A 57,671-nucleotide genomic window follows, 5' to 3' on the forward strand; every position below is an offset into this window, starting at 1 on the left:
GAGCTCCGGGTACTCGTACGCCTCGGCGAGTTCGTCCAGCGACCACTCACGGTCGGTCTGGTCCGCTGATGTCTGATCGGTCACAGGGAACAGGCGTCGCATCGGTGCAGTGTGCCACGCCCCGTAGAGTTAAGAGCTGTGTCAACATCACTCTCGCCCTCAGCCTCAGCCTCCGGGCGGCCCCCCATAGCCGACGCGGGACCGCAGTCCCTGTGTGCCCGCGAGCCGCGGGTGCCCGCCGAACGGCTGGTGGCCGAGATGGTGCCGCCCCCGCGCTTCGACGCGGTGCGCTTCGACACCTACGACCCCGACCCGGCCCAGCCCAGCCAGTCCGAGGCCGTCACCGTCCTCGCGGACTTCGCCGCGGGCCTCGGCGGAGCGCACGCGAGCGGCTCGGGCAAGAAGCGCTGGTTCTCCAAGAAGCCCGCACCCCCCACCGGACCGCGCGGGGTCTACCTCGACGGCGGCTACGGCGTCGGCAAGACCCACCTGCTCGCCTCCCTCTGGCACGCCACCCCGGCGGAACCGGCGCTCAAGGCCTTCGGCACCTTCGTGGAGCTGACCAACCTGGTCGGCGCGCTCGGCTTCCAGCAGACCGTGCAGACCCTCGGCGGGCACCGCCTGCTGTGCATCGACGAGTTCGAGCTCGACGACCCGGGCGACACCGTCCTCGTCTCCTCCCTGCTCAGCCGCCTCGTCGAGCAGGGAGTGGCGCTGGCCGCCACCTCCAACACCCTGCCCGGCAAGCTCGGTGAGGGCCGCTTCGCCGCCGCCGACTTCCTGCGGGAGATCCAGGGGCTCTCCGCCCACTTCCGCCCGCTGCGCATCGACGGCCAGGACTACCGCCACCGCGGCCTGCCCGAGGCTCCCGCCCCGTTCTCCGACGAGCAGGTGACCAAGGCCGCGTACGCCACCGACGGCGCGAGCCTCGACGACTTCCCCGGGCTGCTGGAGCACCTGGCGCGGGTCCACCCCAGCCGGTACGGGGCCCTGACCGACGGCATAACGGCCGTCTGCCTCACCGATGTCGGCCCGGTCCCGGACCAGTCGACGGCGCTGCGGCTGGTGGTCCTCGCCGACCGGCTGTACGACCGCGAGGTCCCCGTCCTGGCGGCGGGCGTTCCCTTCGACCGGCTGTTCAGTGACGAGATGCTGAACGGCGGCTACCGCAAGAAGTACTTCCGGGCCATCTCGCGGCTCACCGCGCTGGCACGCGACGCGAAGCCCCTGGTGTCCCAGTAGGTTTGGAGACGTCGGCCCGTTCCGCGGGCCGGCCGTTTCCACTTCTGCGAAGGGATCCATCATGGCTGGCGCTACCCGCAATGCACATGCCGTCTGGGAAGGCGACCTGTTCGAGGGCAAGGGCGAGGTCACTCTCGACTCTTCCGGCCTCGGCAGCTACCCCGTCTCCTGGCCGGCGCGCACCGACGCGGAGGCGAACGGGCGGACCAGCCCGGAGGAGCTCATCGCCGCCGCGCATTCGAGCTGCTTCAACATGGCCTTCTCGAACGGTCTCGCGAAGGCGGGCAACCCGCCCGCCAAGCTGACCACCTCGGCCGCCGTCACCTTCGTGCCGGGCAAGGGCATCACCGGGATCCACCTCACCGTCGAGGGCGAGGTGCCGGGCCTGGACAACGACGCGTTCGTCGCCGCGGCCGAGGAGGCCAAGCAGAACTGCCCGGTCAGCCAGGCCCTGACCGGTACGACCATCACCCTCAGCGCGAAGCTGGCCTGACACCCGCCCGTCCGGCGCGGCCCGAACCGGCCGCGCCGGGCACCGGCGGCAGGGGACGGCGCGGCGGAGCCGGCCCCACCGGGCACCCGTGGTACCACGGCTCGGTGCTCTGTCCTGACCCACCGCCGGGAGTACCCCATGCCGCCCAAGCCGCCGATGTCCCTCAGCCGGCGCAGCCTGCTCGCCGCCGGTTCCATCACCTTCGCCGGGGCGCTCGGCGCCCTCTTCGCCGGAGCCGGCCCGGGAACGGGAGCGAGTTCGGGTCCGGCCTCGGGTTCGGGTGCGGGCCCGCGCAAGGGCCCGGCCGCTAGTACGGGCGCTGGTACGGGCGCGAGTACGCGTGCGGCCGCACCAGTCTCCGCCCAGGGCTACGGGCCGCTCGTGACCGACCCCGCCGGGCTGCTCGATCTGCCCGCCGGGTTCACGTACCGCGTCCTCTCCCGCGCCGGCGACCCGCTGCGCTCGGGCGAGGGCACCGTCCCCGGCAACTTCGACGGCATGGCCGCCTTCGACGCCGGGCGGGGCGGCGTCCGGCTGGTGCGCAACCACGAGAACCGCACCACCGCCGCCCGGCGGGTCCCTCCCGTCGAGGGGCTCACCTACGACCCGGCCGCCCTCGGCGGCTGCACCCTCCTCGACCTGGACCCGGCCGGCCGGGTCACCGCCGAGCGCGTCGCCCTCGCCGGCACCGCCGTCAACTGCGCGGGCGGCCGTACTCCCTGGAACACCTGGCTGTCCTGCGAGGAGACCGAGGACCGGGCGGGCACCGCCGGGTACACCCGCGACCACGGCTACGTCTTCGAGGTCGACCCCGCCGACCCCCGCCGCTCCGGCGCCGTCCCGCTCACCGCCATGGGCCGCTTCTCGCACGAGGCCGTCGCCGTGGACCCGTACCGCGGTGTGGTCTACGAGACGGAGGACGCCTTCACCGAACCCTTCGGGCTGTTCTACCGGTTCCTGCCCGCCCGCCCCCTCGGCGGCCTCGGCTCCCTGCGCGCGGGCGGCGAGCTGGAGGCCCTGCGGGTCCCCGGACTGGCGAACCTCGCGGTGGTGGACGAGCCCGGGTCCGAGTTCCCGGTGGAGTGGGTCCCCGTGCCGGACCCGTCCGCGGCCCGCACCCCGATCCGGCTCCAGGACTTCGGCCCCGGCGGGATCACCCACGCCCAGAAGCTGGAGGGCTGCTACTGGGGCGACGGTGGCGTCCACTTCGTCTCCAGCTACTCGCGCACCAGTGAGGGCTCCCCCGCCGACCACCACGGCCAGGTGTGGTTCTACGACCCGCTGCGCGCACGGCTCCGGCTGGACGTGGTCTTCGGCCCGGCCGCCGACATCCAGCTGCCCGGCGACTCCCCGGACAACATCTGCCTGGCCCCCGACGGCGGCCTGATGGTGTCCGAGGACGGCGGCGGCGCGCAGTACGTCTTCGGCGTGACCCCGGGCGGCGAGGTCTACCCGATGGCCCGCAACGCGGCCGACACCGGGAAGCCGGGGGCGCCGGAGTGGGGCGAGTTCGCCGGGGTCACCTTCTCCCCGGACGCCCGGACGATGTACGTGAACGCCTACGCGCCCGGGACCACCTTCGCGGTGACGGGTCCGTGGCAGTGACCCGTACTGTCTTCCGGCCCCTCCGTACCGCCTTCCGGCCCGCCCGGCCTGGCCTTTCGTCACGTCGCGGTCCACTGCGTTGTGGTGGAGGATCGTAGGGAGTCGACGGATCGAGGTAGGTAGCGGTGGCCAAGAAGGACAGCAAGTCCGCCAAGGGCGCCAAGGGCGGGAAGGCGAAGGCCGGGGCGTCGGCCGAGGCGGAGAAGCCGGAGAAGGCGGCCAAGGGCGCAGGCTCCGGGAAGCCCGCCAAGGCGCCGAAGGCCCGCAAGGCTCCCAAGGGCGCCTCCGAGAAGACTGCGGAGCCTGCCGCGCCCGCAAAGGCGGAGAAGAAGGCCGATCCCGACACCGCTGCCGGCACCGGCACCGGCACCGGCACCGGCGGGAAGCCGAAGTCCAAGCCCCTCTCCCTGCGCGAGCTGCTCCGCATCTCGGCGGAGAACTCCAAGGGTTCCAAGAGCGGCGCCCGCAAGTCCGGCGGGCACGGCCACGGACAGGGGTACGAGTACGGGTACGACGCCCCTCTGAGCCCCCTGCTCCGCGTCCCCTCCGGCGAGCGCGTCGACCTCGGGGCCTTCCACACCGGAGCGACCCCGGCCGGTCCCACCGACAAGGCGGCCGGCGTGGCGGCCACCGCCCTGATGGGAGAGCGGCTCGCCTCCCTCCAGGAGCGGCTCTACGCCGCCAGCACCGCCGGCGACCGCCGCCGCGTCCTGCTCGTCCTCCAGGGCATGGACACCAGCGGCAAGGGCGGCACCGTCAAGCACGTGATCGGTCTGTTCAACCCCTCCGGCTGCCGGATCAAGGCCTTCAAGGCGCCCACGCCGGAGGAGCAGAACCACCCCTTCCTGTGGCGCATCATGAAGGCGCTCCCCCAGCCGGGCGAGATCGGCATCTTCGACCGTTCGCACTACGAGGACGTCCTCATCGCCCGCGTCCGCGACCTGGTGCCGCGCAGTCAGCTGGGCCGCCGCTACGCGCAGATCAACCGCTTCGAGAAGTCCCTCGCCGACGACGGCGTCACCGTGGTGAAGGTGTTCCTCCACATCGGCTACGAGGAGCAGCGCAAGCGGCTCCTGGAGCGGCTCGACAACCCGGACAAGCACTGGAAGTTCAACGCGGGCGACATCGAGGAGCGCTCCGCGTGGCCCGCGTACCAGCAGGCGTACGAGCTGGCCCTGGAGCGCTGCTCCACGGACGCCGCGCCCTGGTACGTCGTCCCCTCGGACCGCAAGTGGTACCGCAACTGGGCCATCAGCAAACTGCTGCTGGAACATCTGGAAGGCATCGCGCCGCAGTACCCGAAGGGTGACTTCGACGTGGAGGAGTGCCGCACCCGCCTGCTCGCCACATAGTCATATATTTTGCGCATGTGACCATCTCAGTGCGCAGGACGACGGCTGCCGTCGCGGCCGTAGCAGCTCTCAGTGCCGCCCTCGCCGCGTGCGGGGGCGGCACCGGTACGCCGGACGCCGGCGGCCAGGCCCGGCTGGGAGCCTCCGCGGCCCCCTCCGCTCCGGCCCCCGCCTCCCCCTCCACCGCGGGGTCCGCCACCCCGCCGACCGGCCCCCAGGGCAGTCCGTCGGCGCCGCCGCAGGCCGGGGCTCCGGGCAAGGCACCGACCATGGCGCCCGGTCCGGGCGGTCTGACCCCCGTCTTCGACCGGGCGAAGCAGCAGACCGACAAGACGGTGGCGCTGACCTTCGACGCCGACATGACCTCCGATCAGGGGCCGCGCGCGGCGGGCGGCGAGCACTTCGACAACCCGCAGCTGATCTCCGCGCTGCGCACCCTCAAGGTGCCCTCGACGGTGTTCATGACGGGCCGCTGGGCCGAGGAGTACCCGGACCAGGCGAAGTCCATCGGCACGGACCCGAACTTCGAGATCGCGAACCACTCGTACAGCCACCACGCCTTCAAGTCCCCCTGCTACGGGCTCCCCACCCTCGACGAGGCGGCCGCCCGCGCCGACGTGGACCGGGCCTTCGAGGCCTTCCGCAAGGCGGGCGCGGTCAACACCGTCCCGTACTTCCGCTTCCCCGGCGGCTGCTACGACGACCAGGCGCTGCGGGCCATCTCCACGGCCAAGGTCACGGCCGTCCAGTGGGACGTGGTCAGCGGGGACGCGTTCGCGAAGGATCCCGACGCGGTGGCCGAACAGGTCCTGGCCGGGGTGAAGCCCGGCTCCGTCGTGGTCATGCACTGCACGCGCAGCGCCGCCCCGGTCACCGAGGAGGCCGTCCGGAAGATCGTCCCGGAGCTGCGCAAGCGCGGCTACCGCTTCGTCAAGGTCTCCGAGCTCATCGGAAGGTAGCCCGTGCTCCGGCTGAACCCCGGGCCCCGCGGGTTCAGCCGGAGCAGGCCGTGCGCTGCGCGTCCTGCCACTCGCACACCGGGCACAGCACCACGCCCGGTGTCGCGACCCCGTACTCGGTGGGCTTCCCGCACTCCACGCAGTCGGCGTAGGGCGGCCCGGCCACCCGCCCGGCGGGGGCCGCGGGGGCGGGGCAGTACGAGGAGTCGGGCGCGTGCTGCTCCGTCTGGTCCATGCGTACGAGCCTACTGCGCGGTCAGTGGGCGGCGGCCGACTCGGTGGCCTCGCTCGGGCGGACGATGACGAAGCCCTCGCCGCTGAGCTTCAGCTGGACGGCCTCGCCGGAGCCGCCGCGGATCATCGAGCCGACGGACTGGGATCGGTGCAGTGCCGTCTCCAGGCGGGCGCTCCAGCCGACCACCGCGTCGGTGTCCACGTGGACCGGGGCCTGCGGGGTGACCGGGATGACGATCGGATTCCCGTCGCAGACGACGGCGAGCTTTCCGGTACCGGTGAAGAGGCTGTTGAAGAGGCCGCCGCCGGTCATGCCGGCGCCCTTGAGCATCTTGATCTCGTAGCCGAGGGTCGGGTCGAAGCACAGGACGTTGCGGCCGTTGACGGTGAGGGCGTCCCCGGGCTCGAACTCGATGACGAAGCAGTGGCCCGCCCGGTGCGCGAACCAGGCCTCGCCCTGCCCGCGCACGGCCATCAGCGGGAGCCCCTCGCCCGTGACGGCCCGCCTGAGCAGGCGGCCGATGCCCTCCCCCTTGCGCTCGAACTGCAGATTCCCCCGGAAGGCGACCATCGAGCCCTGGCGGGCGAACATCTCACCGTCGACGGCGTACTTCACGGACTTGGCGTTCTGCAGGGTCATACCGGGTACGGCGGACGCCTCGGCCAGGTTCCCGGAGTCGAAAAGATCGCTCTTCATGCCTGCGATCCTCGCCCGTCCCGGGCACCTCGGGCATCAGCCTGGAGGCGGAGGCTGGCATCCTTGGCCGGATGAGCACCGAGGACACCCGCCACGACACCCAGGTACCCGCAGTCGGGTCCGACAGCCCTTTCCGGCAGGAGCGGATCGCCCGCGACGACGCACCTCAGTACGTCCTCCCGCTGGTGGTGCGGATCGAGAAGAAGCAGCCGCCGGCCCGGACCGACGCCCTGGAGACGGCCGCCCGCGCCGTGCTCGCCCTGCTCACCGACGAGCGGTCGGCCGGCGAGGGCGAATGGGCGGCGGCGGTCCGCGACTGGCAGGACGCGCGGATCCGCAAGGTGGTGCGCAGGGCGCGCGGCGCGGAGTGGCGCAAGGCGGAGACCCTGCCGGGCCTCACGGTGCACGGCGCGGACTCGGAGGTACGGGTCTTCCCGCCGGTCCCGCTCGACGGCTGGCCCAAGGAGCTGGCCAAGCTCCAGGTGTCGGGCACCGATCTGGACGACCCGGAGCCGGTCGCACCGACGGAGGCGGGCCTGCCGGTCCTCTGGCTCAACCCCGGCCTGGACATGTCGGCCGGCAAGGCCATGGCCCAGGCCGGGCACGCGGCGCAGCTGGCGTGGTGGGAGCTGACCGGCCCGGAGCGGGCCGCGTGGCGGGAGTCGGGCTTCCGGCTGGCCGTACGGACGGCCGCGCGCGAGCGGTGGGCGGAGCTGTCCGGGAGCGGACTGCCGGTGGTGCGGGACGCGGGGTTCACGGAGATCGCGCCCGGCTCCTGCACGGTGGTCGCGGACCATCCGGCGCTGCGGGCGCGGCTGTAGCCCGGGCGGCAGCGGCCGTGGCCCGGCCGTTGCGCGGCTGTGGCCCGGCCCCGGCGCGGACCCGCGGGGCCCCTCCGTCCCGGAATCCGTAATCCGGGACGGGACGGGCCGGGCCGGGCCGGGCCGGGAACCTCAAATGTTGCTCTGAACGTCCCCCTCGGCGGGTTGGCTCGACTCCGTCGGGGCCATGACATCGGCACACGGACCGATGAGAGGGGGCGAGGGGACATGAAGCCCATGGCACACCTGGGGGTGGGCATCGGCTGGCGGCCGGAGATCGCGGGGGCGGTCGAAGGCCTGCCCGGCCTGGACTGGGTCGAGGTGGTGGCGGAGAACATCTGCCCCGGCCACCTGCCGGAGTCCCTCGTGCGGCTGCTCGAACGCGGGGTCCGCGTGGTGCCGCACGGCGTCTCGCTGGGGATCGGCGGCGCCGACCGCCCGGACCCGGCGAAGCTGGCCGCGCTCGGGGAGCGGGCGGTGGCGCTGGGGGCTCCGCTGGTCACCGAGCACATCGCCTTCGTACGGACCTCCTCGGTGGCGCCGGGACCGGTGCTCGAAGCCGGGCACCTGCTGCCCGTGGCGCGGACCCGGGACGCGCTGGACGTGCTCTGCGAGAACGTACGGATCGCGCAGGACGCGCTGCCGGTGCCGCTCGCGCTGGAGAACATCGCGGCGCTGGTGTCGTGGCCCGGGGAGGAGCTCACCGAGGCGCAGTTCCTGACCGAGCTCGTGGAGCGGACCGGGGTGCGGCTGCTGATCGACGTGGCCAACCTGCACACCAACCGGGTCAACCGCGGGGAGGACCCGGTCGCCGTACTGGACGGGATCCCGCTGGAGGCGCTGGCGTACGTGCACGTCGCCGGGGGCGTGGAGCGGGGTGGGGTGTGGCACGACACGCACGCGCATCCGGTGCCGGCCGCCGTGCTTGACGTGTTGGCTGAGCTCCGGGCCCGGGTGGACCCGCCCGGGGTGCTGCTGGAGCGGGACGACGACTTTCCGGCCGACGCCGAGCTGGCGGGTGAGCTGGCCGCGATCCGCGGGGTGCTGGGCGGCCCTGCGGGGGCGGAATTCCCCTACCCGCCCTTCCCCCGTTCCCCGGGCGCTGCCCGGACCCGCGGCTCAAACGCCGGCGGGGCTGGATCGGGCGCCGGCGGGGCCGGGTCCGGGGGTGTGTCGGACGCCGTGCGGACGCGGGTCGGGATCGGGCAGGCCGCGTTGTTGTCCGCGCTGGTCGCCGGGACTCCCGTGCCCGAGGGGTTCGACCGGCAGCGGGTACGCGTACAGGCGCGGGCGCTCGCGGCCAAGCGGGCCGGGATCGTGGCCGGGCTGGCGCCCGAACTGCCCGGGATCCTGGGCGGGGAGGACGCGTACCGGGAGGCCTTCCTCGGCTATGCCCGGCACCGGCCCATGACCGCCGGATACCGGCGCGACGCGATGGACTTCGCCGAGCACCTGCTGGTCCGGGACCTGCCCGCCGATCCCGCCGCCCGGCGCCGGCTCACGCGCTGGTGGCGGGACCGGGCCGGGGCCCGGCCGCCGGGCCGGGCCGTGCGCTGGGCCCGCGCCCTCGTGGGGAGGGCGGCGTGACCTTCTTCGACCTGCTCGCCGTGGCCGTCTGGATCGGCGTCATCGCCTCCGGCGTCCTGCTCCTGCGCGGCCTGCGGCGGTCGCGGCCGTCCGCCCTCGGCCCCGCCCCGCGCCTGCACGACCTGTCCGAGGCCGCCTTCATGGCCGGCGGGCCCGGCACGGTGGTGGACGCCGCGCTCGTCTCGCTGCTCTGCGACGGCCGGATGCTGGTCGGCGGGCCCGGCATCGTCCAGGTCCGGCCCGGGGTGCGGGGCGGCGACCCCGCCCAGCGGGCCGTGCTCCAGGCCTGCCAGGGCGCCCCGTCCGGCTGGCTCTACCAGATCCGCTACGCCGCCATGCGGGACCCGGCCGTACAGGAGACCGGCGACGCGCTGGCCGCCCGCGGGCTGATCGCCACCCCCGGCGGCCGCCACCGCTGGCTGCGCCACGGGGTGATCCAGGCCGTGGTGTGCGGGGTCCTGCTGGTCCTCTCGCTGCCGCTGTCCTTCGTCGCCTTCGTGCTGCAGGAGGGGGCCGGGACCTTCCGCGTGCCGTTCATCGCCGAGGTGCTGCCCGTGCTGCTGGGCGGCATCGTCGTGGGCACCGTGGGTGCCTCCCGCGCCCGGCAGCGGATCACCCCGGCCGGGGCCGCGGCGCTGCGTGCCGTACGAGCCCACTACGGGGCCGACCAGAGCCCGTACGTCCAGACCTCGCTGTTCGGGCTGCGCGGCCTGCGGGACCCGTACCTGCGCGAGCAGTTGGTACCCGCGGCCCGCGGGACCCGGCTGGCGGCGGCCCAGTCCCGTACGCGTTCCCCCGGCTCGGGATCCTCCTGGGAGTCCGGGGCCGAGGTGCTGCCGGTCGTCGTCTGGTGCGCGGGTTCCGACGGCGGCGGGTCCGGCGGCGGCGGATCCGGCGGGTCGGGCTGCGGCTCCTCGGGCTCGGTCTGCGGGTCCTCCGGGAGCGGTTGCGGGGGCGGCGGATCCAGTGGTTCCAGCTGTTCCGGCAGCTCCGGCGGGTCGAGTTGCTCCAGTGGCTCCAGTGGCTCCAGTTGTAGCAGTTCGTCCAGCTCCAGCTGTAGCAGCAGTTCCTGACCGTCCATCACGGACCCGTCACGAGCTGCTCACACCTCGGCAGAATCCTGTACCGGCCCGTTCCACCTCTTGTAGAACTCGGACATGTTCTGGGTCCTGTTCCTCCTCCTTGCCTGGGCAGGGCTGCTGTTCGCGTGCACCCGCCTCCTACAGGCCGCCGCCGAACCGGCGGACCCCGCGCCGGGCACCGCCGCACGCCACCACCACGACGAGCTGAGCCTGTACGAGGCCGCGTACCTCGCCGGCGGCCCGGAGCGGGTGGCCGAGCTGACGCTGCTGTCGATGCAGCGCCAGCGGCGGCTGCTGCTCGCGTACACCGGCTGGGCGACGGTGGTCGACCCGGTGGGGCGCGATCCGCACGAGTGCTCGGTGCTCGGCGCGTTCGGCCCGGACGGACAGGAACCGGTGACCTCCGTACGGGCGGTCGCGGCGCGGGATCCCGCCGTACGGGCCCTCGCGGACCGGCTCGGGGAGGCCGGGCTCGCGCTGCGCGACGGGGCCCAGCAGGAGGTCGACGCAGGGGTCCGGGCGGTCCGGCAGGCCACCGGCCTGGTCCTCGCCATGGCGGCGGCAGCGCTGTGCGTACCCGATCCGGGGACCACGACCACGATGATCCTGTGCTGGTTCGCCCTGCCGCTGATCCTGGCACTGGGCTGTCTGGCCATCGCCCGCGTCGAGGGGCACGCGCAGTCCGGGTGGGCCTCCCCCGCCGGCCGGCGGCTCCTCGTGGAGCTGGGGCGGGAGCGGGCCGTTCGCGGCTCGCTCACCGCGGTGGCCCTGCGGGGGCTGCGCGCGGTCACGGATCCCGAGCTGCGGGCGGCGCTCGCCTACGGCAGGCGGGGGCGGATTCCGCGGCAACAGGGGCATTGAGCGCGACACCGGCCGGTGGTCCTGTACAGGAGGCCGCCCGCCGGATCTCATCGGACGGTCCGATGAGATGAGAGGCCCGCCATGCGCATGCCCCGGGTGCCCGCCACGGTCGCGCTGGCCGCCCTCGCGCTGGCCGCTTCCCTGCCGATGACCTCCACCGCCGGGGCCGCTCCCCCGGGCCCCTCGCCTTCCGGCCCCGCCCGGGCCGCCGCCGAGGCCTCCGGGGCCGAGCTCGTGGCCCGGCGGGCCGCTGCCGCCCCCGCGCGCGGGGGGCTCCCGGGGGCGGGCGGAGATCCGGCACCGGACCGTCAGGGCGCCCGCGACGGACTGGAGTTCGGGCCGTGTCCGGTCGCCGAGGGGCTCGGGCCGGACGTGCGGTGCGGCACGCTCCGGGTCCCGGTCGACTACGCCCGGCCCTTCGGGGAGCAGACCGAGATCCTCGTCAGCCGGGTCGCCGCCTCCGGCGCGGGCGGGGTCCGGCGGCAGGGGGCGCTCGTGTACAACCCCGGCGGACCGGGCGGGAACGGCCTGTTCTTCCCGCTCGTCGCCGACCTGCCCGAGTGGCGCCGCACCGGGGCCGCCTACGACCTCGTCGGATACGCCCCGCGCGGGGTGGGCCGCTCGGGGCACCCGCTCTCGTGCCAGGACCCGGCGCAATACGGCCGGGCCCCGGCCGAGGCCGCCGGCGCCCGGCCGGACGCCGCCGCCAAGGAGGCGCGGATCGCCGCCGCGCGGGCCTACGCCCGCGGCTGCGCGGAGCGGGCCGGGGCCGCCCTCGGCTCGTACACGACCCTGAACAACGTCCGCGACCTGCACGTGCTGCGCGCCGCGCTCGGCGAGAGCGGGCTGACCTTCATGGGGGCCTCGTACGGCACGTACCTCGGCGCGGTGTACGCCACCCTCTACCCCGGCCACGTCCGCCGGATGGTCTTCGACTCGGCCGTCGACCCCGATCCGCGGAAGGTCTGGTACCGCAACAACCTCGCCCAGGCCCCCGGCTTCGAGCGCCGCTGGGCCGACTTCCGTGCCTGGGCGGCCCGGCACGACGCCGCCTACGGGCTGGGCTCCACCCCCGAAGCGGTGCAGGCGAGTTACGACCGGGTGCGGGCCGCGCTGGCCCGCGAACCGGCGGGCGGGGTGGTCGGTACCGGGCAGCTGCACTCGGCGTACTTGCGGGCCGCCTACTACGACGAGGTCTGGCCGGGCCGCGCGGCGGCCCTGGCGGCGTTCCTGCGCGGTGATCCGCGCCCGCTCGTCGCGCTCGCCTCCCCGGACCCGGCAGCGGCCGCCGCGGGCGAGAACGCGACCGCCGTCTACACGGCGACCCTGTGCAACGACGCCCCGTGGCCCGCCGACTGGGAGACCTGGGACCGCGACAACACCGAACTGGCCCGCACGGCCCCCTTCGAGACCTGGACCAACGCCTTCCTGAACCTGCCCTGCGCCTTCTGGCCGGTGGCCCAGCGGCAGCGGCCGGTGGACGTGGGGCTGCGGCCGGACGCCCCGCTGCCCCGCACGCTGATCGTCGCGGCCGAGCGGGACGGCGCCACTCCGTACGGGGGCGCGCTGGAGCTCCAGCGGCGGCTCGGGCCGCGGGCCGGGCTGGTGACGGAGCGGGGGGCCGGCACCCACGGGGTGGTCGGCGGACGCAATGACTGCGTGGACGCTCACGTGGAGCGGTACTTGCTGACAGGTGACACAGCGGGATCGCATGTCACGTGTGCGCCGCATCCGGAGCCCGCACCGGTGTCGCTGGACGACCGGGCAGCGACTGCCCGGGGGCACCCCAGGGCACTGCTGCCGCCAGTCGTCTGAACTTCCGGGCGGGATCTCCGGCTGCGTCGATTCGGGGGCAGGGCCTCCCGATCCCCGGAGGACGCGGTCAGCGTTCCTCCGGTCCTTCCCCCCAGGGGAGGTCTCTAGGCGAGTCCGGCCACCAGATCGGCGACGGACTTGCGGCGCCCGGTGTAGAAGGGCACCTCTTCGCGGACGTGCATGCGGGCCTCGGAGGCGCGCAGGTGGCGCATGAGATCGACGATGCGGTACAGCTCGTCGGCCTCGAAGGCCAGCAGCCACTCGTAGTCGCCGAGCGAGAAGGAGGCGACGGTGTTGGCGCGCACGTCGGGGTAGCCGCGGGCCATCATGCCGTGGTCCTTGAGCATGCGGCGGCGGTCCTCGTCGGGCAGCAGGTACCAGTCGTAGCTGCGCACGAAGGGGTAGACGCTGACGTAGTCGCGCGGCGTCTCGTCGGCCAGGAAGGCCGGGATGTGGGACTTGTTGAACTCCGCCGGGCGGTGCAGGGCCATGTTCGACCAGACCGGCTCCAGGGCGCGGCCCAGCTTGGTGCGGCGGAACAGGTTGTAGGCGGTCTGCAGCTCGTCGGAGGTCTCCGCGTGCCACCAGATCATGATGTCCGCGTCGGCGCGCAGGCCGGAGACGTCATAGGTGCCGCGGACGGTGATGTCCTTGGCGGCCAGCTGGTCGAACAGCTCCTGGACCTCGTCGGCGAAGCCGGCGCGGTTCTCGGGGAGCACGTCCTTCAGCTTGAAGACGGACCACAGGGTGTAGCGGATGACCTCGTTGAGGTCCTTCGCCTTCTTCCCCGCGTTGGGAATCTTCTCTGGTGCAGTCATGTGTCTATTGTCCCGTGTGCTGATCAGTGGTCGGTGCCAGGGGTGCCCCAGCGGTCCCCAACGTGGCGATCACCACGTCGGCGGCCTTGCCCGCGCTCGCGATGCAGGCCGGGATGCCGACCCCGTCGTACAGCGCTCCGCACACCGCGAGGCCCGGCAGGGCCGCGACGGCGGAGCGGATCCGGGCCACCCGGCCGAGGTGGCCGACCGGGTACTGGGGCAGCCCGCCGTCCCAGCGGGTGACGGTGGAGGCCACCGGGCGGACGGTGGGCGCGAGGCCCACGGCCTGGCCGAGGTCGGCCAGGGAGACCTCGACCAGCTCCTCGTCGGAACGCTTCAGGTCTCCCTCGTCGCCGTGGCGGCCGACGGAGGTGCGCAGCAGGAAGAGGTCGGGATCGGTCCCGGCCCAGGCCCACTTGTTGCTGGAGAAGGTCGAGGCCTTGATCGTCCGGCCGTCCACGGGCGGTACGAGGAAGCCGCTCGCGCCGCCGTCGGCGATCCCGGCCGGCAGGTCGGAGCGGCGCAGGGCCATCGTGACCAGGGCCATGGAGGCGTACTCGACCCCGCGCAGCTCGGAGGCGGCGGAGGGCGCGATCCGGTCGAGCAGCCGGGCGGCGGGCCCGGCCTGGACGGCCAGCACCACCGCGTCGGCCTCGATGGCCTCGGCGCCGCCCGTACCGTCCGCGGGACCGGCGACCACGCGCCAGCCGGTGGCGGTACGGGTCAGCTCGCGCGCGGGGGTGTCGAGGAGGATCCGGGCTCCGGCCGCCCGGCAGGCCTCGGCGACGGCGAGCGGGAGCCTGCCGATGCCGCCGTCGATGCCGGAGAAGACGGGACCGGTCTGCCCCGCCCGGGCCGCCCGGGCCTGCAGTTCCCGTACGCCCTCGCCGAGGGAGGCGTGGGTGCGGGCGACCTCGAAGAGCTGCGGGACGGCGGCCCGCATCGAGATGCGGTAGGCGTTGCCGGCGTAGACCCCGCCGAGCAGCGGTTCCACGAGCCGGTCGACGACCTCGTGGCCCAGGCGGGCGGCGACGTACTCGCCGAGGGCCACGTCCTCGCCGATCTCCGTGCTCCCGACGGGTCCCAGCGCCTCTTCGGCCCCGGCCCGGGCCAGGCCCTCGGCCGAGAGCACCCCGGATGCGGCGAGCGGGCCCAGGTCGCCGGGGACGCCCATGACGTGACCGCCCGGCAGGGGCCGCAGCACGCCGCGGGTCCACAGGCGGGCGGTGGCGGTGGCCGGCGGCTGCAGGGCCTCGCCGAGGCCCACGGCGCGGGCCAGTTCGAGTGCTTCGGGGCGGCGGGCGAGTACGGATTCGGCGCCGAGGTCCACGCGCAGTCCGGCCAGTTCGCCCGAACGCAGCTTGCCGCCGAGGCGCGGGCCGGCCTCCAGGAGGGTGACGCGCAGCCCCTCGGCGAGCAGCCGGTGGGCTGCCGCGAGGCCCGCGATCCCGCCGCCGATGACGACGACGTGGCCGGCGGGGGCCGGCCGGTCCGTACGCGTGTCCGCTTCGTGCATGGACACATCGTCTCAGACCGCTCGTCGGGCGATCGCCGAGGCCTGACCGTGACCGCTTCGGCATCACCTCGGGACCGTGCGTACGAAACCCGGGACGGGACCCTGGACGTCAGAACGTCAGAACGTCAGGACCTCGAAGCGCAGACGGCTGCGCATCCGCCGATTCGGACACCTACCAGGGGGACCCAACGATGCAGACCCAGCACAGACGTTACGGGCGGTACGGACGGCGTTCGGCGACGGCCCTGGCGGCGCTCTCCCTGACCGGGGCGCTCGTCCTCACCGGCTGCTCCGCCTCCGACGGCGCCACCTCGGACAAGGCGGCGGTCGCGGCGGACTCGAAGGGACAGGAGGCCGCCGGGCAGGGCGGGGCGGCGGCTCCGGCCCCGGCCGCGTCGGGGGCCCCGGCCCCGAACGCCGACAAGAACCAGCCGCAAGCGCCCGCCGTACGCACCCAGATCATCCGGACGGCGACCCTCGGTGTGGAGACGGCGGACGTCCAGAAGGCGACGGCCGGGGCCCGGTCGGCGGCGGAGAACGCGGGCGGGTACGTGGGCAACGAGACCACCGCCCGCGAACCCGGCGGGTCGATGACCTCGACGGTGACCGTGCGGGTGCCGGGCGAGCGCTTCGACGCGGTGCTGGCCGCGATGGAGGGCAGCGGGAAGCTGCTCAACCGCAAGGTCGAGGCGCAGGACGTGACGCAGAAGGTCGCGGACGTCGACAGCCGGGTCAAGTCGCAGCAGGCGAGCGTGGCGCGGGTGCGCGAGATGATGGAGAAGGCCTCGGGGCTGTCCGAGGTGGTCACGCTGGAGTCGGAGCTCAGCAAGCGCCAGGCCGATCTGGAGTCGCTGCTCGCCCAGCAGACGGCGCTGAAGGACCAGACCTCGCTCGGCACGATCACGCTGACGTTCTCGGAGCCGGGGAAGCCTCCGGCCAAGGAGCCGGTGAAGCCGGATCCGGGCTTCTCCGACGCCCTGGCCGGCGGCTGGAAGGCCTTCGCCTCCGTGGTCCTCTACCTGCTGATGGCGCTCGCCGCGGCCTCGCCGTTCCTGCTCAGCGGTGCGTTCCTGCTGCTCGCCTTCCGGCAGTACCGCAAGTGGCGGCCGGCGAAGGGCAAGCCGGGCGCCGCGCGGCGCCTTCCCGCGCAGGGCGGGCCGAAGTGGCCGGGGCACACGGCAGCCGCTCCGGCGGAACCGGCGGAACCGAACGCGACGCCGCCGCAGGTCCAGGACTGACCACCCGTCCGCCCGTAGCGTGGTCCCCGCAGACTTCGGCGGCGGGGAAGGGCGGTACGGGCGCATGGGGAACGGCACGGAACGGCTGGTGGTGGTCGGCGGTGACGCGGCGGGGATGTCCGCCGCGTCACAGGCCCGGCGGCTCAAGGGCCCGGCGGAGCTGGAGATCACGGCCTTCGAGCGCGGGCACTTCACCTCGTACTCGGCGTGCGGGATCCCGTACTGGATCGGCGGCCTGGTCGGCGGCCGGGACGAGCTGATCGCCCGGACGCCCGAGGAGCACCGCGCGCGGGACATCGACCTGCGGACGCGGACGGAGGTCGTGGAGCTGGACCTCGCGGGGCAGCGGGTGCGCGCCCGGGAGCTGGAAACGGGCGCCGAGTACTGGACGGAGTACGACAAGCTCGTCCTCGCCACCGGCGCCCGCCCGGTCCGCCCCCGGCTGCCCGGCATCGGCGCGCACGGGGTGCACGGGGTGCAGACGCTGGACGACGGGCAGCGGCTGATGGCGGACCTGGAACGGACGGCGGGCCGCCGGGCGGTGGTCGTGGGCGCCGGCTACATCGGCGTGGAGATGGCGGAGGCCCTGCTCGGTCGGGGCTTCGAGGTCACCGTGCTGCACCGGGGCGAGCAGCCGATGTCCACCCTGGACCCGGACATGGGCGGCCTCGTCCACAGCGCGATGAACCGCATGGGGATCCGTACGGTCGCCCGCGCCGAGGTGACGGAGATCCTCACCGACACGGAGGGCCGGGCCCGCGCGGTGACCACGGCGGCCGGGGACGAGTACCCGGCGGACGTGGTCGTCCTGGGCATCGGCGTCGAGCCGCGCACGGCCCTGGCCCGCGCGGCGGGCCTGCCGCTGGGCGAGTCGGGCGGCCTGCTCACCGACCTGTCCATGCGGGTCCGCGGCCACGAGAACATCTGGTCGGGCGGCGACTGCGTGGAGGTCCTGGACCTGGTGGCGGGCCGGATGCGGCACATCCCGCTGGGCACGCACGCGAACAAGCACGGCCAGGTCATCGGCTCGGGCGTGGGCGGCGGCTACGCGACCTTCCCGGGCGTGGTCGGCACGGCCGTGAGCAAGGTCTGCGACCTGGAGATCGCCCGTACGGGCCTGCGCGAGCGGGACGCCCTGTCCGTCGGCCTGCGCTTCGTCACGGCGACGATCAGCTCGACGAACACGGCGGGCTACTACCCGGAGGCGGCGGAGATGACGGTGAAGATGCTGGCGGAACGCCGCACGGGCCGGCTCCTCGGCGTGCAGATCGTCGGCGGCGCGGGCTCCGCGAAGCGCGTGGACATCGCCGCGGTGGCCCTGACGGCCGGTATGACGGTGGAGCAGGTGGTGTCCCTGGACCTGGGCTACGCCCCGCCGTTCTCCCCGGTCTGGGACCCGGTCCTGGTGGCGGCCCGCAAGGCGGTCTCCGCGGTACGGGCGGCGGGGGTCTGAGACCTGCGGGGCTGTCCCCTACTCACCCTTCCCCGGGCTCTGCCCGGACCCGCGCCTCAAACGCCGGCGGGGCTGGAATTGCGCCGCGCGCGATCCAGCCCCGCCTGGCGCAAGGGGCCCGCTAGACCGCCGTCTGGGTGTGGACGTAGTCCACCAGGCGGGTCAGGGCGTCCGGGTTCGTCGTCGGGAGGACGCCGTGGCCCAGGTTGAAGATGTGGCCCTCCAGGTCCGCCGCGGCGTCCAGGACCTCGCGGGTCTTGGTCTCCACCGCCTCGGGGGTGGAGAAGAGGACCGCCGGGTCCAGGTTGCCCTGGAGCGCCTTGCCGGGGCCGACCCGCTTGACGGCCTCGTCGAGGGAGACCCGGTAGTCGACGCCCATGACGTCCGCGCCGGCCTCGCCCATGAGGCCGAGCAGCTCGCCGGTGCCCACGCCGAAGTGGATGCGCGGGACCCCGTACGAGGCCACGGACTCCAGGACCTTCGCGGAGGCGGGCATCACGGAGCGGCGGTAGTCCGCCGGGGCGAGCGCGCCGACCCAGGAGTCGAAGAGCTGGACGGCGGAGGCGCCGGCCTCGATCTGCACCTTCAGGAAGGAGGAGGTGATCTCGGCGAGGCGGTCCAGCAGGTCGGCCCAGAGCTCCGGGTCCCCGTACATGAGGGCCTTGGTGTGCTCGTGGTTCTTGGAGGGGCCGCCCTCGACCAGGTAGCTCGCGAGGGTGAAAGGCGCACCGGCGAAGCCGATCAACGGCGTGGAGCCCAGTTCACCCGTGAGCATGCCGATCGCCTCGGTGACGTACGAGACGTCCTCCGGGGTGAGGTCGCGCAGCTGTGCGAGGTCCTCGCGGCGGCGGATCGGCTGGGCGACGACCGGGCCGATGCCCGGCTTGATGTCCAGGTCGATGCCGATGGCCTTCAGCGGGACCACGATGTCGGAGAAGAAGATGGCCGCGTCCACGTTGTGGCGCCGGACCGGCTGCAGGGTGATCTCGGTGACCAGGTCGGGCCGCATGCAGGATTCCAGCATCTGCGTGCCCTCGCGCACCTTGCGGTACTCGGGGAGCGAGCGCCCCGCCTGCCGCATGAACCACACGGGGGTGTGCGGTACCGGCTCGCGCCGGCATGCCTTCAGGAAGGCGGAATCGTACGTCTGGCTCGGCGTGCCCGTGGGGCGGGTGTTGGCGCTCACGGCTCAAATCTTCGCACGTATGAAGAAGTGCCCGGCCCGGCGCGGGTGTCCCTGCGCCGTACGGGCGCTCGTTCCGCCTAGTCTTCCCCGCATGGCTGCGGCTCAGGGACGATTTTCAGATGGCGCTGACGGTACGGACAGCGCGAAGGACAGCTCCGTCCCACTCCCGTTCCGGCGGGCGGTCGACGGCTTGAAGAAGGCGAGGCTGCGGCAGGGGATCGAGATCGATCCCACCAAGCCGCCACAGAGACTGGCACCCCACGCGTACGCGCTGGAGGCTGCGGTCGTGGACGGTGACGAGGACCTGGCCGACGGCCGGCTCATCCTCTTGCACGACCCGGCCGGGCACGACGCCTGGCAGGGCACCTTCCGGCTGGTGACGCTCGTACGGGCGGAACTGGAGTCGGAGATGGCCGTGGACCCGCTCCTCCCCGAGGTGTGCTGGTCCTGGCTGACGGGGGCGCTGGACGCGCGCGGGCTGACGTACGGGGAGGCGAGCGGGACCGTCACCATGGCCGCTTCGCACTACTTCGGCGGGCTCGGAGAGCGGCGTCCGGCGACACAGATCGAGATCAGGGCCTCGTGGACGCCGCGCGAGGGGGTGGGCGGGGTGCCGGACACCGCCGCACACCTGTCGGCATGGTGCGAACTGCTGTGCCAGATCGCGGGGCTGCCGCCGGTCGGACCGACCGAGACGGTGACCGGCGTGGTGTCGCTGCCCCAGCGGCGCGGTCCGCATCACCCTCAGGGGTAACACCGCGAGGCCACGGCCCGTACCGGCGCGCGGATCCGCGCGCCGCCGACGGGTCGGACACGGGGGCCGGATGTCGTTACGGGGCGCCCCTTGCGGGCTTCTGATCACCCTATGATCGATCGTGCGTCCGAATTGCCCGAATTGTTACTCACCAAATCGTGATCATTCCCTAAAGCCGGGCGGGTGACGTGCCGAAGGAGTCATAGACCATCCGCACGGTTCGCACCGGCTTCCTTCCCCGAGCCGGCCGTCCCGCCACTCCCCCCCAGGAGGCCTAGGTGTCCGTTCTTCTCGAGCAGCCCGCAAGCCTGGTCGCCTACCGCCCGAACAAGCCGACGGCCATGGTCGTCGTGGCCGACCCGCGCGTGCGTTCCACCGTGACCCGCCATTTGTGGGCCCTCGGAGTACGCGACGTGATCGAGGCTTCGTCCATCGCGGAGGCCCGTCCACGCATCGGCAGCCCGCGCGACATCTGCGTGGCCGACGTACACCTGCCCGACGGTTCCGGTCTCACCCTGCTCTCCGAGACCCGCGCCGCCGGTTGGCCGAACGGCCTGGCCCTGTCCGCCGCCGACGACATCGGCGCCGTACGCAACGCCCTCGCGGGCGGAGTGAAGGGCTACGTCGTCACCGGCACCCGGACCAACATCGGGCTCCCGTCCCGGCCCGGCGCCGCCCCCATCGGCGCCGCCGCGGCCCGTATGCACCGCCGCCCCCCGGGTGCCCCGAGCCACCCGGGCGGCTACCGAGAGCTCTCCGGCCGCGAGGTCGAGGTCCTGCGCCTCGTCGCGGAGGGCCAGTCCAACAAGGCCATCGGCGTTTCGATGGGCCTGTCCGCCCTGACCGTCAAGTCCCACCTCGCCCGGATCGCCCGCAAGCTGGGCACCGGCGACCGGGCCGGGATGGTCGCCGTCGCCCTGCGGACCGGGATCATCCACTGACCCGGCCGATACCCCCCGAAGGACCCCGGGAGAACTCCCGGAGAACCCGGGGAAACGTCCGTCCTCCCCCCTCGCGCCCGTCGCCGGAACGTTCCGGCGACGGGCGCGCCGTATCCACGGATACCCTTGACCGGTGACCGACGCCCAAGAAACCGCAGCAGGCCTGCGCACCACCACCGGGGGCGGCCCCCCGGACGACGAGGTTTCGTCCGACGGGCTGCCGATTCCCTTGCTAGAACCCCGTGAGGGCATCCCTCCGGTGGTCGCCGACGCGGCCGCGCTCGCCGAGGTGGTCGCGGCCTTCGCCGCGGGCACCGGACCCGTCGCCGTGGACGCCGAGCGCGCCTCCGGCTACCGCTACGGCCAGCGCGCCTACCTCGTACAGCTGCGCCGCGAGGGTGCGGGCTCCGCACTGATCGACCCGGTGGGCTGCCCCGACCTCTCCTCCCTCGGCGAGGCCCTGTCCGGCACCGAGTGGATCCTGCACGCCGCCACCCAGGACCTGCCCTGCCTGCGCGACATAGGCATGGCGCCCACCTCCCTCTTCGACACCGAGCTGGCCGGCCGCCTCGCCGGCTTCCCGCGGGTCGGACTCGGCGCGATGGTCGAGGGGGTCCTCGGCTACGTGCTGGAGAAGGGCCACTCCGCCGTCGACTGGTCGACCCGTCCGCTCCCCGAACCGTGGCTGCGCTACGCCGCGCTCGACGTGGAGCTGCTCGTGGACCTGAGGGACGCGCTGGAGAAGGAGCTGGACCGGCAGGGCAAGCTGGAATGGGCGCACCAGGAGTTCGACGCCATCTGCGCCGCACCGCCCGCGCCGCCGCGCAAGGACCCGTGGCGCCGTACGTCCGGCATGCACAAGGTGCGCCGGCGCCGGCAGATGGCCGTGGTCCGGGAGCTGTGGGAGTCCCGGGACCGGATCGCGCAGCGACGTGACGTGTCACCGGGCAAGGTGCTGGGTGACGCCGCGATCGTCGAGGCCGCGCTCGCCATGCCGCTGAACGCGCAGGCCCTCTCCGCCCTGCCCGGCTACGGGCAGCGCATGGGCCGGCGCCAGCTGGACCAGTGGATGGCCGCCGTGGACCGGGCGAAGGCCCTGCCCGAGGCCGAGCTGCCGCTGCCGGGGGCGACCCCGGCGGGTCCGCCGCCGCCGCGCTCCTGGGCGGACAAGGACCCGCAGGCCGCGGCGCGGCTGGCCGCGGCCCGGACGGCCGTGTCGGCGCTGGCGGAGGGGCTGAACCTGCCGCAGGAGAACCTGATCACTCCCGACACGGTCCGCCGGCTGTGCTGGGAGCCGCCCGAGCGTCTGGAGGCCGACGCGGTGGCCGAGGCCCTGGCGGGCTACGGAGCCCGCCCGTGGCAGATCGAGCAGGTGACGGACGCCCTGGTCACGGCGCTGGGCGTGACCGTGCCCGTGGCGGCTCCGGAGCCCGAGCAGGAGCCCGAGGACTGACGCACCCGCGCCCGCGGGACATGGCGGAGCCCCCCGGCCCTTCGGCCGGGGGGCTCCGCCATGTCCCGGTTCCGCTACAGCCGGGCCCGGCTTCTTTTGAACACGCTCAAAGACCACTAATTTTTGAACGTGATCAAACATGGGTGGGGATACGACACGTGGCTGGCCGATTTCGAAACCGAACGGGAGCGCCGGGCCGAGCGCGGCGATCCGGACTGGAGCCGGGCCGCCGCACTCCCTCCGGAGCTGGTCCGGAGCCTGCAGCGGTTCCAGGTCGGGGAGGACGGGGACGGCTCCGCGCTGATCGGCAAGGCCGACCGGGCGGGTGACCCGGTGTACGCGCGGGCCGTACGCCTCTTCGTGGCGGAGGAGCAGAACCACGCGCGGATGCTGGCGCTGCTGCTGGAGGCCGGGGGCGCCGGAATCCTCGCCGGGCACTGGAGCGACACCGTGTTCGTCCGGCTGCGGCGGCTGCTGGGCCTGCGCGTGGAACTGCTCGTGCTGATGGTCGCGGAGGTGGTGGCGCTGCGGTACTACCGGGCGGTGCGGGACGGCAGTGCGGACCCGCTGGCCGCGGAGGTCGCGGGCCTCATCCTGGCCGACGAGGAACGCCACGTCCCCTTCCACTGCCTGCGGCTGCGCGAGGCCCTGACCCCCCTCCCCGCACCGGCCCGGCGGGCGGCCGTGCTCGGCTGGCGGGCCATGCTCGCCGCCGCGGCCGCGGCGGTCACGGTCGACCACGGCCCGGCCCTGCGCACCCTCGGCGTCCGCCGCCGCGCCTTCGTGACGGACACCGTCCGCGCCTCGGCCCCCATGGCCGCCGCCATCGCGGCCGCCGACCCCCCTGACCCCGCAGGCCCCGTACGCACCCCGAGGGGGCGCCTGCGGGCGCCCGCGGGCCGGCTCGGCCGCACCCTCGCAGCGCGTACGCGGCGGGGCGGCGGAGTGTGACCTTCGCCGCTCCTTCCAGGGGGGCTGTCCATGCCAGTTACCGGCAAGTAGCATGGAGAGGTGAGCGGGCGCTCAGCAATGAGCTCGCCCCCGCGCAGCAGTGCACACCCGCACCTGGAGGAGAGCCAACGTGCCTCGTACCGTCAGGGACGTCGTCTTCGTCGACGGCGTCCGCACCCCGTTCGGCAAGGCGGGCCCGAAGGGCATCTACAACGAGACCCGCGCCGACGACCTCGTCGTCAAGGCCATCCGGGAGCTGCTGCGCCGCAACCCGGACCTGGACCCCGCGAAGATCGACGAGGTCGCCATCGCCGCGACCACGCAGATCGGCGACCAGGGCCTGACGCTGGGCCGTACGGCCGGCATTCTCGCGGGCCTCCCGCAGTCCGTACCGGGCTACTCCATCGACCGCATGTGCGCCGGCGCGCTCACCGCCGTGACCGCCGTCGCGGGCGGCGTGGCCTTCGGTGCGTACGACGTCGCCCTCGCCGGCGGTGTCGAGCACATGGGCCGCCACCCCATGGGCGAGGGCGTGGACCCGAACCCGCGCTTCGTCTCGGAGAAGCTGGTCGACGAGTCCGCCCTGTTCATGGGCATGACCGCCGAGAACCTGCACGACCGGTACCCGACGATCACCAAGCTCCGCGCCGACGAGTACGCCGTGCGCTCGCAGGAGAAGGCCGCCAAGGCGTACGCCGACGGCAAGATCCAGCAGGACCTGGTGCCGATCTCGGTGCGCAACAACAACGAGGCGGCCGGTGAGACGGGCTGGGGCCTGGTCACCGCCGACGAGCCGATGCGTCCGGGGACCACCCTGGAGAACCTGGCGGGCCTCAAGACCCCGTTCCGGGTGCACGGCAACGTCACCGCCGGCAACGCCGCCGGTCTCAACGACGGTGCCACGGCCGCGATCATCGCGTCCGAGGACTTCGCCCGCGAGAACAACCTCCCGGTCAAGATGCGCCTGGTCTCGTACTCCTTCGCGGGTGTCGAGCCGGAGGTCATGGGCTACGGCCCGATCCCGGCCACCGAGAAGGCCCTGGCCCAGGCCGGTCTGACGATCGACGACATCGGCCTCTTCGAGGTCAACGAGGCCTTCGCGGTCCAGGTCCTCGCGTTCCTGGAGCACTACGGCATCGCCGACGACGACGCCCGCGTCAACCAGTACGGCGGGGCCATCGCCTTCGGTCACCCGCTCGCCTCCTCCGGCGTCCGCCTGATGACCCAGCTGGCCCGCCAGTTCGAGGAGCAGCCGGAGGTCCGCTACGGCCTGACCACCATGTGCGTCGGCTTCGGCATGGGCGCCACGGTCGTCTGGGAGAACCCGAACTTCACCGCCGAGGGAGACAGCAAGTGAGCACCACCACCACTGAGCTCCTGAAGGGCGCGGCCGAGCTGTTCCCGGACGAGGTCGTCACGCGCGCGCTCGTACGCCACCTCGACCTGCCCTTCGGCGCCGGGCGCTTCGCGCTCGTCACGCTGGACAACGGCCTGGACCACACCAAGCCGACCACCTTCGGCCCGCAGTCCCTCGCCAACCTGAACGCGGCGATCGACCAGGTCGAGCAGGAGGCCCTCGCGGGCTCCATCGTCGGTGCGGGCCTGACCGGCAAGCCGTTCATCTTCGCGGTCGGCGCCGACCTCAAGGGCGTCGAGCTGCTGAAGAAGCACGACGAGGCGCTCGCCATCGGCAAGGGCGGCCACGACGTCTTCAAGCGCCTCGCGGCGCTGGCCGTCCCCACCTTCGCCTACTACAACGGCGCGGCGATGGGCGGCGGTGTCGAGGTCGGTCTGCACTGCACCTACCGCACCGTCTCCAAGGCCATCCCGGCCTTCTCGCTGCCCGAGGTCTTCCTCGGCCTGGTTCCCGGCTGGGGCGGCTGCGCCCTGCTGCCGAACCTGATCGGCGCGGACCGCGCGGTCTCGGTCATCATCGAGAACTCGCTGAACCAGAACCGTCAGCTCAAGGGCAAGCAGGTCTTCGAGCTCGGCATCGCCGACGCGCTGTTCGAGGGTGCGGACTTCCTGGAGCAGTCGCTCCTGTGGACCGCGAACGTGCTCAACGGCACGACCGAGGTCGTCCGCGACGAGATCGACCGCGGCGAGGCCTGGGACGCGGCGGTCGCCCGCGGCCGCTTCATCGCCGACTCCAAGGTGCACGGCGCGGCCCCGGCCGCCTACCGCGCGCTGGAGATCATCGAGGCGGCCAAGGACGGCGACCTGCAGAAGGGCTTCGACGCCGAGGACACGGCCCTGGCCGACCTCATCATGGGCGGCGAACTGCGCTCCGGCATCTACGCCTTCAACCTGGTCCAGAAGCGCGCCAAGCGCCCGGCCGGCGCCCCGGACAAGAACCTGGCCCGCCAGGTCACCAAGGTCGGCGTCGTCGGCGCGGGCCTGATGGCCTCGCAGCTGGCGCTGCTGTTCCTGCGCCGCCTGGAGGTGCCGGTGGTCCTCACCGACATCGACCAGGAGCGCGTGGACAAGGGCGTGGGCTACGTCCACGCCGAGATCCAGAAGCTGCTGGGCAAGGGCCGCATCAACCAGGACAAGGCCAACCGCCTGACCGCCCTGGTGACGGGTGTCCTGGACAAGGCCGAGGGCTTCGCGGACGCGGACTTCATCATCGAGGCCGTGTTCGAGGAGATGTCCGTCAAGCAGAAGGTGTTCGCGGAGGTCGAGGCGGTCGCCCCGGCGCACGCGATCCTCGCCACCAACACCTCCTCGCTGTCGGTCTCGGAGATGGCCTCCAAGCTCCAGCACCCGGAGCGCGTGGTCGGCTTCCACTTCTTCAACCCCGTCGCGATCCTCCCGCTGCTGGAGATCGTCCGCGGTGAGCAGACCGACGACGCCTCGCTGGCCACGGCCTTCGGTGTCGCGCGGAAGCTGAAGAAGACCGCGGTCCTCACGAAGGACGCCCCGGCGTTCGTCGTGAACCGCATCCTGACCCGCTTCATGGGCGAGATCCAGAACGTCATCGACGAGGGCACCCCGGTGGTCACCGCCGAGAAGGCCATCGAGCCGCTCGGCCTGCCGATGTCCCCGCTGGTGCTCCTGGAGCTCGTCGGCCCGGCGATCGGTCTGCACGTCTCCGAGACCCTGAACCGCGCCTTCCCGGAGCGCTTCACGGTGTCCCCGAACCTGGCGGCCGTGGTCAAGGCCGGCAAGCGCGGCTTCTACGTCTACAACGCGGAGAACGGCTTCAAGCCGGAGCTCGACCCCGAGGTCGCCGCGCTCCTGGTCCAGGGCGACTCCGTCCTGACCGAGGAGCAGGTCCGCGACCGCGTCCTGGACGCGGTGGCGCAGGAGATCGGCCTGATGCTGGAGGAGGGTGTCGTGGCCGAGGCCCAGGACATCGACCTCTGCCTCATCACCGGCGCGGGCTGGCCCTTCCACCTGGGCGGGATCACCCCGTACCTGGACCGTGAGGGCGTCTCCGAGCGGGTGAACGGCAAGAAGTTCCTGGCCCCGGGCGTGGCGAGCGTCCCCGCGTAACGAGCGGCAGCCGGTACCACGAAGAGCGGGCCGTACGGGAGGAGACCCCGTACGGCCCGCTCTTCACGTCTGCCGGTTCACTGCGCGGACCCGGTTCACTGCGCGGACCCGGCCCGCTGCGCGGAACCGGCTACCGGCTCACTGCTCGAAGAGGCCGATTCCGTTGGCCACCGGCCGCTCCGAGGGCTCCGCGCCCTCGGCCCCGCGCGGGGTGTTGCGCAGCTCGTCGCGCACGATCATCGTGGTCGAGCCGCCGCCGTCGAACATCAGGGCGTCCCGCGCCCCGAGCGAGGCCATGAGCTTGGCCGTCTGCATGACCGTGGCGCCCGCGTCCACCCCCGGCGCCCGGCCGTCGACGGTGACCAGGAGCAGGCTTCCGTTCCGGGTGACGCCGACAGCGGTCCGCGGGGCCGTCTTCGTGGCCGAAGTCGGCTCGATGATGTCGGGGACCCCGTCGCGCAGCAGCCGGTAGCGGCCGCCCACAGCCGTCTCGACGGGACCGGGGACCACCGCTCCGGACGCGTCGTTCATGACGAAGGACGTGGTGAGCGCGGCACCGGGCAGGGCGTGCGTGCGCAGCCACTCGGTGCCGGTCCCGATCCCGTAGAGGGTGCTGCCGTTCTTGGGAACGGCGCCTCCGGCGGGTTTGCGGACGTTCGTCACGCGGCCGTCGGTGTCGAGCAGGACCTCCATGCTGCCCGGCGGGCCGGGCGGCGTGCGCTCGCCCCACTCCGGGGTGAAGGCCACGAGCTCGTCGGTGTCCGTGCACAGCCCGCCGTACGGCTCCTGCATCGGCTCCTCCGTGACGGCCAGGACGTCACCGCCGACGCCCCCGCAGCCCAGGACGCGACCGGGCACCCGGTTGATCCCGTCCAGTTCCTGGGGCACCCCGTCGTCCGAGACCACCACTCCGTCGGTGGAGACCTCGTCGACCCGGGCGCTGAGCTTGCCTCGGTTGTAGCCCAGGAGCAGGGTGGGCCGGCCCTTGATCGCCTCGCTGAGGACCTTGCCGCCCTCGGTGTAGAGGCCGAGGGGGTCTCCGTCGTAGCCGGCGTAGCTCTTGCCGGTGCTGATGTCGAAGAAGGAGGCGTTGACGGCGGCCAGCGCCCCGAAGGACTCGGCCATCTTGCGCACCGTCTCGGCGTGCGCCACGGCGGGGCCGTGCATGCCCGCCACCCTGACCTTGGCGTCGGGACGGATGGTCAGGACCCGCACGTGCGAGGATTCCTGGCCGTCGAGCTTGCGGACGGACTCCTTGTACGTGACGCCTTCGGGCAGCCGGAGGTCCTCGGGCTGCGTGCCCGAGGGGGCCGGGTCGTCCGGGGGCCGGGGGGCCGCCGTGCATCCCGCCAGGGTGACGGCGGCGGCCAGTGCCGCGGCGGCGAGCCGCGTGCGCCTAGCCACGGACGGCGCCCAGCGCGCCGGGAGACGCACCGAGGTCGCCGACGCGGACGACCACGTGACCCTCGGCCACGTGCCCGTCCTGGTCCTCGTAGGTGCACACGAAGCGGTCGTAGCCGTGGAACGAGTGGGGGGCCTGGTAGGTGACCGTGCCGTCCGGGGAGCATCCGAGCATGCCGTACCGGGCGAGGGTCACTCCGGTCACGCGCAGTCCCTCGGTGCCGCCCGCCGGCAGCGACATCACTTCGCCGGGGCGCAGGTCCAGGCGCCGCGCCGGGATGCTGTGGCGGCGCACGTAGTAGCCCTTGTCCTCGATGCCCGAGGAGGCGGAGAGCTTGTCGCCCTGGAAGGGCATGACGCCGACGACCGCGCGCGGCACCACGACCGCGCCGTCCGAGCCCTCGTCCAGGACGCGTACCACGAGGGTCGCGGTGACCGGTTCGTCGCCCGACGCGAAGACCGCGTAGCGGCCGTTGGGAAGCTTGCGCAGACCCTGGAGGTCCTCGACGACCACTCCGTCCTCGAGGCTCTCGCCGAGGATGTAGCCGTACGTGCGGAACGCTCCGCCCGACGGGGTCACCGTCATGGCGATCTGGAACTGCGCGCCCGGCACCAGGGGGTACGCCGGGTCCGCCGTGGAGAGCACGTCGAGCACCCCGGTGTACGGCCCTTGAGTGGCCCAGGCTCGGACCAGGGGGAACCAGTTCCCGCTCACTTCATGCCTCCCGCGACACGTGTCTTGGTCATCTGATCGAAGACGGCGTCGTCGAGGAACTCCACCACCTGGTCCGCGTCGAAACCCGTCTCCAGGTTCCGGAAGAACTGCGCGGGCAGCATGCCCTGCGCCAGCAACTGGCTCGCGATGAACCGGGAGCACTCCAGCGCCCCGTGGCTGCGCAGGTGCACGTTGTCGGCCGCCCCTCCCGGGTAGTTGGGGTGCTCACCCGGCTCGAGGTGCACGAAGAGGCTCTTGGTGCCGTCCGGACCGAGTTGGCGCCACCAGCCGGTGCTCCACTCGTTCAGGTCGACCAGCGGCACGGTGAGCTCGACCGCCACCTCGCGCATCGCGGCCGGGTACATCATCAGTGGCCGGCGCATGTTGCCGAAGCGGTCGAAGACCCGGGGTTCGTGGCTGGTGACGAGCACCGGGTGGGCACCGCGGTCCCGCGCCTCGTTCACGTAGCGCCGCAGATCGGTCCGGAACTCGCCGAACGGCTCGGTGTACCGGCCGGGCCGCTCCTGCATGTCGCTGAGGCCGAAGGAGACGACCAGGAGGTCCTCCGGCTCGATGGCGTCCAGGATCCAGCCGAGGTGTCCGCGTTCCACGAAGCGCTTGGTGCCGGCGTCGGCGCGGGCGCAGTTGACCACCTCGACGCCCTGCAGGAACAGCGGGAGCGTCTGCCCCCAGCCGGCCATGGGCGCCATGCTGCGCCGGCGACTGCAGACCGTGGATCCGCCCGCCAGGTATATCGCCGTCATCGTGCGACCTTCACGTTTCTCAGAACTCCCCGTTTCCGCGTTCCCCGAAGTGCAGCCGGGCCCGCTCGTCACCCACGATGTTGGAGTCCATCGAGTCGATGACCTTGAAGGCGCGCTCACAGTTCGAGGTGTCGCGGAGGATGAAGAAGTCGTCCACGCGCTGCTTGTACTGCGGCTCGAGCTGGAAGTTCCGCTCGAGGACGCCGATGATCTCCTGCACCGCGTGGTCGACGGTCCGGCAGGCCGGGCCGAAGCCGTCCCTGTCGATGTCGAAGTACCCGCGCTTGTAGTGCTTGCTGTAGAAGGACTCGTCGTCGAAGTTCGTGTACACGACCGGCTTGCCCATGTACGCCACGTCGAAGAACACCGAGGAATAGTCGGTGACCATCATCGAGCACTCGCGCATGGCGAGCTGCACGTCGCGGCCCGTCGAGGACACGATGATCGAGGGGTGCTCGATCTTGAAGTGCTGGAGGTAGGGCCGGATCTCGTAGTGCGGCATGAACTCCAGCTCGACCCCGTGGTACTGGAGCGCGGCGAGCAGCCGCTCGTTGCGCAGCAGGGACGAGAAGAAGCGGTAGTACTCGGACGCCGCGAACGGGATCTCGGGCTTGGCCGCCTTGTTGTACGAGGGCGCCACGATGTCGCGGCGCCAGGTGGGCATGACCAGGACCCGCCGGAGCCCCGGCACCGGCTCCAGCGCGTCGAACCGGGGCATGCCCGTGGCGGCGACGCGCCCGTAGCCGTAGCCGCAGTGCTCCGCGGTGTAGGACCGCTCGCTGCGGCCCGTGCTGAGGACCATGTCGACGTTGGTGGTCTGGCCGTGGATCGAGGCGACGACGTCGTTGTAGCCCACGCCGTGCCCGAGGAACACGCGCTTGTAGCGCAGCAGGTCGCCGTAGCCGCGCAGGAAGGAGCGCTTGTTCAGGCCCGGGAAGCCGAGGTAGGCCTCCAGGTCGTAGGAGTTGATCAGGCGCTCGGCGTGCAGCAGGTACGCGCGGTGCTTCCACGAGAGCCTGTCGATGACCTGCCCGTACTGGGCGACCTTGTCCCAGTCGTGCGCGTCGCGGTTGATCGAGTAGTAGATCTTGCGCTTGGGCTGGTTCAGCCGGATCCACTTGAAGAGGTGGTAGCTGTTGTCCTGGGCGGTGTCCTCGCGTTCACCGATGATCCAGATGCCCCGGCCGTGCAGGTAGGGGTAGGTCAGCCAGTACATGAAGCGGGTGCGCCAGCCGGGACGGCCCGGGAGGGAGTTGCGCAGCTCCTCGCGGAAGCGGTGCAGCTTGTCCTTGCGCCGGGCCGAGAAGCCCTTCACCCAGCGCGCGGTGACCTGCTCCTCCTCGTCGATCGACAGGATGAAGCGCTGCTTGCCCGAGCTGTGCACCCCCTTGAAGCGGTGCAGGTTCATCCGGGCCGCGAGCTTGAGGTCGTGGTGGCGGTCCTCGTCGAGGACGCGGATCACCATGGTCAGCTCGGTGTTGGCGAGGGTGTTGAGCGCGGACGGGCGCGCCGTGGCGCGCCAGCCGGAGAACCAGTCCTGGTTCTTTCGGGTGCGCCAGCGGTCGCGGCGGTAAACCTGCTCGACGGGGAGCGCCACCTCGCGCCGTCCGTCGGAGAACACCAGCTGGATGCGGTTGGTGTACTGGGTGTCGATGTCGACGCCGGAGATCACGAGGAGGCCCTCGAACTGGATCTCGTCGCCCTGCCAGAGGAAGGTCTCCATGACGGCGTTGGACCGCGGGACGCGCAGCAGCTTCGTCTCCACCGGGTCGCTGGCGAGGCGGCGGTAGATGCCCTCGTCGTCGAGGTAGAGGCGGGGCAGGAACTCCGGCGCGCTCAGCGGGTCGGCGAAGAGTTCGAGGTTGCCCGTCACGATCGCGTGGTGCTGGACCTTGGACTGCGGGTGCGTGGCGTACTGCAGGATGATCTCGTCGGGGATCTTGCCGTAGACCGACGCGAGCAGGGGAAGGACCCCGGCGAGCTCCGTCTTGCTCATGATGCGGTGCATGTTGCGCACGTAGGGCTGGAGCGAGCGGACGACGAAGCGGTGGGCCAGGCGGACGACCCGGGGCGGTGCGCCCTGGACCGACGTCAGGACGTACTCGGCCAGCCGGACCCGGTCCACCGCCTTGGCGGGGTCGTTCCAGGGGCGGTCGAAGAGCGAGTTCTGCTTCTCTTCCTCGCGCTCGAAGAAGCGGGCACCCGGTGCGACGGTGACCGTCTTCGTGAACAGCAGGGCCGGGACGGTGAACCAGTCGTCCTCGAGGCCGTGGCCCGGGCCGCACCGGAAGCCGTGCTCGCGCACGAAGGAGGTCTTGAAGAGCTTGCCGCCGAGCCGGGTCGAGAAGACGAGGTACGGGGCGTCGGCCAGCTTGCGGATGGCGCCCTTGGAGGTGAAGTAGCGCTCCCACGGCTCGTCCTTGCCGAGCCACGGGCCCGGGAAGTTGTCCGCGACGCCGACGACGGCGTCGGCTCCCTTGGCCTTGCGGGCCGCCGTGAGCAGCCGGCCCACGGAGTCCTCGCCGAGGATGTCCCGGGCCCGCGCGAACATCACGTAGGGGGCGGCGACGTACTGCAGGCCGTTCTCGAAGGCGGTGCGCGCGCCGAGGCTGTGCTGGGTGACGACCATCGCGTTCGGGTAGTAGGCGGCGAAGGCCGCCAGCTGCTGGGCGGTGGTGTCGTTCGAGCCGTCGTCGACGAACACCACCTGGGTGCCGCCGAAGCTGCCCTGGGCCACGAGGGAGGAGAGGAACTCGCGCAGGTGGTACTCGTCGTTGTGGCACAGGACCACGAGCGCCGCGACGTACTGCTCGGGAGGCTGGACGGGGCCGGTCGGCTTGGCGTCCTGCCACCACAGCCAGGGGGTTCCCCGGTCGGAGGCCTTGGCCTGCAGTTCCTCGGTCTCCGGGCGCAGGCCCAGGTTCCCGCTGATGGTCTCGTAGACCTCGTGGACGCCCTTGGCGGAGGCGTACCGCAGGCTGGTGGCGTTGAGCCCGCTGACGTTGAGGGCGGTGGAGGCCCGTTCGCCGTCGTGGCGGAGCTGGACGAAGAAGTTCCAGTGCCCCGCGCGGTCGGCCTTGTCCAGGGTGGAGGTGAGGTCGACGGTGGCGTGGTAGCGGATCCAGTCCGCGTCGATCTCCACGCTGGAGACGGGGAAGTGGTAGTCGGTCTTGGAGCTGCGGCGCCGCAGCACCGCGATGAGCTCGACCTTGTCCTCGGGGCGGACCCGGCCGAACTGGTTGCGTATCGCGCCCGCTATGTGAAGTTCGCCGTCGATCAGCTCGACCGAGGTCGCCTGGTTGTAGAGGCGGGCTTCGGCGAGCTTCTGGCCGGTCAGGTCGAGCTCGGTGACTTCCAGGAAGCGCTCGGCGTCGGGGTGGCGCAGCAGCGACCCGGACCAGAACACCCGCCCGTCCCGCTCCACGACGTCGGAGCTGATGACGCTGCGGCGGCGCATGTAGTCGGACGCCGACACGGCGATGTCGACCCGGCCGTGCATCAGGCCGAAGGCGCGTACCCGCTCCATGGGCCCGCACAGCTCGTAGGTGGTGGGCTCCAGGGTGCGCAGGTACGGGGCCACGGCCGCGAGGAAGCCGTTGCGGTAGTTGCGGTCGCCGCTGCGGAGCTCGGGGGTGTACAGGCGCAGGTCGTGCGAGAGGAACTTGGCGGCCTTGCGGGCCAGCAGGTCGGGGCGGCCGACGCTGTGCAGGAAGCTGTCGGTGTACTGGTGCACCCGGATGCGGTCACCGATGCTGCGCAGCTCGTGGCGGCGGTTGGTGATCGAGGGCTGGTCGGACTCCCGCTCCCACATCCACCGGTAGACGGGGGTGGCGAGGATGGTGAACGAGCGCGCGTGGAAGTTCGCGACCGTGGAGAAGTACGTGTCCTCGAAGAAGACGCCCTCGGGGAAGCGGATGCCGAAGTTGTTGAGGTAGTCCCGCCGGTACAGCTTGCCGGCGGCGATCGGGTCCTCGAAGAGCTCCGGCATGGCCGACAGGCCCCCGACCGTCTGGTCGGCGGGGTACAGCTGCGGCTGCCAGACGGTGACCTCGTCGGTGGCCTGGTTGATGCGCACGACGCGGCCGGCGGTGACCTCCGACCCGGTGACGACGGCGGAGGAGAGCAGGGTCTCGACGGCCTTGAGCGGCAGCTCGTCGTCCGCGTCGAGGAACATCACGAACTGGCCGGCGGCCGCTTCGATGCCGTTGTTGCGGGGGGCGCCGCAGCCGCCGCTGTTGTGCGGCCGCTCGATGATGCGGACCCGGGGGTCCTGGCGGGCGAACTGGCGGGCGACGCCCCGGGTGCCGTCGGTGGAGCAGTCGTCGACGACGAGCACCTCGATGCCGCGGTGCGTCTGGGCCACGGCCGACTGGATCGCCCGGGCGAGAGTGGCGCTCGCGTTGAAGGCCGGAATGACGATCGTGACACCGTACGGGGAGATGTCGACCGGGTAACTCATCTGGGGTGGCGCTCTCGTTCGGCGTAGTCAGGTCGCTGCGAGTTCTGCGAGGGGATCTGGGCCAGCTGCATCGTGTCGGTCACGCTGCCCGTGAACTGATCCGTGTAGGCCCGCGGAAACGGCTCGAACCCGGGGTCCTCGTAGGGCTCGGGCGCGGGGAACATCTGGGCGGGGTCGATCCCGCCCAGGTCGTCCTCACCGCGGCGCCGGTGGCGTCCCGCGTGCAGGTGCGGGGCGATGGAGCCGGCCCTGGACGGGATGTTGCCCGGGTCGAGGCGTTCCATCGTGCGCGTGAAGTCGCGGGTGGAGAGCCAGAACTTGAACATGATCACGAGCTCGAAGCCGCCCATCAGCACCGCGGACGCCGCCGTGGTCCACAGGATGTGACCGATGACGGGGCCGACGATGAAGATGAACATCTGGAACTCGATGCCGCTGATGAGGTGCGGCCGGATGCGGCTCTGCACCAGGGCGTGGCGGAACCGTGCGTACCAGGGGAAGCTCTCGCGGAACTGCTGGTGGAGGTCGATGACCTCGGCCTGCTCGACCTGCGCGGTCTCCCGCTTGAGCTCGTCGGCCTGACCGAGGGGGTTCTCCCGCAGGAGGTCCTCGATGAAGACGACCTTCCGCTCTTCCTCTTCGATGCCCTCTTCGGCCTGGCGGGCGAGCGTGACGGCCTCGATCTTGTTACGCATGGACATGCGCATCTTGTAGATCTGGAGGGCGTCGACGTAGCGGAGCATGTCGAGGAAGATCACGACGAGGGCCGCGAGGAGGTAGACCTCTTCGTCGTGCTGCAGGAACTGCCCGCCCATGAGGGCCAGCGCGCAGAAGAGCACACGGATGCGGTCGAAGACGTAGTCGAGCCAGCCGCCGAAGATGGTGCCGTTGCCCTTGAGGCGGGCGAGCTTCCCGTCGATGCAGTCGAGGATGAAGCTGATGTGGTACAGCCCCGCGCCGATGCACAGGGAGAGCCAGTCACCCTGGAGGAAGAAGTAGGCCGAGCCGAGGCCGACGTAGAGCGCCGCCCACGTCACACGGTTGGGCGTCACGAAGTTCCAGCGCGCGAACACGCAGACGAGGCGGGTCGCGATCGGATCGACCAGAAGGACCGTCCACCAGGCGTCCCGTTTCTTGCACGTGAGCTTCTGGACGGCCTTCAGTGACAGCTTGGACATAACCCCTCAGTCGTCAACGGCGCGAACCTGGTCAACAGAGCGCCTGCGCCCACCCCACGAGACACGAAGACGAGCGCCGCCCCCGTGACGCCGAACGTTCACCTATGGTCCAGGTAAATGGGCGCTGAATGACCATAACAAGTCACGCGTGGCACCATCCAGCACGCAAGGCGACCACCGCTGTGCTTAAACCTGCATATCGGTGACTTAAACGATCCTTAGTGGACAGTCCACGGAGTGAACTCCAAGCCTTGAGATCCCAGTTGCTGGCGCGCCACGCGGAGGGAACCGTCCATTCCCACTGTGGCGATCACCACACGGCCCCGGCTGTCGAAAGCCGCGGCGGGCGGAACCACCGAGGGCTCCCCGGATTCCTCCCACCAGACGCCGGTGTCCGGCCGCCCGTCGGGGTAGGCACCGATCGCCGTCACTCCGCCGGTGCCCTCGCGCACGAGCACCGTGCAGCCCCATCCCTGGATGTCGGCTCCCGTCACCCCGGTGACCGGCCCGATCCCCTCGGGCCCGCCGAGGCCGATGGGCACCTGCGCGCCCGGCCACCAGACGCAGACCTCGTTGCTCCCCGCGTAGCGGAAGCGCACGACCCCGCCGTCCGGGGCCACCGAGAGGCTGCCGGGGTACGGGCTCACGGGGATCCGCCGGTTCTCCACCCAGGCCGCCTTCACGTCCTGCTGGAAGAAGTGCCCCGCGGACGCGGTGTCGCGCGCCCTCGCCACCAGCTGCACCCCGCCCTGCGCGGCCGGGAAGGCGACCAGCTCGTCGGCCACCCGCAGCCCGCCCAGCGCTTCCCAGCCCGACATGCGCCCCTTCGGGGTCTGCCGCCGCACGCTGACGCTGTGCCCGAAGTTGCGCACGAACACGTGCAGCACGCCGTTCGCGTCGAAGGTGGCCACGGGGAAACCGGTTTCCCGGGCCATCTGCCAGCTCGCCGCGTTGGGATTGCCGACGGTGGTCCAGGGGCCGAGGGGCCGGCCCGTCTGGTACTGGGCGGCGTACACCACCTCGACGTCGGAGCCGCTGTCCTTGCGCTTGGTCCGGCTCAGGCCGATCAGGTACGCGTAGCCCTCGGGGCCCCGCAGCACGGTCAGCGCGGGCAGCAGCTCCGGGCCCTGGAGCAGTTCCGGTCCGCTCCAGCCCTCGGCCTCGGTGCGCCCTTCGGTCCAGCGGACCACGCCGGCGGCCGTCGGCAGGTACGCGGAGAGCCGCCCGTCCTTGCCCGTGAGCAGCCACTGGGAGGGGCGGGGGTAGCGGGAGCAGGCCGCGGCGGGCAGCGCCGGGTCCGCGCCGGCCCGGCGGCAGTCCACGAACACCGGGGCGCCGACGGCGAGCTGGTAGCGGCGTGCGGCCCGGAGCGTGCTGCGCGCCACCTGGCCGCGCGCGGCGGGCTCGCTGACGATCGGGAGCTTGCGCTCGCGGTCGAAGTCGGTGTGCGCGGGGTCCGGATCGAGGGTGCGGACGCGCACGGGTCCGATCTCGTGGAGCACGTCGAGGATCTGGCCCGTGAGATTGCCGTCCGCCGCGTACAGGAGGAACGGTTCCCCGGGGAATCTGCACCCGCGCCGCTTCGCCTGTGCCACGGCCGCTTCCATCGCCCGCTGCTCGGCGGGTGCGCCGCCGTCGAGCCAGACCAGTTCGATCACCGATCCGGCCGGTTCGGAGTTGATCAGGGGCACGGCGTCGGCGGGGCCGGCGACGACGATGGCCACCGCGGATGCCGGGCCCGCCTGGGGGTGGGACAGCTGCTCGCGAGATGCGTCACCGCGTCGCGCACGACGTCCGGCATTTCGGGCCATGGCTCCCGCTCCCCCTCCCCCTCACTGTGGGGACTCCTGTGTTTTCCGCATCACGGCCGACCAGGAGGACGATAAGCGCACTCCCATTCGACTTGGAAATCTGCTTATAGTGCAGCGGCATCCGGCCACCCTTGCCCGCTGCCCTCCGACCCAGGGCCCCGAGGATTCGAGCAGTATGACCCAAGACACCACCGTACGCAGTCGTCGCCGAACCGGAGGGCGCGGGGTGCGTCCGCGCAGACGGCGCGTCCTGAGGATCGTCCTGCTCGTACTGGTCCTGCTGCTGCTCGGCGCTGCCGGCACCGGCTGGTGGGCATACAACCACCTCAACGGGAACATCGACAGCGTCGACCTGGACCAGGCGATCGGTGTCGACAACCGGCCGGCGAAGGTCCCGGACAGCGGGCAGAACATCCTCGTGCTCGGCTCCGACTCGCGCGCCGGCGCCAACGGTGAGCTCGATCACGGTGATGTCAGCGGTTCCCGCTCGGACACCAACATGCTGGTGCACATACCCGAGGGCCGTAAGAAGGCCACCGCGATCAGCATCCCCCGCGACACCCTCGTGACCCGGCCGGACTGCAAGGACAAGAACGGCAAGACGATCCCGGGCGCGAACCGCGTCATGATGAACGCCATCATCGGCACCGGTGGCCCGGCCTGTGTCGTCAAGACCGTCGAGCAGATGTCCGGAGTCCGCGTCGACCACCTCGTGAAGGTGGAGTTCGCCGGCTTCAAGGAGCTGGTGGACGCGCTCGGCGGCGTGGACGTCACCCTCGACAAGCCCATCAAGGGCGGTCTGGATCTCGCCGCGGGCACGCACCGCCTGAACGGCACGGACTCGCTCAAGTTCGTCCGTACCCGCCACGGTTACGGTGACGGCAGCGACCTCGGACGCATCGACCTGCAGCAGAAGTTCATGATCGCGATGCTGTCCGAGATCAAGAAGCAGGACATCCTCACCAGCCCGGCCAAGCTCTACAAGCTCGCCGACGCCGGCACCAAGGCGCTGACCACCGACGCCGAACTCGACTCCCTCAAGGGCCTGTCGGACTTCGCCCAGAGCATGAACGGCGTGGATCCGGAGACCATGGAGACGATCATGCTTCCGGTCGCCTACGACAAGATCGACGAGAACCGCGTCGTCGCCGTGGAGCCGCAGTCCGGCCAGCTGTGGGACGCCCTGCGCAAGGACGAGCCGATCCCGGCCTCGGCCAAGAAGTCCCCCGCCACCGGCGGCTGACCGACTCCGCCCCCGGCTCGCAGCCCCGGCCCCGCAAGGGTGCCGGGGCTCGTCGGCGTTACGAGCCCTCGCCGCCCAGCACCACGCGCCAGTCACCGCTCGCGTGCCACTGCCCCGGCGGATACTCGAACCGCACCTCTCCGAGGAGTACGAACCCTGCTGCCCACGGTCTCGCCGTCGGCGACGACCCGGAGCATCCGCCCGGCCCCCGGCTCCCGGGCGTTCATCGCCAGGTAGCGCTGGTGGCGCTCCCGCAGCTTGGCCTCGGTCTCCGGACCGCCCAAGTGGTCCGTCATGGCCGGCTCGTTCTTGCGCAGCAGCAGCCAGAAGTCGTCTTCCGACCAGGGCTCCAGTCCCACGGTGATCTCCATGACCCCACCGTAGGACGGGCTCAACGCCCCTCACGTGCCGGGTTCGGGGTCATGCCCTCGCCCCGGCCCAGCCGGCTGTGCTGCTTCCCGTAGAGGTAGTAGACGGCGATGCCGATGACCATCCAGATCCCGAACCGCAGCCAGGTCTCGGCCGGCAGGTTCAGCATCAGCCAGACCGACGCGGCGATCGACAGGATGGGCACGAGCGGCACCCACGGGGTGCGGAAGGACCGGTGCAGGTCGGGCCGGGTGCGGCGCAGGACCATCACGCCGAGCGCGACGACCACGAAGGCGAAGAGGGTGCCGATGTTCACCAGGGTCGCCAGCTCGTTGATGCTGGTGAATCCGGCGACGATGGCGATGATCACGCCGAGCAGGATCGTCGGCCGGTAGGGCGTACGGAACTTCGGGTGGGTCCGCGAGAAGAAGCGCGGCAGCAGGCCGTCGCGGCTCATCGCGAAGAACACCCGGGTCTGGCCGAGCAGCAGGATCATGCACACCGTCGTCAGGCCCACGGCGGCGCCGAAGCTGATGATGCCCCCGTAGACCGGATGGCCGGCGGATTTGAAGGCGTCGGCCAGCGGGGCGCTGACGGAGAGCTCCTTGTAGTTCTGCATGCCGGTCACCACGATCGAGACCGCCACGTAGAGCACGGTGCAGATGATCAGCGAGCCGAGGATGCCGCGCGGCATGTCCCGCTGCGGGAGTTTGGTCTCCTCGGCGGCGGTGGCCACCACGTCGAAGCCGATGAAGGCGAAGAAGACCACGGAGGCGGCGGTGAAGATGCCCATGACGCCGAAGTTGGTGGGCTCGTAGCCGAAGAGCAGCTGGACGAGCGGGGCATCGAGTCCGGAGCCGCCCGTCTGGGGTTCGGCCGGCGGGATGAACGGCGTGTAGTTGGACTTCGTGATGAAGAACGCGCCGGCGATGATCACGATGAGCACCACCGTGACCTTGATCGCGACGACCACCGCGGTGATCCGCGCGGACAGCTTCACCCCGACGACCAGGATCACGGTCAGGACCAGGACCAGGACGAAGGCGAGCAGGTCGAAGTGGCCGCCCGGAACGTCGGGGCCCTGGAGCGAGGCGGGCAGGTGGAGGCCGGCGTTGTCCATGAGCGAGCGGACGTACCCGGACCAGCCGACGGCGACGACGGCGGTGCCGAGCGCGAACTCCAGCACGAGGTCCCAGCCGATGATCCAGGCGGGCAGCTCGCCGATCGAGGCGTACGAGAAGGTGTACGCGGATCCGGCCACCGGAACCGTCGAGGCGAACTCGGCGTAGCACAGGGCGGCCAGCGCGCACACGACGCCGGCGGCGACGAACGCGAGGGCCGTGGAGGGACCGGCGGTCTCCTTGGCGACCTTGCCCGTGAGGACGAAGATGCCGGTGCCGATGATCACGCCGACGCCGAAGACGGTCAGGTCCCAGGAGGAGAGCGACTTCTTGAGCTGGTGTTCCGGCTCTTCCGTGTCGAGGATCGACTGTTCGACTGATTTGGTACGGAAGGGACCGTTCAGGTTCCTACTCACCGACGCACCTCCGCAGGGCAGACCGCATCGAAACGAAACGGGCCGGAAGGCCCACCCTCCAAGGGTGAACCTCCCGGCCCGTGACGTGCAACCGCAGATGATCAGTCGACGGCGGCGGCCGGCTCGCTGTCGTAGCGCCCGTCCAGCTTGGCCACCAGGCCGGTGACCTGCCGCGCGATGTCCGGGGCGGTCAGACCGATCTCGGCCATGACCTCCTTGCGCGTGGCGTGGTCCAGGAAGCGCTGCGGAATGCCGAAGTCACGCAGCGGTACGTCGACCCCCGCGTCCCGCAGTGCCTGCGCGACGGCGGAGCCCACACCGCCGGCGCGGCTGTTGTCCTCGACGGTGACGACCACGCGGTGGCGGTCGGCGAGCGGGGCCAGGGCCTCGTCCACCGGCTTGACCCAGCGGGGGTCGACCACGGTCGTGGAGATGCCCTGCTTGTCGAGCAGGTCGGCGATCTCCAGGCACATCGGGGCGAGTGCGCCGACCGAGACGAGCAGTACGTCCGGCCGGGTGACCTCGTCGGCCGGACGGCGCAGCACGTCCATGCCGCCGATCCTGCCGACGGCCGGGACGGCCGGGCCGACGACGCCCTTGGAGAAGCGCACGACGGTGGGCGCGTCCTTCACCAGGACGGCCTCGTTCAGCTGGGCGCGCAGCTGCTCGGCGTCGCGCGGGGCTGCCAGGCGCAGGCCCGGAACCACCTGGAGGATGGACATGTCCCACATGCCGTTGTGGGAGGCGCCGTCGGTGCCGGTGACACCGGCGCGGTCCAGGACGAAGGTGACCCCGCACTTGTGCAGGGCCACGTCCATCAGGACCTGGTCGAAGGCGCGGTTGAGGAAGGTCGCGTACACCGCGAAGACCGGGTGGGCGCCGCCGGAGGCCAGGCCGGCCGCCGAGGTGGCGCCGTGCTGCTCGGCGATGCCGACGTCGAAGATCCGGTCCGGGTAGGCGTCGGCGAACTTCTTCAGGCCGACGGGCTGGAGCATGGCCGCGGTGATGGCGACGATGTCCTTGCGGTCCCTGCCGAGCTTGACCATCTCGTCGGCGAAGACCGAGGTCCAGCTGGCGGCGTCGGTGGAGACCGGCAGGCCGGTGTCCGGGTGGATCACGCCGACCGCGTGGAAGCGGTCCGCCTCGTCCTGGACGGCCGGCTCGTAGCCCCGGCCCTTCTGGGTGAGGCAGTGCACGATGACCGGCCCGCTGAAGCGCTTGGCGCGCTGCAGGGCCGATTCCAGGGCCTCGATGTCGTGGCCGTCGATGGGACCGATGTACTTCAGGCCCAGGTCCTCGAACATGCCCTGCGGGGCGATGAAGTCCTTGAGGCCCTTCTTGGCACCGTGCAGGGTCTCGTAGAGGGGCTTCCCGACGACCGGGGTGCGCTCCAGGAGGTCCTTGCCGCGGGCCAGGAAGCGCTCGTAGCCGTCCGTGGTGCGCAGGGTGGCCAGGTGGTTCGCGAGGCCGCCGATGGTGGGGCCGTACGAGCGCTCGTTGTCGTTGACGACGATCACCAGCGGGCGGTCCTTGGCGGCGGCGATGTTGTTCAGCGCCTCCCAGGCCATGCCGCCGGTGAGGGCCCCGTCGCCGATGACCGCCGCGACGTGGTGGTCCTCCTTGCCGAGCACCTCGTTGGCCTTGGCGAAGCCGTCGGCCCAGCCGAGCACGGTGGACGCGTGCGAGTTCTCGATCACGTCGTGCTCGGACTCGGCGCGCGAGGGGTAGCCCGAGAGGCCGCCCTTGGTGCGCAGGCCGCCGAAGTCCTGGCGGCCGGTGAGCAGCTTGTGCACGTAGGCCTGGTGGCCGGTGTCGAAGAGGACCTTGTCCTTGGGCGAGTCGAAGACCCTGTGCAGAGCGATCGTCAGCTCGACGACACCGAGGTTGGGGCCGAGGTGCCCGCCGGTCTTGGAGACGGCGTCGACGAGGAAGGTCCTGATCTCTGCGGCGAGCCGGTCGAGCTCCTCCTGGCTGAGCCGGTCCAGATCGCGCGGTCCCTTGATGCGGGTCAGCAGCACCCGTGCCTCCTTGCAGTCGCTTGCTGGTCTGCCGAGTCTAATGTTCGCCACTCGGGCGTCAGTAAAGCGCGGTCCCGGTCAGGTCACACCTTTGTCATACCTGTACACATCAGTACGGAGCCACACCCCCCAAAAGGGGGAATACCCGCACATCCGTGCGTACACGCCTACGCACGGGTGCCCGGCACCACACGAAGTGGCACCGGGCACTGTGACGGTTCTTACCGCCGCGTCAGACCGCGCGCACGCCGGTCAGGCGCGCCCGGCCGTCTTCTGCGTCTTGCGGGTGACCGAGTCGATCACCACGGTGGCGAGGAGGACCGCGCCGGTGATCATGTACTGGATCGGCGTCGCGATTCCCTCCAGGGCCAGACCGTACTGGATGGAGGTGATGACCATGACGCCGAGGAGGGCGTTCCAGGTCCGGCCGCGGCCGCCGAAGAGGCTGGTGCCGCCGATGACGGCCGCCGCGATCACGTTCATCAGCAGGTCGCCGGCGCCGGCGCTCTGGTTCGCCGCCGCGATCTTGGAGGCCCAGAAGAGGCCGCCGATCGCCGCGAAGGTGCCGGCGATCGCGAAGACCGTGATCCGGACCCGGTTGACGTTGATGCCGGCACGCCGGGAGGCCTCGACGCTGCCGCCGAGGGCGAAGACCTGGCGGCCGAAGGCGGTGCGCCGCAGCAGGAAGTCCGTGCCGACCAGGGCCAGCAGGAAGAGCACGATCGCCAGCGGCAGGCCCTTGTACTGGTTGAACACCATGGCCGGACCGAAGGTGAACACCGCGAGGAGCCCGGTGCGCAGCAGGATCTCGCCGAGCGGGCGGGAGGGGACCCCTGCGGCGGCGCGGCGCCGGTTGTCGGAGAAGGTGGCGAGGAAGTACCCCACCACGGCGAGGGCGGCGAGCCCGTAGCCGACGGCCACGTCCGAGAAGAAGTACGTGGTCAGCTGCCCGACCACGCCCTCGGAGTCGAGGTTGATCGTGCCGTTGCTGCCCAGGATCTGCAGCATGGCGCCGGACCAGAAGAGCAGGCCCGAAAGGGTGACGGCGAAGGCCGGGGCGCCGATCTTGGCGAAGAAGAAGCCGTGGAGGGAGCCGATCAGGGCACCTCCGGCGATCGCCGCGAGGATGGCCAGCCATTCGTTGACGCCGTTGGTGACCGACAGGACGGCCACGATCGCGCCCGAGACGCCGCTGACCGAGCCGACCGAGAGGTCGATCTCGCCGAGCAGCAGGACGAAGATGATGCCGACGGCCATCATGCCGGTGGCCGTCATCGTGATCGCGATGTTGGTGAGGTTCTCGGCGCCGAGGAAGTTCGAGTTCAGCCCCTGGAAGATGCTCCAGATGATGATCAGGCCGAGGACGACGGGCACGGAGCCCAGGTCGCCGGCCTTGAGCTTGCGGCCGAACTCGTTCACGTACCCGGCGAAGCCCTGCTCGCGGACGAGCAGGCGGGGGTCCACGGCCGGTATGGCGTCGTGGGCGGCCGCCGGATTGACGGGGTCTATGTGCTGGGTGCTCACTTGCGGGCCTCCCCGGTGCGGGCCGCCCGGCGGGTCACGGCGTTGTCCGTGGCCCCGGTGATGGCGGAGATGATCTCTTCCTGCGACGTGTCCTTCACGGAGAAGACGCCGTTGTTGCGGCCCAGCCGCAGGACGGCCACCTTGTCGGCCACGGCCTTCACGTCGGCCATGTTGTGGCTGATGAGGATGACGGCGTGACCGCGCTCGCGCAGCCGCTCGACCAGGTCGAGCACCTGTGCGGTCTGCTCGACGCCGAGGGCGGCGGTGGGCTCGTCGAGGATCACGAGCTGGGGCTCGCCCAGCATGGAGCGGGCGATCGCCACGGTCTGGCGCTGGCCGCCGGAGAGCGAGGCGATGGGGATGCGGACGCTGGGGATCCGGATGGACAGGGTGGTCAGGAGCTCGCGTGCGCGCCGCTCCATCTCCACCTCGTCGAGGACGCCGAAGCGCTTGAGCTCGCGTCCCAGGAAGAGGTTGCCGACGACGTCGATGTTGTCGCACAGCGCGAGGTCCTGGTAGACCGTCGCGATGCCCAGGTTCTGGGCGTCGTGGGGCTTGGTGATCGAGACCGGGCGGCCCTCCCACTCGATGACGCCGTCATCGATGGGGTGCACGCCGGCGATCGTCTTGACCAGCGTGGACTTACCGGCGCCGTTGTCGCCGACGAGGGCGACCACCTCGCCGGAGTGGATCTCGAGTTCTACGTCGGTGAGGGCCTGAACGGCACCGAACCGCTTCGAGACCCCTCGCAACGCCAGTACGGGCGCAGCGGACACATGAACCATCTCCTTGCCGCCTGACCGGCGGGGATGTCGTACAAAAAGAGCAGGACCACGGGGGATGCGAGAGAAACGTTTCTGTTCTGTCCGGCGCCCCGCCGGTGGCGGGATGGAGGCGGGAGCGCCGGACAGGCACGGGGGGCCGGCTCGGCGAACCGAGCGGCGGGGGGCCTTACTTCAGGCCGGCGGTGGCGCAGGCGGCCGCGTACTTGTCGGTGCAGATCTCGTCGACCGTGTAGACGTTGTCGCGGATGACGGTGTCCTTCACGTTCGCCTTGGTCAGCGAGACGACCGGGATCAGCAGGGACGGGACGCCCTTGGTGGTGGGGCTGTCGACCTTGGCGGTCGCGGTGGTCGCGATCGACTCGCCCTTGGCGAGGGCGACGGCCATCTTCGCGGCGGCCTCGGCCTCGGGGGCGTACGGCTTGTAGACGCTCATGAACTGCTCGCCCGCGACGATGCGCTGCACACCGGCGAGTTCGGCGTCCTGGCCCGTGACCGGGGGCAGGGGGTCCACGCCGGCGGCCTTGAGGGCGGTGATGATGCCGCCGGCCATGCCGTCGTTGGCGGAGTAGACGCCGATGACCTTGTCCTTGCCGAGCGCGGAGAGCGCGGCCGCCATGTTGGTGTTGGCGTTCTCCGGCTTCCATTCGACGGTGTCGTACTCCTTGCCGACGTTCACGTTGCCGTCGAGGACGGAGTGCGCGCCCTTCTTGAACAGCGCGGCGTTCGGGTCGGTGACCGAGCCGTTCATCATGACGATCTGGCCGTCCTTGGCCTTGGTGCCCAGGGCCTCCAGGAGCGCCTTGCCCTGGACCTTGCCGACCTCTTCGTTGTCGAAGGAGGTGTAGGCGTCGATCGGGCCCTCGGCGAGGCGGTCGTAGGCCACGACCGGGATGCCGGCCTCCTTGGCCTTCTTGACCGAGCCGGCGATGGCCTTGGAGTCCACCGCGTCGATGATCAGGACGTTCACCTTGTTGGTGATCATCGTGTCGACCTGCGAGTTCTGCGTGGTCGCGTCCTGCTTGGCGTTGGCGTAGACGACCTCGCCCTTGCCCGCGGTGAGGTCCTTGACCGCCTTCTCGATGAGCGGCTTGTCGAACTTCTCGTAACGCGCGGTCTGGTTCTCCGGCAGGAGCAGACCGACCTTGATCGCGCCACCCTTGACGGCGCCGGTCGCGGAGTCCTTCTTGTCCCCGGACTCCTTCGCGCTGCCACAAGCGGCGAGCGATACGGCCATGGTGCCGGCGGCAACGGCGACGGCAACTCTGCGCATACGCGTGTTCATTACTTGAACCTCCCTGACGAGGCCGCAGCACTGCGGCCGAGGTGGATGTGAGTCAACCCCGGCCGCGAGTTTGTCGTCAAGGAGTGAATGCTTAACGAGATGACAACGACGCCATTCGTTATCTAGCTGAAGACAAGACGGCGGGAGCTCGCACTCCACTTCCATTTTCCGCCAAAAGCGTCGAATCGCCCATCTCGCTCAGTACGAGGGCCAGCGCTCCCAGCACCTCGGCCCGCCCGCCCAGGGACCCCGTGAGCACCGACAGCTGCCGGGCGGCACTGGGGATCGCGTACCTCCCCACGGATTCACGGATGGGGGCCAGCACCAGTTCACCGGCGTCCGCGAGCGAGCCGCCCAGGACCACCCGGCTCGGGTTCAGGAGGTTGCACAGACTGGCCACGCCGCTGCCGATGTGACGGCCCACGTCCGTGATGACCCGACGGCAGCCGGGGTCCCCGTCACGGGCCAGCTCCACCACCCGTTCCATCGTCAACTCCGGTCCGTGGCTGCTCTGCAGGAGCGGCAGCACATAGCGCGCCGCGGCGAAGGTCTCCAGGCAGCCGCGGTTGCCGCAGCGGCAGACCGGACCCGATTCGTCCAGCGTGATGTGCCCGATCTCCCCGGCGGTGCCGCCGGGTCCCCGGTAGATCTGCCCGTTGATGACGAGACCGGCTCCGACACCGCTCGCGACCTTGATGTACGCGAGGTCCTTGACCCCGCGCCCGCTCCCCCAGACCAGCTCCCCCAGCGCCCCGAGGTTCGCGTCGTTGTCCACGTAGACGGGTACGCCCAGGCGCTGCGAGAGCTCGCGCCGGGGGTTGATCCCGGCCCAGCCCGGCAGGATCGCGGTGGACCCGAGGGTGCCGGACTCCAGGTCGATGGGGCCCGGTACGCCGAGCCCGACGCCGATGACCTTGTCGCGGCCAATCCCGATGCCCTCGACGAGCCGTCCCACCAGGGCTTCCGCCCGGTCGAAGCCGTCGACCCAGGAGGCGTCCACGTCCAGCGGCTCGGACTCCTCGGCCAGCACCTGGTGGGCCAGGTTCCCCACGGCCACCCGCAGGTGGGTGTGGCCGAAGTCGACGCCGATCACGATGCCGGCGTCCCCGCTGAGCGAGACGCTGCGCGCCCGCCTGCCGCCGGCGGAGGTGTCCGTGACCTCGACGGTCCCGGCCTCCTTCAGTTCCCGGACGATATTGGAGACCGTGGCCGCCGACAGTCCGGTGCTCCGGGCGATCTCCGCCTGGGTCAGCGAACCGGCGAGCCGTACCGCCCGTACGACGCGCTCCAGATTGGCGCGATGCAGTGAGGACTGCGATCCGGGAGTCTGCACGACTCATTCACTCCTGCCCATAAGCAACGGCAAGCCGTCGCCCCCCGGCCGGGGCCAGTCAGCGGCTGCATGCCCCGGCTGACACGAGACCCCGGCGTCTCTCCAACTTGTGAACCCTTAGTCGAGCCTTTGCGCATCGAGACGTCAAGGGGCCGACGCAGTACGAAACGGTCACTACCGGCCATAAGTATGAGAGAAACCTCCATCCTGATCGTGCTACGGTCGCCGTGGCGCTGGTCTTCCGCGGCCTTCACGGCCGGACCGCGCCCCTGCAATGAAGCGCGACGCGAGGAGGTGTTCGGGATGAGTCCCGATCGAAGTCCTTGCAGCGCTCTCTCCGGCTGAGCTCCCCGAGCGGCCGGTTCTTCTTCCGAGTGTGCACGATCGCGGCCCACGGCTGCCCCCGTGCGTTTCTGCATTCATCTTCGCAACCCCTTCCGCATGCCCTGACGTCCGTCGGGCCTGCGTCATCCATGCCCACCGGCGTGCCCCGCGGCCGTAACCGCCGCCGCGCGCCGACCCATGATCACTCCACGTGACCGTGCGGCTGCGCGCTGCCCGGACGCCGTGGAGGGAGGTATTCGTCATGACCATGCTCACCCCCCGTACCCCCACGAAGCTCGCACCCCCGGGCCGGGCCCGCCGCGAGCGCAAGGCGGCCGAGCTGGAGGCCCGTACCCGGGTCGTCGGCGAGCGGCTCGCCGGGATCAGCGCCCGTCCGGGCGTCCAGGTCCTGCAGGAGGTGGACGCTTCCCGCAACGGCCTCACCCACGCCGAGGCCGCCCTGCGCCTGGAGCGCCACGGCTCCAACGTCATCGCCCAGGAACGCGCCCCGCGCTGGTACGTCCAGCTGGCGAAGGCGTACGCGAACCCCTTCATCGCCGTCCTCGTCTTCCTGGCCGCCGTCATGTACTGGCAGGAGCCCGGCGACCCGGGCGTCGTCATCCTCTCGGTGATGGTCGGGATCAGCGGCCTGCTGCGCTTCTGGCAGGAGTACCGCTCGGGCCGGGCGGCAGACGCGCTCAAGCAGCTCGTCACCACCACCTGCGCGGTGCAGCGCCGGGCCGGCAGCGGTTCCGGACCCACCACCTTCGAGATCCCGATGGACCAGGTGGTCCGGGGCGACGTGGTCAAGCTGGGCGCCGGCGACCTGATCCCGGCCGACCTCCGGCTCATCACCGCCAAGGACCTGATGGTCAGCCAGGCCGCCCTGTCCGGGGAGTCCCTGCCGGTCGCCAAGGCCGACACCCGCACGGACGACCTCGGCCAGAGCGAGACCACCGACCCCGTCGAGGCCGACAACCTCTGCCTGATGGGCACGTCCGTGACCTCCGGCACCGCCACCGGGCTCGTCGTCGCCACGGGCTCCGACACCTACTTCGGCTCGATGGCCGGCTCCCTGGTCGGCGAGCGCCCGGAGACCAACTTCGACACGGGCGTGCGCAAGGTCAGCTTCCTGCTGATCCGCTTCATGCTGGTGATGGTCCCGATCGTCTTCATGATCAACGGCTTCACCAAGGGCGACTGGGAGGCCGCCTTCCTCCTCGGCATCGCCGTGGCGGTCGGCCTGACCCCCGAGATGCTGCCGATGGTCGTCTCCGCCAACCTGGCGCGCGGCGCGGTGGCCATGTCCAAGCGCAAGGTGGTCGTCAAGCGGCTCAACGCCATCCAGAACCTGGGCGCGATGGACGTGCTCTGCACGGACAAGACCGGCACCCTCACCGAGGACCGCATCGTGCTGGACCGCTACCTCGACGTGCACGGCGACGAGGACAACGAGGTCCTGGAGTACGGCTACCTCAACGCGCACTTCCAGACGGGCCTGAAGAACCTGATGGACCAGGCGGTCATCGACCGCGTGGGTGAAGCCGAGGAGGTTGTCGTCGATGCTCGGTTCTCGATGGTCGACGAGATCCCCTTCGACTTCGCCCGGCGCCGGATGTCCGTGGTCCTGAACCGCAACAGCATCGTGGGCGGCTCCGGCCGGCCCGAGCACGTCATGATCACCAAGGGGGCCGTCGAGGAAGTCCTCGCCCTGTGCACCCACATGACGGACCGCGGGCAGAAGGTCGAGCTGACCGAGCAGCTGCGGTGGCACGTCACCCGCATCGCCGAGGACAACAACCGCCAGGGCCTGCGCGTCCTGGCCGTCGCCACCCGCACGATGAGCACCCCCCGCGACACCTACACCGTCGCCGACGAGGACCAGCTGACCCTGGTCGGCTTCCTCGCCTTCCTCGACCCGCCGAAGGCCGACGCCGCCCGGGCCCTGCAGGGCCTCGCCGACAAGGGCATCGCGGTCAAGGTCGTCACCGGCGACAACGAGCTCGTCGCCGCCCGGGTCTGCGCCGATGTCGGCCTCACCGTCGGCCACGTGGTCAATGGCTCCGAGATCGAGACCCTCGACGACGCCGAACTGCGCGCGCTGGCCGCCCGTACGACGGTCTTCGCCAAGGTCAACCCGGTCCAGAAGGCCCGGATCGTACGGGCCCTGCAGGCCGACGGCCACACGGTCGGCTTCCTCGGCGACGGCATCAACGACGCGGCCGCACTGCGCGACGCGGACGTCGGCATCTCGGTGGACACCGCCGTGGACATCGCCAAGGAGTCCGCCGACATCATCCTGCTGGAGAAGGACCTGACCGTCCTGGAGCAGGGCGTGATCCAGGGCCGGACCACCTTCGGCAACACGATCAAGTACATCAAGATGACGGCCAGTTCCAACTTCGGCAACGTCTTCTCGGTGCTGGTGGCGAGCGCCTTCATCCCGTTCCAGCCGATGCTGGCGATCATGCTGCTGGTGCAGAACCTGGTCTACGACATCGCCCAGCTGGCCACCCCGTGGGACCGGATGGACGAGGAGTACCTGCGCAAGCCGCGCAACTGGGACGCCAAGGGCATCGGCCGGTTCATGCTCTGCATCGGCCCGATCAGCTCGATCTTCGACATCGCGATGTTCGTCATCATGTGGAACGTGTTCGCCGCCAACACCGAGGCGCACGCTGCGCTCTTCCAGTCCGGCTGGTTCATCGAGGGCCTGCTCTCGCAGACCCTGGTCGTCCACATGATCCGTACCCGCAAGATCCCCTTCATCCAGTCGCGGGCCTCCTGGCCGGTGATGGTGATGACCGTCCTCGCGGTGCTGACCGGGCTCTTCCTGCCCTTCTCGCCGCTGGCCGCCTCGCTGGGCTTCGTACCCCTGCCGGCGAGCTACTTCCCGTGGCTGATCGGCGTCCTGCTGGCGTACTGCACGCTCACGCAGCTGCTGAAGACCGTGTACATCCGCAAGTTCGGCACCTGGCTCTAGAACTCGAGGAATGAAGGGAGAAGGCCGATGATGCTCACCGAATGGGAGATGGCCGGGCACCTGGTCGCGGCGCTCGGATTCGGGGCGGCCATCGGCCTGGAACGGCAGTGGCGGGCCCGGATGGCGGGCCTGCGGACCAACGCCCTGGTGGCGGGCGGGGCCGCGCTGTTCGTACTGCTCTCGCAGTACGGGTTCATGAGCGAGGTCTCGGAGGTCCAGTACGACGGCTCGCGGGTCGCCGCCCAGATCGTCTCGGGGATCGGCTTCCTGGGCGCCGGCGTGATCATGCGCGACGGGCTGAGCGTCCGGGGCCTGAACACGGCCGCCACCCTGTGGTGTTCGGCGGCCGTGGGCTGCCTCGCGGGCACCGGGATGTTCGTCCTGGCGGCCTGCGGCACGGTGGGCGTGGTGGGGGCGAACCTCCTGCTGCGCCCGCTGGGCCGGCGGATGGACCGCGAGCCGGGGGGCGGGGCCGAGGTGGCCACCGACTTCCACTTCGAGGCCGTGTGCCTGGAGGCGGAGGAGGCCCACATCCGCCACCGGCTGGTCGACGCGCTGGGCCGGCCTGGCTACCAGCTGCGCTCGATCCGCAGCCAGGACGGCCCGGAGGCCGGCCTGGTGACGGTGTCCGCGCTGCTGACCGCCGAGGGCGAGGGGGGCCGGATGCTCGAGGAAGCCGTCAGCAACCTCTCTCTCGACCCCTCCGTCTCGGCGGTCAGCTGGTCGGTCGTGCCCGACCCGTCCGCCGCTTGAGCGGATGCGCTCCTTGAGCGGACGCGTTACTTGAGCGGACGCGTTACTTGATCGTGGCGGAGGTCAGGCCCGCCTGGATCTGCCGCTGGAAGGACAGGTAGACCACCAGCATCGGGATCATCGCGATGGTCACACCGGCGAACAGCACCGGCAGGTCCGTCTCGTAGCCCATCTGGTACTGCAGCTGGATCAGGCCCTGGGTGAGCATGTAGCGCTCGGGGTCCGATCCGGTCTGCGGCTGCATCAGCACGGACGGCAGGATGTACTGGTTCCACTGCCCCAGCACATTGAATATCCCGACGCTGATCAGGCCGGGCTTGGCCATCGGCAGCATCACCTGGAAGAAGACCCGGGTGTGCGAGGCCCCGTCGATCACCGCCGCCTCGTGCACGGCCGTCGGCAGCGTCCGGAAGAACGAGTGCATGAAGAAGACGGTGAACGGCATCGAGTACGCCACGTACACGAGGATCAGGCCCTGGTACGAGTTGAGCATGTCCAGCCGCTTCACCATGAAGAACAGCGGGACGAGCGCCAGGAAGACCGGGAACATGGCCCCGCTGACGAAGAAGTAGTAGACCGGCCTGTTGCCCGTGAAGGGGTAGCGGGCCAGGACGTACGCGGCCATGGAGCCGAGCAGCATCGTCAGCGGGACCGAGAACACCATCACGATCAGCGTGTTGGCGAAGTAGTCCCCGATGCCCTTGTCCCAGGCCCGCCCGAAGGCGTCGAAATGCCAGTTGGACGGCCAGCTCAGGGCCGAACTGCCGATCTGCACGTCGGTCTTGAAGGAGCCGAGCACCAGCCAGATCAGCGGCAGGACGATCAGTATCCCCCACACGGCGAGGAAGCCGTGCGAGAAGACGTTGAGCACCATGCCGTCGGAACCGCTCCTGCTCTTCCCGCGGGGCTGCCCGGTGGCGGCGGAGCGCTTCTCGGCCGCCGCCTCGCCCGGTGCTTTGATCACAGTGGTCATCGTGGTCTCCCGCTAGAACTCGACGTGCTCGCGGCGAGTGGCCCGCAGCGTGATGGCGGAGAGGATCAGGGTGAGGACGAGCATCACGACCCCCATGGCGCAGGCGTAGCCCGCATTGCCGAAGTAGAGGAAGTTACGCATCAGCACCGTCGCCATGACCTCGCTGTGGTGGTCCGGTCCGCCGCCGAACTGGCCCGAGGTCATGGTCGACACGAGGACGAACATGTCCATCGCGGCGATGCCCAGATAGACCGCGGAGGTCTGCACAGAATCCCACAGCAGGGGCAGCGTGACCTTGAAGAAGGTCTGGGCGCGCCCCGCGCCGTCGAGCAGCGCGGCTTCGTAGATGTCCTTGGGGACCGACTGCATGGCGGCCGAGAACAGGACGAGGTAGAAACCGACCCCGTGCCAGACGACGACGAGCAGCAGGCACCAGAGGACGAAGTTGGGCTCGTTGAGCCATTCGATGGGGTGGGCCGGGTCGACCAGGCCCAGTTTGGTGAGGAAACCGTTCAGCAGGCCCCCCTCGTCACTGCGGTACACGGCTCCGAAGAGCACCGCGAGGATGGCGAGGGAGAGCACCTGCGGGAAGAAGTAGATCACCTTGTAGAGGGCGGAGCCCGCCACCCCCTGGACCCCGCCGGCTCCGCTGCGCCCGCCGGCGTTCAGCATGAAGGCGAAGAACAGGGCGATGAGGATGGTGATCGTCGGGACGAACACCAGGAGCAGCAGGTTGTTCAGCAGCGCGCCGCCGAAGACCTCGTCCTTCATCAAGGCCGAGTAGTTGTCCAGCCCGACGAAGTCGAAAGTCGGTGACTGACCCGTCCAGTTGGTGAAGGAATAGCCGAACGTCTGAATGTACGGCCAGATGACAAAGGTCAGGTACAGCGCAAGGGGCAGGATGAGGAAGCCGGCGATGAAGCCGCCCCGCCCCTTGCTGTTTGCTACGTGGCTCATGGTGTCCGTCCCTGGTGTTTCCGGGTGCCCGGTGGACGCGGTGTCAGCTGCGCTTGTTGTTCTTGGCGTTCGGGTCCTCGGTCGCCTTGTTTACCGCAGCCTGGGCCCGCTTGATCCATTCCTTGGGCTGGATGCGCTTGGCCATCAGCTCATTGGACGCGTTCTCGAGCTCGGTGCCCATGGCGCTGTACCAGTCGGCGTAGCGGTAGTTGAACGTGTTGTCCCCGGCCGACTTGAGGGCGGCGACGGCCGACTGGGTGCCGGAGCGGAGCTTGACCGACGGGTCCACGCCGTCCTTGAGGACGGTGAGGGAGTTGGCCTGCTGGGCGAACAGGGTCGACCACTCGCGGGACAGCATCGAGCGGAGGAACTCCAGGCCGCCGGCCTTGTTGGCGGCCTTCTCCGGGACGATGAAGGGCTCGCCGGCGCCGGCGCGGATGGCCTCGAAGGGCAGCTTGGAGTCCGGCAGGATCGGCATCGGCAGGAACTGCATGTCGAAGTCGTCCGGGGTCTGCTTGAGCTGCTCGTTCTCCAGCCAGGAGCCGGAGGTGATGAAGGCGGCCTTGTACTGGTTCCACTGGGTCTGGGACTCGGTGTGCGTCAGGCCGTTGGTGCCCGGCATGAGCAGGTCCTTCTCGACCAGCTCGTAGACCGCCTCGACGGCCTCCAGCGCGACCGGGTTGTCCGCGAAGGCGTTCGGCTCCAGGTTGTCGATCGCCTTCATGGCGTCCAGGCCGCCCTTCTTGGCGATCAGGTCCATGATGGCGACGTTGATGTAGTACGGGTACTTGCCCTGGTGGGCCAGGCCGCCGATGCCGGCCGCCTTGGCCTTCTGACAGACGTCCATGAACTCCGCCCAGGTCTTCGGCGCGGCCCAGCCCTTCTCCTTGAAGAGCTTGCCCGAGTACCACAGGCCCCACACGGTGTAGACGTACTGCAGCGCGACGAACTTGCCGCCGATCATGCCGCCTTCGATGGTCCCGGGCATCAGCGTGTCCCGGACCTTCTTGGTCGGGTCGTCGAGCGACGGGGCGTCGAGCACCACGGTGAGGTCGGCGAGCTGGTTGCCCTTGGCGAGCACGTCGAGCTTGATCTGCTGGGCGCCCGAGTCGTCGACGACGTCCGGCGGGTTGCCGCCGTTGAAGCGCGGCTGCAGCTTGGAGGTGATCTCCTGGGTGGCGAGGTGCGAGGAAGTGGTGCCCCACTTCTTGTCGAACGCCGCTTCCCAGGCCTTGGCGTAGTCGTCGCCGTAGCCGCCCTTGAAGACGACCACGTCGAGCTTGCCGCCCTTGGCGACGCCGAACGGGTTCTCCTTGGTGACGGCCACCTTGGACTCGTTGCCCTTGGTCGTCTCGTCAGAGCCGGAGGCGCACGCGGACAGGAAGCTCATCGTCGGTACGGCGATCAGGCCGAGTGCCGCGGAGCGCTTGATCAGGTCCCGGCGGCCGAAGCCCTCACCGTTGCTGTGCTCGCCGTGGGCGGAGGTGGATCCCATGCTCAAGTCCTCGCCTTCGTCAGGAGTGTGAAGGAGGAAGGAAAGTGCGACTGCTGCCGCCCAGCGGACATCACCGCAGGTCCCCGCCGTCCCCCCGTCCGGTGCCGCTCATTTCGCGGTGACCCGGACGGGCACAGGTATAGTCCACTTCCGCTCCTGTGAGCAAGATCATGTACCGGTATGGGCCCCGGCTTTTCCGAGTTGAGACCTCACCGTCACCTGACCTGGACCGTCGGAGCCGCCCGCAGAAACGGAAGGGCCGTACCTCCTTAACGGAAGTACGGCCCTTTGGTGCCGATTTGCGCTTAGCCGCGAATGAGGTTGCGGAGCACGTACTGCATGATTCCGCCGTTGCGGTAGTAGTCCGCCTCACCCGGGGTGTCGATGCGGACGACCGCGTCGAACTCCACGCCGGTGTCGGTGGTGACCTTGACCGTGCGGGGGGTGGTGCCGTTGTTCAGCTCCTCCACACCGGTGAAGGAGAAGGTCTCCTCGCCGGTGAGGCCCAGGGAGGCCGCCGTGGCGCCCTCGGGGAACTGCAGGGGCAGGACGCCCATGCCGATCAGGTTGGAGCGGTGGATGCGCTCGTAGGACTCCGCGATGACGGCCTTGACGCCGAGCAGGGCGGTGCCCTTGGCGGCCCAGTCGCGGGAGGAGCCCGAGCCGTACTCCTTGCCCGCCAGGATGACCAGCGGGATGCCGGCGGCCTGGTAGTTCTGCGAGGCGTCGTAGATGAAGGCGACCGGGGCGCCCTCGACGGTGAAGTCGCGGGTGAAGCCGCCCTCGGTGCCCGCCGCGATCTGGTTGCGGAGGCGAATGTTGGCGAACGTTCCGCGGATCATGACCTCGTGGTTTCCGCGGCGGGAACCGTACGAGTTGAAGTCGCGGCGCTCGACGCCGTGCTCCGTGAGGTACTTGCCGGCCGGGGTGTCGGCCTTGATGGCGCCGGCCGGGGAGATGTGGTCGGTGGTGACCGAGTCGCCCAGCTTCGCCAGCACGCGGGCGCCGGCGATGTCGGAGACCGGGGTGGTCTCCATCGTCATGCCCTCGAAGTAAGGGGGCTTGCGCACGTAGGTGGACTGCGGGTCCCACTCGAAGGTGTTGCCCGTCGGGATCGACAGCGCCTGCCACTGGGCGTCGCCCGCGAAGACGTCCTGGTAGGACTTGTTGAACATGTCTTCGCCGATCGCGTTCGCGACGACGTCGTTGACCTCGGCCTCGGTGGGCCAGATGTCCTTCAGGAAGACCGGGTTGCCCTCGGAGTCCGTGGCGATGGCGTCCCTGGTGATGTCCACCTTCATGGAGCCCGCGATGGCGTACGCGACGACCAGCGGCGGGGAGGCCAGGTAGTTCATCTTGACGTCGGGGTTGATGCGGCCCTCGAAGTTGCGGTTGCCCGAGAGGACCGAGGTGACCGCGAGGTCGGCGTCGTTGATCGCCTTGGAGATCTCCTCCTCCAGCGGACCCGAGTTGCCGATGCAGGTGGTGCAGCCGTACCCGACGAGGTTGAAGCCCATCTTGTCGAGGTACGGGGTCAGGCCGGCCTTGTCGAAGTAGTCGGTGACGACCTTCGAGCCCGGGGCCAGGGTGGTCTTGACCCACGGCTTGCGGGTGAGGCCCTTCTCGACGGCCTTCTTCGCCACGAGCGCCGCGGCGACCATGACGTAGGGGTTCGAGGTGTTGGTGCACGAGGTGATCGCGGCGACGGTGACGGCGCCGTGGTCGATCTCGAAGGAGGTGCCGTCGGCGAGGGTCACCGGGGTGGGCTTGGTGGGCACACCGTTGGCCGCGGCCGGGGAGTCGGACGCCGGGAAGGACTCCTTGCCGGCCTCCTCGTCGTCGTTGACGTAGTTGCGCACGTCCTGCGCGAACTGCTGCGAGGCGTTCGCGAGGACGATGCGGTCCTGCGGGCGCTTGGGACCGGCGATGGAGGGGACGACCGTGGAGAGGTCGAGCTCCAGCTTCTCGGAGAAGTCCGGCTCGGCGGCCGGGTCCAGCCACAGGCCCTGGGCCTTGGCGTAGGCCTCGACGAGCGCGACCTGCTGGGCGTCGCGGCCGGTCAGGCGCAGGTACTTCAGGGTCTCGCCGTCGATCGGGAAGACCGCGGCGGTGGAACCGAACTCCGGCGACATGTTGCCGATGGTGGCGCGGTTCGCGAGGGAGGTGGCGGCGACGCCCTCACCGTAGAACTCGACGAACTTGCCGACGACGCCGTGCTTGCGGAGCATCTCGGTGATGGTCAGCACGAGGTCGGTGGCGGTGGTGCCGGCCGGCAGCTCACCGGTCAGCTTGAAGCCCACGACGCGCGGGATCAGCATGGAGACCGGCTGGCCGAGCATCGCGGCCTCGGCCTCGATGCCGCCGACGCCCCAGCCCAGTACGCCCAGGCCGTTGACCATCGTGGTGTGCGAGTCGGTGCCGACGAGGGTGTCGGGGTACGCCTGGCCGTTGCGGACCATGACCGTGCGGGCCAGGTGCTCGATGTTGACCTGGTGCACGATGCCGGTGCCCGGGGGGACGACCTTGAAGTCGTCGAAGGCGGTCTGGCCCCAGCGCAGGAACTGGTAGCGCTCCTTGTTGCGGCCGTACTCCAGCTCGACGTTCTGGGCGAACGCGTCCGCCGTGCCGAACTTGTCGGCGATGACCGAGTGGTCGATGACCATCTCGGCGGGCGAGAGCGGGTTGATCTTCGCGGGGTCGCCGCCGAGGGCCTTCACGGCCTCGCGCATGGTGGCGAGGTCCACGACGCAGGGGACGCCGGTGAAGTCCTGCATGATCACGCGGGCCGGCGTGAACTGGATCTCCTCGCTGGGCTGGGCCTGCGAGTCCCAGTTTCCGAGCGACCGGATGTGGTCGGCGGTGATGTTCGCGCCGTCCTCGGTACGGAGCAGGTTCTCCAGCAGGACCTTCAGGCTGTAGGGAAGGCGGGCGGAGCCCTCGACCTTGTCCAGCTTGAAGATCTCGTACGACTCGTCGCCCACCTGCAGCGTGCTGCGGGCGTCGAAGCTGTTCGCCGACACGACAGTCTCCTTCATGCATGAATTCGCGCGTATTGCCGCAATCCTGCCGCGAGGCACTCTGGCACTTTCCGCTAAGGTGAGGCTAAGTTAGGTAACCCTTACCAGCGGGGCGGCTGCGGCACGTCCGGGGCAGATATCTCGATGTCGAGATAACTCTAGTACATGCCGGGGGGCCGGGACGAGGCACGCACCCT

At 70.9% G+C, this 57,671-nt stretch carries 45 protein-coding genes (2 of these 45 running past the window's edge); 21 read left to right on the forward strand and 24 right to left on the reverse strand.

Annotation, left to right across the window (positions count from 1 at the left end):
- Positions 1 to 102, reverse strand: the 5' portion of a protein-coding gene (locus tag AC3IX6_RS07745) for a pyrimidine reductase family protein (RefSeq protein ID WP_489369496.1). The gene continues 672 nt to the left of window position 1, outside the view; only the first 102 of its 774 coding nucleotides appear in the window; its start codon is at positions 100 to 102; its stop codon lies off the left edge, out of view.
- 36 nt (positions 103 to 138) lie between these two features.
- On the opposite strand from AC3IX6_RS07745, the gene zapE reads away from it, so the two are divergent.
- The 5 genes from zapE to AC3IX6_RS07770 all read left to right on the forward strand — a co-directional run bounded on the left by zapE (position 139) and on the right by AC3IX6_RS07770 (position 5,651).
- Entirely contained in the window at positions 139 to 1,242 is a 1,104-nt protein-coding gene (gene zapE / locus AC3IX6_RS07750; RefSeq protein WP_489369497.1) for a cell division protein ZapE, read from the forward strand.
- Between the two features lie 61 nt (positions 1,243 to 1,303).
- Entirely contained in the window at positions 1,304 to 1,735 is a 432-nt protein-coding gene (locus AC3IX6_RS07755; protein ID WP_489369498.1) for an OsmC family protein, read from the forward strand.
- A gap of 156 nt (positions 1,736 to 1,891) precedes the next feature.
- Positions 1,892 to 3,340, forward strand: coding sequence for an alkaline phosphatase PhoX (locus tag AC3IX6_RS07760; protein ID WP_489371366.1), 1,449 nt, complete (start codon positions 1,892 to 1,894; stop codon positions 3,338 to 3,340).
- A gap of 521 nt (positions 3,341 to 3,861) precedes the next feature.
- Positions 3,862 to 4,692, forward strand: a complete 831-nt coding sequence (locus tag AC3IX6_RS07765) for a PPK2 family polyphosphate kinase (RefSeq protein ID WP_489371367.1) — start codon at positions 3,862 to 3,864, stop codon at positions 4,690 to 4,692.
- 17 nt (positions 4,693 to 4,709) lie between these two features.
- A complete protein-coding gene (locus AC3IX6_RS07770; RefSeq protein WP_489369499.1) occupies positions 4,710 to 5,651 on the forward strand; it encodes a polysaccharide deacetylase family protein in 942 nt (313 codons plus the stop codon).
- Between the two features lie 34 nt (positions 5,652 to 5,685).
- Here AC3IX6_RS07770 and AC3IX6_RS07775 read toward each other — a convergent pair whose 3' ends face one another.
- Both AC3IX6_RS07775 and AC3IX6_RS07780 read right to left on the reverse strand, forming a co-directional pair.
- Complete coding sequence (locus AC3IX6_RS07775) at positions 5,686 to 5,886, reverse strand: hypothetical protein (RefSeq protein WP_243331418.1); 201 nt, start codon at positions 5,884 to 5,886, stop codon at positions 5,686 to 5,688.
- A 21-nt stretch (positions 5,887 to 5,907) separates the two neighbouring features.
- The gene (locus AC3IX6_RS07780) at positions 5,908 to 6,582 is read right to left on the reverse strand and encodes an AIM24 family protein (RefSeq protein ID WP_489369500.1); all 675 of its coding nucleotides are present in this window, start codon (positions 6,580 to 6,582) and stop codon (positions 5,908 to 5,910) included.
- A 71-nt stretch (positions 6,583 to 6,653) separates the two neighbouring features.
- Between AC3IX6_RS07780 and AC3IX6_RS07785 the strand changes: the two genes are divergently transcribed.
- The 5 genes from AC3IX6_RS07785 (at position 6,654) to AC3IX6_RS07805 (ending at position 12,748) form a co-directional block, all read left to right on the forward strand.
- The gene (locus AC3IX6_RS07785) at positions 6,654 to 7,403 is read left to right on the forward strand and encodes an aminoacyl-tRNA hydrolase (protein ID WP_489369501.1); all 750 of its coding nucleotides are present in this window, start codon (positions 6,654 to 6,656) and stop codon (positions 7,401 to 7,403) included.
- 228 nt (positions 7,404 to 7,631) lie between these two features.
- Positions 7,632 to 8,990: an MbnB/TglH/ChrH family RiPP precursor modification enzyme gene (locus AC3IX6_RS07790; RefSeq protein WP_489369502.1), complete on the forward strand. Its 1,359-nt coding sequence runs from the start codon at positions 7,632 to 7,634 to the stop codon at positions 8,988 to 8,990.
- Positions 8,987 to 10,063 (forward strand): TIGR04222 domain-containing membrane protein, encoded by a 1,077-nt coding sequence (locus AC3IX6_RS07795; protein WP_489369503.1) that lies wholly within the window; start codon positions 8,987 to 8,989, stop codon positions 10,061 to 10,063. Before AC3IX6_RS07790 ends, AC3IX6_RS07795 begins: the two co-directional genes overlap by 4 nt.
- Before the next feature lie 84 nt (positions 10,064 to 10,147).
- Positions 10,148 to 10,933: a TIGR04222 domain-containing membrane protein gene (locus tag AC3IX6_RS07800; RefSeq protein WP_489369504.1), complete on the forward strand. Its 786-nt coding sequence runs from the start codon at positions 10,148 to 10,150 to the stop codon at positions 10,931 to 10,933.
- A 147-nt stretch (positions 10,934 to 11,080) separates the two neighbouring features.
- Entirely contained in the window at positions 11,081 to 12,748 is a 1,668-nt protein-coding gene (locus tag AC3IX6_RS07805) for an alpha/beta hydrolase (protein WP_489371368.1), read from the forward strand.
- Between the two features lie 104 nt (positions 12,749 to 12,852).
- Here the strand turns inward: AC3IX6_RS07805 and hemQ are convergent, their stop codons facing one another.
- Both hemQ and hemG read right to left on the reverse strand, forming a co-directional pair.
- Positions 12,853 to 13,566, reverse strand: a complete 714-nt coding sequence (gene hemQ, locus AC3IX6_RS07810; protein ID WP_243331434.1) for a hydrogen peroxide-dependent heme synthase — start codon at positions 13,564 to 13,566, stop codon at positions 12,853 to 12,855.
- A gap of 4 nt (positions 13,567 to 13,570) precedes the next feature.
- Entirely contained in the window at positions 13,571 to 15,082 is a 1,512-nt protein-coding gene (hemG, locus tag AC3IX6_RS07815; RefSeq protein WP_489369505.1) for a protoporphyrinogen oxidase, read from the reverse strand.
- Between the two features lie 191 nt (positions 15,083 to 15,273).
- Here hemG and AC3IX6_RS07820 point away from each other — a divergent pair, with 191 nt between their 5' ends.
- Together AC3IX6_RS07820 and AC3IX6_RS07825 are read left to right on the forward strand one after the other, a co-directional pair.
- Entirely contained in the window at positions 15,274 to 16,320 is a 1,047-nt protein-coding gene (locus AC3IX6_RS07820) for a DUF4349 domain-containing protein (RefSeq protein WP_489369506.1), read from the forward strand.
- Positions 16,321 to 16,384: 64 nt separating this feature from the next.
- Positions 16,385 to 17,773: an FAD-dependent oxidoreductase gene (locus tag AC3IX6_RS07825; protein WP_489369507.1), complete on the forward strand. Its 1,389-nt coding sequence runs from the start codon at positions 16,385 to 16,387 to the stop codon at positions 17,771 to 17,773.
- Between the two features lie 121 nt (positions 17,774 to 17,894).
- Here AC3IX6_RS07825 and hemE read toward each other — a convergent pair whose 3' ends face one another.
- Positions 17,895 to 18,959 (reverse strand): uroporphyrinogen decarboxylase, encoded by a 1,065-nt coding sequence (gene hemE / locus AC3IX6_RS07830; protein WP_489369508.1) that lies wholly within the window; start codon positions 18,957 to 18,959, stop codon positions 17,895 to 17,897.
- 91 nt (positions 18,960 to 19,050) lie between these two features.
- Here hemE and AC3IX6_RS07835 point away from each other — a divergent pair, with 91 nt between their 5' ends.
- From AC3IX6_RS07835 to AC3IX6_RS07860, 6 genes are all read left to right on the forward strand, one after another.
- Positions 19,051 to 19,713: a DUF3000 domain-containing protein gene (locus AC3IX6_RS07835; protein WP_489369509.1), complete on the forward strand. Its 663-nt coding sequence runs from the start codon at positions 19,051 to 19,053 to the stop codon at positions 19,711 to 19,713.
- 278 nt (positions 19,714 to 19,991) lie between these two features.
- Positions 19,992 to 20,654: a response regulator transcription factor gene (locus AC3IX6_RS07840; RefSeq protein WP_214956508.1), complete on the forward strand. Its 663-nt coding sequence runs from the start codon at positions 19,992 to 19,994 to the stop codon at positions 20,652 to 20,654.
- A gap of 133 nt (positions 20,655 to 20,787) precedes the next feature.
- Complete coding sequence (locus AC3IX6_RS07845) at positions 20,788 to 22,107, forward strand: HRDC domain-containing protein (protein WP_489369510.1); 1,320 nt, start codon at positions 20,788 to 20,790, stop codon at positions 22,105 to 22,107.
- A gap of 123 nt (positions 22,108 to 22,230) precedes the next feature.
- Positions 22,231 to 23,058, forward strand: coding sequence for a ferritin-like domain-containing protein (locus tag AC3IX6_RS07850; RefSeq protein ID WP_489369511.1), 828 nt, complete (start codon positions 22,231 to 22,233; stop codon positions 23,056 to 23,058).
- Between the two features lie 130 nt (positions 23,059 to 23,188).
- Positions 23,189 to 24,415, forward strand: a complete 1,227-nt coding sequence (locus tag AC3IX6_RS07855) for a thiolase family protein (protein ID WP_112447308.1) — start codon at positions 23,189 to 23,191, stop codon at positions 24,413 to 24,415.
- Complete coding sequence (locus AC3IX6_RS07860) at positions 24,412 to 26,553, forward strand: 3-hydroxyacyl-CoA dehydrogenase NAD-binding domain-containing protein (RefSeq protein WP_489369512.1); 2,142 nt, start codon at positions 24,412 to 24,414, stop codon at positions 26,551 to 26,553. Before AC3IX6_RS07855 ends, AC3IX6_RS07860 begins: the two co-directional genes overlap by 4 nt.
- A gap of 138 nt (positions 26,554 to 26,691) precedes the next feature.
- Here the strand turns inward: AC3IX6_RS07860 and AC3IX6_RS07865 are convergent, their stop codons facing one another.
- The 6 genes from AC3IX6_RS07865 to AC3IX6_RS07890 all read right to left on the reverse strand — a co-directional run bounded on the left by AC3IX6_RS07865 (position 26,692) and on the right by AC3IX6_RS07890 (position 36,881).
- Entirely contained in the window at positions 26,692 to 27,957 is a 1,266-nt protein-coding gene (locus AC3IX6_RS07865) for a phosphodiester glycosidase family protein (protein WP_489369513.1), read from the reverse strand.
- Positions 27,950 to 28,669: an Ig-like domain-containing protein gene (locus tag AC3IX6_RS07870; protein ID WP_489369514.1), complete on the reverse strand. Its 720-nt coding sequence runs from the start codon at positions 28,667 to 28,669 to the stop codon at positions 27,950 to 27,952. Before AC3IX6_RS07870 ends, AC3IX6_RS07865 begins: the two co-directional genes overlap by 8 nt.
- Positions 28,666 to 29,433 (reverse strand): GDSL-type esterase/lipase family protein, encoded by a 768-nt coding sequence (locus tag AC3IX6_RS07875; protein ID WP_489369515.1) that lies wholly within the window; start codon positions 29,431 to 29,433, stop codon positions 28,666 to 28,668. The genes AC3IX6_RS07870 and AC3IX6_RS07875 overlap by 4 nt, the downstream gene beginning before the upstream one ends.
- A gap of 19 nt (positions 29,434 to 29,452) precedes the next feature.
- Positions 29,453 to 33,892, reverse strand: a complete 4,440-nt coding sequence (locus AC3IX6_RS07880) for a bifunctional glycosyltransferase/CDP-glycerol:glycerophosphate glycerophosphotransferase (protein WP_489369516.1) — start codon at positions 33,890 to 33,892, stop codon at positions 29,453 to 29,455.
- Complete coding sequence (locus tag AC3IX6_RS07885; RefSeq protein WP_489369517.1) at positions 33,889 to 35,070, reverse strand: CDP-alcohol phosphatidyltransferase family protein; 1,182 nt, start codon at positions 35,068 to 35,070, stop codon at positions 33,889 to 33,891. Before AC3IX6_RS07885 ends, AC3IX6_RS07880 begins: the two co-directional genes overlap by 4 nt.
- A 218-nt stretch (positions 35,071 to 35,288) precedes the next feature.
- On the reverse strand, positions 35,289 to 36,881 hold the full coding sequence (locus tag AC3IX6_RS07890) for a PLL family lectin (RefSeq protein WP_489369518.1): 1,593 nt from the start codon (positions 36,879 to 36,881) through the stop codon (positions 35,289 to 35,291).
- Positions 36,882 to 37,056: 175 nt separating this feature from the next.
- Between AC3IX6_RS07890 and AC3IX6_RS07895 the strand changes: the two genes are divergently transcribed.
- The gene (locus AC3IX6_RS07895) at positions 37,057 to 38,124 is read left to right on the forward strand and encodes an LCP family protein (RefSeq protein WP_489369519.1); all 1,068 of its coding nucleotides are present in this window, start codon (positions 37,057 to 37,059) and stop codon (positions 38,122 to 38,124) included.
- A gap of 92 nt (positions 38,125 to 38,216) precedes the next feature.
- Here the strand turns inward: AC3IX6_RS07895 and AC3IX6_RS07900 are convergent, their stop codons facing one another.
- From AC3IX6_RS07900 to AC3IX6_RS07930, 7 genes are all read right to left on the reverse strand, one after another.
- Positions 38,217 to 38,495, reverse strand: coding sequence for a hypothetical protein (locus AC3IX6_RS07900; RefSeq protein WP_489369520.1), 279 nt, complete (start codon positions 38,493 to 38,495; stop codon positions 38,217 to 38,219).
- 20 nt (positions 38,496 to 38,515) lie between these two features.
- Positions 38,516 to 40,030: an amino acid permease gene (locus AC3IX6_RS07905; RefSeq protein ID WP_489369521.1), complete on the reverse strand. Its 1,515-nt coding sequence runs from the start codon at positions 40,028 to 40,030 to the stop codon at positions 38,516 to 38,518.
- 101 nt (positions 40,031 to 40,131) lie between these two features.
- On the reverse strand, positions 40,132 to 42,048 hold the full coding sequence (dxs, locus tag AC3IX6_RS07910; RefSeq protein WP_389689615.1) for a 1-deoxy-D-xylulose-5-phosphate synthase: 1,917 nt from the start codon (positions 42,046 to 42,048) through the stop codon (positions 40,132 to 40,134).
- 252 nt (positions 42,049 to 42,300) lie between these two features.
- Positions 42,301 to 43,572 (reverse strand): sugar ABC transporter permease, encoded by a 1,272-nt coding sequence (locus tag AC3IX6_RS07915; protein WP_489369522.1) that lies wholly within the window; start codon positions 43,570 to 43,572, stop codon positions 42,301 to 42,303.
- Entirely contained in the window at positions 43,569 to 44,357 is a 789-nt protein-coding gene (locus AC3IX6_RS07920; RefSeq protein WP_489369523.1) for an ATP-binding cassette domain-containing protein, read from the reverse strand. The genes AC3IX6_RS07915 and AC3IX6_RS07920 overlap by 4 nt, the downstream gene beginning before the upstream one ends.
- 166 nt (positions 44,358 to 44,523) lie before the next feature.
- A complete protein-coding gene (locus AC3IX6_RS07925) occupies positions 44,524 to 45,627 on the reverse strand; it encodes a substrate-binding domain-containing protein (protein WP_489369524.1) in 1,104 nt (367 codons plus the stop codon).
- Positions 45,628 to 45,757: 130 nt separating this feature from the next.
- A complete protein-coding gene (locus tag AC3IX6_RS07930; RefSeq protein WP_489369525.1) occupies positions 45,758 to 46,972 on the reverse strand; it encodes an ROK family transcriptional regulator in 1,215 nt (404 codons plus the stop codon).
- A gap of 586 nt (positions 46,973 to 47,558) precedes the next feature.
- On the opposite strand from AC3IX6_RS07930, the gene mgtA reads away from it, so the two are divergent.
- Both mgtA and AC3IX6_RS07940 read left to right on the forward strand, forming a co-directional pair.
- Positions 47,559 to 50,279 carry a magnesium-translocating P-type ATPase gene (gene mgtA / locus AC3IX6_RS07935; RefSeq protein ID WP_489369526.1) on the forward strand — a complete coding sequence of 907 codons (2,721 nt, stop codon included), beginning with the start codon at positions 47,559 to 47,561 and terminating at the stop codon, positions 50,277 to 50,279.
- Positions 50,280 to 50,306: 27 nt separating this feature from the next.
- Positions 50,307 to 51,032, forward strand: a complete 726-nt coding sequence (locus AC3IX6_RS07940; protein ID WP_266885779.1) for an MgtC/SapB family protein — start codon at positions 50,307 to 50,309, stop codon at positions 51,030 to 51,032.
- 43 nt (positions 51,033 to 51,075) lie between these two features.
- Here AC3IX6_RS07940 and AC3IX6_RS07945 read toward each other — a convergent pair whose 3' ends face one another.
- The 5 genes from AC3IX6_RS07945 to AC3IX6_RS07965 form a co-directional block, all read right to left on the reverse strand.
- Positions 51,076 to 52,005 (reverse strand): carbohydrate ABC transporter permease, encoded by a 930-nt coding sequence (locus tag AC3IX6_RS07945; protein ID WP_489369527.1) that lies wholly within the window; start codon positions 52,003 to 52,005, stop codon positions 51,076 to 51,078.
- 12 nt (positions 52,006 to 52,017) lie between these two features.
- On the reverse strand, positions 52,018 to 52,962 hold the full coding sequence (locus AC3IX6_RS07950) for a carbohydrate ABC transporter permease (protein ID WP_403713465.1): 945 nt from the start codon (positions 52,960 to 52,962) through the stop codon (positions 52,018 to 52,020).
- A 43-nt stretch (positions 52,963 to 53,005) separates the two neighbouring features.
- Positions 53,006 to 54,457, reverse strand: a complete 1,452-nt coding sequence (gene ngcE / locus AC3IX6_RS07955) for an N-acetylglucosamine/diacetylchitobiose ABC transporter substrate-binding protein (RefSeq protein WP_489369528.1) — start codon at positions 54,455 to 54,457, stop codon at positions 53,006 to 53,008.
- Positions 54,458 to 54,762: 305 nt separating this feature from the next.
- A complete protein-coding gene (acnA, locus tag AC3IX6_RS07960) occupies positions 54,763 to 57,477 on the reverse strand; it encodes an aconitate hydratase AcnA (RefSeq protein WP_489369529.1) in 2,715 nt (904 codons plus the stop codon).
- Positions 57,478 to 57,632: 155 nt separating this feature from the next.
- On the reverse strand, positions 57,633 to 57,671 hold the final stretch of the coding sequence (locus tag AC3IX6_RS07965) for a LacI family DNA-binding transcriptional regulator (protein ID WP_489369530.1). 1,095 nt of this gene lie beyond the right edge of the window; the window shows 39 of its 1,134 coding nt (coding positions 1,096-1,134); its start codon lies off the right edge, out of view — the gene reads right to left on this strand; its stop codon occupies positions 57,633 to 57,635.

It is taken from the genome of Streptomyces sp. GL_141 (assembly GCF_057834385.1).

Bases quoted from the DNA above. Each gene is read 5' to 3' on its own strand.
- AC3IX6_RS07950 (WP_403713465.1), bottom strand. From the start codon at position 52,962: ATGAGCCACGTAGCAAACAGCAAGGGGCGGGGCGGCTTCATCGCCGGC.
- AC3IX6_RS07790 (WP_489369502.1), top strand. From the start codon at position 7,632: ATGAAGCCCATGGCACACCTGGGGGTGGGCATCGGCTGGCGGCCGGAG.
- AC3IX6_RS07820 (WP_489369506.1), top strand. From the start codon at position 15,274: ATGCAGACCCAGCACAGACGTTACGGGCGGTACGGACGGCGTTCGGCG.
- AC3IX6_RS07760 (WP_489371366.1), top strand. From the start codon at position 1,892: ATGTCCCTCAGCCGGCGCAGCCTGCTCGCCGCCGGTTCCATCACCTTC.
- AC3IX6_RS07945 (WP_489369527.1), bottom strand. From the start codon at position 52,005: ATGACCACTGTGATCAAAGCACCGGGCGAGGCGGCGGCCGAGAAGCGC.
- AC3IX6_RS07880 (WP_489369516.1), bottom strand. From the start codon at position 33,892: ATGAGTTACCCGGTCGACATCTCCCCGTACGGTGTCACGATCGTCATT.
- AC3IX6_RS07920 (WP_489369523.1), bottom strand. From the start codon at position 44,357: ATGGTTCATGTGTCCGCTGCGCCCGTACTGGCGTTGCGAGGGGTCTCG.
- AC3IX6_RS07925 (WP_489369524.1), bottom strand. From the start codon at position 45,627: ATGCGCAGAGTTGCCGTCGCCGTTGCCGCCGGCACCATGGCCGTATCG.
- ngcE (WP_489369528.1), bottom strand. From the start codon at position 54,457: ATGGGATCCACCTCCGCCCACGGCGAGCACAGCAACGGTGAGGGCTTC.
- AC3IX6_RS07755 (WP_489369498.1), top strand. From the start codon at position 1,304: ATGGCTGGCGCTACCCGCAATGCACATGCCGTCTGGGAAGGCGACCTG.
- AC3IX6_RS07900 (WP_489369520.1), bottom strand. From the start codon at position 38,495: ATGGAGATCACCGTGGGACTGGAGCCCTGGTCGGAAGACGACTTCTGG.
- AC3IX6_RS07890 (WP_489369518.1), bottom strand. From the start codon at position 36,881: ATGGCCCGAAATGCCGGACGTCGTGCGCGACGCGGTGACGCATCTCGC.
- AC3IX6_RS07825 (WP_489369507.1), top strand. From the start codon at position 16,385: ATGGGGAACGGCACGGAACGGCTGGTGGTGGTCGGCGGTGACGCGGCG.
- AC3IX6_RS07785 (WP_489369501.1), top strand. From the start codon at position 6,654: ATGAGCACCGAGGACACCCGCCACGACACCCAGGTACCCGCAGTCGGG.
- AC3IX6_RS07940 (WP_266885779.1), top strand. From the start codon at position 50,307: ATGATGCTCACCGAATGGGAGATGGCCGGGCACCTGGTCGCGGCGCTC.
- AC3IX6_RS07805 (WP_489371368.1), top strand. From the start codon at position 11,081: ATGACCTCCACCGCCGGGGCCGCTCCCCCGGGCCCCTCGCCTTCCGGC.
- AC3IX6_RS07885 (WP_489369517.1), bottom strand. From the start codon at position 35,070: ATGTCCAAGCTGTCACTGAAGGCCGTCCAGAAGCTCACGTGCAAGAAA.
- AC3IX6_RS07800 (WP_489369504.1), top strand. From the start codon at position 10,148: ATGTTCTGGGTCCTGTTCCTCCTCCTTGCCTGGGCAGGGCTGCTGTTC.
- hemG (WP_489369505.1), bottom strand. From the start codon at position 15,082: ATGCACGAAGCGGACACGCGTACGGACCGGCCGGCCCCCGCCGGCCAC.
- AC3IX6_RS07895 (WP_489369519.1), top strand. From the start codon at position 37,057: ATGACCCAAGACACCACCGTACGCAGTCGTCGCCGAACCGGAGGGCGC.
- AC3IX6_RS07780 (WP_489369500.1), bottom strand. From the start codon at position 6,582: ATGAAGAGCGATCTTTTCGACTCCGGGAACCTGGCCGAGGCGTCCGCC.
- hemQ (WP_243331434.1), bottom strand. From the start codon at position 13,566: ATGACTGCACCAGAGAAGATTCCCAACGCGGGGAAGAAGGCGAAGGAC.
- AC3IX6_RS07875 (WP_489369515.1), bottom strand. From the start codon at position 29,433: ATGACGGCGATATACCTGGCGGGCGGATCCACGGTCTGCAGTCGCCGG.
- AC3IX6_RS07835 (WP_489369509.1), top strand. From the start codon at position 19,051: ATGGCTGCGGCTCAGGGACGATTTTCAGATGGCGCTGACGGTACGGAC.
- AC3IX6_RS07775 (WP_243331418.1), bottom strand. From the start codon at position 5,886: ATGGACCAGACGGAGCAGCACGCGCCCGACTCCTCGTACTGCCCCGCC.
- mgtA (WP_489369526.1), top strand. From the start codon at position 47,559: ATGACCATGCTCACCCCCCGTACCCCCACGAAGCTCGCACCCCCGGGC.